The following is a 53,207-nucleotide window of genomic DNA, read 5'->3' as shown; positions in this document are numbered from 1 at the left end:
TTTATACACTAACTTAAAGCACGATAAGTCAACGCTGGGCGTGTGTGCAATATTAAGCAGCGAATGAACTCAATTGCACCATAGTTTACAGCGCCAAAAAATCAATCAAACACCACAGTTTTGTTGCCATTAATAATAACGCGATCTTCAATGTGGCTACGCAGGCCTCGAGCAAGCGCAGACTTCTCACACTCTTTACCTTTACGCACCATATCTTCAACTGAATCTCTGTGGCTAATACGCACTATTTCTTGGTCAATAATTGGCCCTGCATCTAAATCGCCAGTCACATAGTGACAGGTTGCACCAATTAATTTAACGCCACGCTCGTGCGCTTGATGATACGGTTTAGCACCTGCAAATGATGGTAAAAAGCTGTGATGAATATTAATCACCTGCCCCGCCAACTCTTTACATAATTCATCAGGGAAAATTTGCATAAAACGCGCAAGTACAACAGTGTCAGCCTTGTATTGCAAAATCAGCTCACGAACTTGGTCAAACGCGGCTTGTTTTTCACCTTTGTTAAACGGCACATAGTGATACGGTAAACCATGCCATTGTGCCATTTGACGTAAATGTTCGTGGTTAGCAATAACTGCGACTATGTTGCAATCTAATTCACCGCTATGCCATCTATGCAATAAATCTGCTAAACAGTGTGACTCACGGCTTGCCATTAATACAACGTTTTGTTTAACGCTCGAATCAACAATTTTCCAATTCATCGAAAATTGCTCAGCCAATTGAGCAAATTCTTGCTTAAATTCCGCTAAACTTAATTCGATTGACTGCGCTTCAATTTCATTGCGCATAAAAAACCATTTAGCTTGTTTATCGCAGTGATGGTTTGCTTCAACTATTGAAGCATTATGTTCAGCTAAAAAACGTGAAACAGCGGCTACTATGCCAACTCTATCAGGGCAATCTATCACTAAACGGTAACTTTTCATTGTCATGCTATTTCCAAAATAAGACTGTGAATATTTGGCAAGTTTATTCGCCATTTCACTTCATACAGTTATAATAAGCGCAAATTTAACAAATCAAACTAAATTAAGGAATAGATATGAGCTTATCTGACGTACCAGCAGGTAAAAATTTACCAGATGAAATTAACGTTGTGATTGAAATTCCAGCAAATGCTGATCCAATCAAATATGAAGTAGACAAAGATACTGGCACAGTATGGGTTGACCGTTTTATGGCAACACCTATGTTCTACCCTTGCAACTATGGTTTCGTAAACGACACTTTATCGTTAGATGGTGACCCTGTTGACGTATTGGTCCCGACCCCATACCCATTGGTACCAGGTGCGGTTATTAAATGTCGTCCAGTTGGCGTATTAAAAATGACTGATGAGTCTGGTGAAGACGCTAAAGTTGTTGCCGTTCCAGTAAGCAAACTAACTAAAATTTACGACCACGTACAAGACGTAAACGACTTAGACGAATTGTTAAAAGCTCAAATCACTCACTTCTTCGAGCGTTATAAAGAGCTTGAAAAGGGCAAATGGGTTAAAGTTGACGGCTGGGAAGATGCAGCTGCTGCTAAAGCTGAAATCGTTTCTTCTTACGAACGAGCTCAAGCTAAATAATCCTAGCAGGCGGAGAGTTTTACTCCGCCTACTCATTTTGCAATGTCCATAACAACTACCAAACTTCCAATAGTACTGCAGCTCTGTAGATCTCAATTAAAATAATTATGGTCCAGATAAATATACAGACTCCAACAGCCCCCGCAGCAACATCTTTTATTAGGCCAATTTGTTGATTTTGCTTTGGTTCAACAAAATCACATAAGGCTTCTAGCGCTGTGTTAAACATCTCGGCAACTAAAACCAAAGCTGTTGCTAACAGAACCAAGCTAAAATCTAACCATTGCCTAAAATAAAAAAAGGCAACCATCAAAACTACGGACATTACCAATTTGTAGGCTACAGAGAAATCAGACAAAACAGCTAAATAAACACCCTTACAAGCTACTTTGATTTTTCTAAAAGGTCTATAACCAACAATTCCTGTATTAAGTTGTTTATTTTTCAAAAGAAAATATCCAATGTCTAAAAGACAATAAATTATTGTATTTTGCGAGACAACATCTTCTTAAAACCAATTAAATGAACTGCCCCGAAAACAAACACAACCCCAGACGACGTTAACCAAAACAACATGCTGTTCTCTGGGAAATAAGGCATTATCAATGGAAAGAACAGCGCTCTAGCCAGATATACACCCGTGATACAAATTAATGCTAAACGCAACAAAGGTAGTTTACGAATAACCCCAGCACCAGACAAAGCGTAAGCAGACCAAGTCAACAATATGCTCGCTAAAACCACGCAAGCGATAATGGGTTGCGCGTAGTTACCGGATTCGTACATTTGCGCCATAGCTTCTGTGCCAAGAAAGCGAAATAAGGGGGCCCCAAAGTAAAGGCAAGCTAGATGCATAACAGCAGCAATTGCACTTAAAGCCGCACCGGTAATTAACCAAGTATTTCTCGGTTGCTGTTCCATGGTTGTGTAAGTCCTATATTTAAACCTTAGAAGTTACTTAGTATATTGCGCAACAGTTTTTATTCAAAAAATAAACGTTTTGGCCGATACTAAAACTATCACTTATTAAGCGGTCAACATTTCAGCCATGTTAAAGATAACCAAAACATTCATTTTAATAATCAGTTTATCTATCACTCTGAATAACAAACTTGCGGCAAACGAAGCTGCTCGCGCGGTCGCTTGGATGCAAACATCGGCTGAGTATCAAGCGATTTTATCGCAAACCTTTAAAGCCGCGGCCAATCAACTGCAAGAAGCGGTTTTTGACGAAAGTTGGACCGCCGCTATCGAGCAATTCGGCCAAAAAGGCCTAAACCAGCTACCCAATGCAATTATTTTAGATTTAGATGAAACCCTTATTCATACCTTGTCTTACCGTGCTTCGCTAGTGCTAAAAGACAAAAAGCATGATGAAAAACAATTTCAAAATTGGATGAACATTGAACGAGCACCGCTTGTGCCTCATGTCATGACGTTACTAGAAAAAGCGGCTAGCCTAGGTGTGACTGTACTATTGATATCTGATCGTGTGTGTAAACCAACCCCACGCGACCCTTGCCCAGTCAAAACTCAAACCTTACGCATGTTAAAACGAGTTTCTATTGCCTTCCCAAAAGATCAAATGTTCTTTCGTGGCGAATATTCTGATTGGAATCAAGACCAAAGCAGTCGCCGCGAGTTTATCGCCAAACGTTATCGAATATTGATGATTGTCGGTGATGACATAAACCAAATGATCCCACAAGTGTCTACTTTACCTGTGACAGCACGTAAAAAACTGACTTCTCAATACGATGAAATGTGGGGCAGCCGCTGGTTTATTGTACCCAACCCAGTGTACGGTAGCTGGTTAGATGTTTTGCCTAACGACATTAACCGCTCACTCAATATAAAAACACATACCCCAATGGGCATTAGATAAAGATTGCCTTGAAAATAAGCTTAGTTACAATAAGCTTAACTAAGCTTTTCTTTTAATGGCAATTTTTAAATGGTTAAATTTTTCGCTTGTATATTATTTTTTGGTTGTATATCGAACGCATTTGCACAGCTGTCGTTTTCAAATGCAACCGTCAGGTTGTTGCCACCGGGGCAAAAACAAACTGCAGCCTATGTCACCATATCTAATAGTGCCAACCAAGATATTACTCTGGCATTCGCCAATAGCTCTATCAGTCAGTCAGTCGAGTTTCACCAAACCATGATGCACGGAGAAATGATGCATATGATGCAAGTGGAGCAACTCACCATTCCAGCAAACGGTAAACTTGAACTAAAACCTGGCGGTTATCATCTAATGTTAATCAATTTATCGGATACTTGGTTTAGCCAAAATACCGTACAGCTGGAATTTTTTGATGTAAAAAACAACAGCTATAAAGTAACAGCCAATTTAAGCAAGATGGCAGGTGGCAAACATAACCACCACCATCATCACTAAGGAGATTATATGCAACGCAATGTAATAAATTGGGGTTTGAGTGCCTTTGCTGCTATTGCTTTACTGTTTTGGGTTATCAGTATTTGGTGGAGCCAAGAACCTGATGTGATGAACATTGACGAACTATCTAAGCCACATAGCAAAATTACCGGCTATCCAACTTCAACTGCGTTAATCGAAGTTGCTAGCACTTTGTTAAATAAACCTGGTGGCTTTTTAGCGAATGATGTGATGCCGCCGTCGGTATTTTTAGACAATATGCCAGCGTGGGAGTTTGGCGTGCTTGAACAAGTACGTGACTTGGCCTTAGCGATGCGCAAAGATTTCAGCCGCTCGCAGTCACAGTCGCAAGAAGATATAGATTTAAAATTTGCCCAACCACAATTTAATATTGATCATACCAACTGGGCATGGCCAAGTGCTGAAGGTGAATATGCTAACGCTATTGCAGCGGTAGAGCGTTACCGCGCGAGGTTAATTGACGATAATCAATCGGATGCGCAATTCTATTCTCGAGCGGATAATTTACGCGATTGGTTAAAAGAAGTGGAAAAACGTTTAGGTTCAACCTCACAAAAATTGAGTGCGAGTGTTGGGCAAAAGCGATTTAACACAAATTTAGCCGGTGACAATGCGGCAAGCCAATCGACTTATGCGCCTATGCAGCAAAATGTTAAAACCAATTGGTGGAAAATTGACGATGTATTTTATGAAGCACGTGGAACTTGCTGGGCATTATTGCATTTTCTTAAAGCGGTGGAAGTTGACTTTGCTGACGTGCTAGAAAAGAAGAATGCCCAAGTTAGTTTACGTCAAATCATACGCGAGCTAGAAGCGACTCAACAAACCGTGTGGAGTCCAATGATCTTAAACGGTGATGGTTTTGGCTTCTTAGCCAACCACAGCTTAGTAATGGCTAACTATGTATCTAGAGCCAATGCTGCTGTTATTGATTTACGTGAGCTAATGGCGCAAGGCTAAACGCGGACATTTGTTATTGTGGGCAAAGCAGGTGCCAGGCACCTGCTGTTGTTTATTCTAAAAAGTAGTCGTTTTTAATATTAAAAGTTTCTAAAACATCAACCACATCCATGCCTGCGTCTCGCGCGGCTTGCATACCCGTTTGTGCATCTTCAAACACAATACAATGTTGCGGTGCTATCGCCATTAACTTAGCACAATGTAAAAATGTATCGGGCGCAGGTTTTGGATTAGCAACCTGATCTGCTCCCACCACAAAATCAATCAACTCAAACAAGCCACAAGCTTGCAAAATCATCTTTGCTTCTTCGGTATACGCACCTGTACCAACAGCCATAGGACGTTTGCCTTTATTTGCAATCGCTAATTCAGCTAACTGAGTTGGCTTAACATAGTCCAACATAGTTTGGCGCACTATCTGCTCTTTATAATCATTAATTTCAGCACTGGTTGCGGTCAGTTCAACGTTAAAATGTTTGACCAATATCTCAATCGTTTCTTTGGTTGGTACGCCCGCTAGCGAGCGCATTAGAGCTGGTTCAATTGGTATTGCATACTTGTTTAGCGTGTCTATCCATGCATGTTGATGTAGTTGACCACTATCAACTAAAGTTCCATCCATATCAAAAATGATTGCTTGATAGGCTTGATAACAATTGTTCATTGTACAATTTTGCTTCCAATATATTACTTGATGACTCCATTATACAGACAACATGGCATAAAAATATCACCAAAAGATCTTTGTAAAATTACCATTTTCAGGCCATGCTTATTACATCATAAAAGCTAGGAGCTTATGATTATGTTTATGCAGTTGCTAAATACAGTTTTATCAAGTATTTCCCCGTCACTTGCGCAACCAGATTACGAAGCATTTGCTAAATCACGAGTAGATAGTGAAGAGTTAGACCTCGACCAGCCTAAAAACAATCATGCGCCTGCAACAAACACGTCTGACACAACACAATCACCGAATGTTAACCAAGCTTTCTATGACTATTTACTCGGTCGTTGCCCAAACAATGTCACCGAAGACAAACTCAGTCAGTTTGTCGTTGAAAAAATTGTTGAACTTATACATACCCCTGAACTCATTTTAAACGAAATGCCAGCCATGCCGACTTCTGTGACTAAGTTGATGCAAGCGTTAAACGATCAAGAGTTCGATTTGCCGCAGGTATTGAAACAAGTTGAGTCTGAGCCTGTCATTGCTGCTATGTTAATTAAGCAAGCCAACTCGGCTAAATACAAACGTGGCATTAAGCCTGTTAGTGATATTAAAACAGCCTTTGTCAATTTAGGCACGACAGGGGTGAAAGAAGGCGTATTAATTGGTTTTATAAAACAGTTAACCCCACCATCAAACGTGTATTTTAAACTCTTTGGTGAAAGAATTTGGCTTCACGCACAGCATTCAGCAGAATACGCTCGCAAACTTGCTAGCGAGCTACTAGGTGAAGAAGAAGGTGAAGTCGCTTATTTTGTCGCACTGCTTTACCAGGTTGGCAAAATGGTTGTATTTCGGCTTATGGTTGATGCCTTCAAAGTCGTTGACCCAAATACCCCACCTAATTCCAGTGCACTTAAAAACCTAATGCAAAATAAAGCGCACCAACTCACCAGCGCTTGTGCAGAATTTTGGCAATTACCAGATGAAGTACTTAGAGAATTTCCAGGTAATAATGCAGTTTTTATTAGCCCGTATAGCATAAGTGCCTGCGTGTCGCAGGCCATGCAAATTAGTATGGTGGTTAAATTGGTTGAGGCACAATTTATTCCAGTTAAACAGGGTTTGCTTTACGCAAAAGAGCACCTTATTTGTGATGAAGCTGAAACCCTGCTAGTCGACGAAATAAGCTCGTTGATGGAGGTCACCAGCTAATTAACCTGTGCCACCTACAACCAACTCATCTAATTTCAACGTGGGCTGGCCAACACCTACAGGCACACTTTGCCCATCTTTACCGCATACACCAACACCTAAATCTAGTGCGAGGTCATTACCAACCATTGAAACCTTCTGCATTGCTTCAGGGCCATTGCCAATCAATGTTGCCCCTTTGATGGGCGCAGTAATTTTGCCATCTTCGATTAAATATGCCTCTGAGCTAGAGAAAACAAATTTACCTGAGGTAATATCAACTTGGCCGCCACCAAAGTTAGGTGCATATACCCCCTTCTTAACGGATGCAATAATTTCTTCTGGCTCATGCTCACCCGCCAACATGTAGGTATTGGTCATTCGTGGCATCGGCAAATGCGCATAACTTTCTCGACGACCATTACCCGTCGGGTCAACACCCATCAACCGAGCATTCATTTTGTCTTGCATATAACCTTTAAGCACACCTTTTTCGATCAAAACGTTATAGCGGCCTTCAACGCCTTCATCATCTACATTCAGCGAGCCACGTCGGTTAAGCATGGTGCCGTCATCCACAATAGTACAATGTTCTGATGCGACCTTTTGACCAATTTTACCAGCATAAGTTGACGAGCCTTTGCGATTAAAATCGCCTTCTAACCCATGACCAACAGCTTCATGTAGCAGCACACCAGGCCAGCCTGCACCCAGCACGACAGGCATAGAACCAGCAGGTGCTTCAATCGCTTCTAAATTAATTAGTGCTTGTTGCACCGCTTTTTTGGCATATTGATGAAAGCGGATATCGCCATCGGCTAACTCAAAAAAATAACCATAGTCAGTACGGCCACCACCACCGCCAGAACCACTTTCTCGACGACCGTTTGCTTCAACTAAAACAGTACAATTTAAACGAACAAGCGGCCGAATATCGCTAGCTAACGTGCCATCGCTGGCTGCTATTAATACTTCTTCATACACAGCAGATAAACTGGCGATAACTTGTTTAACACGTGGATCTTGCGCTCGGGCCACTGCCTCTACATCTTTTAACAATGCAACTTTCTGTTCAGGCGTTAAACTGCCAAATGGATTTTGTCCACCATAAGCTTGAATTGCTTTACCCTGTGTTAATACTGGTAGTTTAAAGCTATCCGAAGCTGTGGTAATTCCGCGCGCCGCTGTCGCAGCTTGCGTTAATGCATCAAAGTTAATTTCATCCGAATAGGCAAAACCGGTTTTTTCACCTTCAACAGCTCTAACACCAACCCCTTTTTCTATATTAAAGGTACCATCTCGAACGATACCATCTTCCAATACCCATGATTCGTGTTGGCTGGTTTGAAAGAATAGATCAGCATAATCAAGTTTACGCTGATGCATAAAAGATAAAGTTTTTTCTAAATCACTAATATCGAGTGATGATTGAACTAAAATACTATCTGTTTGAATACTCATTTAATCTCTTACAAAAATTTTCTGTGTTGCAAATTAGGCATTTTGCGCCTAATTTGATTAAGTTGGTTCAAATCAATGTCGCTTTGACGAATGCCACTTTGCTCAGCATGCTGATGGACAATGCTGCCCCAAGGATCAACAACCAAAGAATGACCATAGGTTTCGCGGCCGTTCTGATGTATGCCTGTTTGATTAGCGGCAACAACAAAACACTGGTTTTCTATCGCTCTAGCTCGCATTAATACATCCCAATGCGCTTCACCTGTGACATGAGTGAAAGCACTCGGAATCACAATTATATCGGCCCCTTTTGCTTGCATATGCCGATATAGTTCAGGAAAACGAACATCATAACAAACGGACATACCAATATTGGCAAATGGTGTATGAGCAACGACAGGCTCTGTGCCAGCAATAGTGGTGCCACTTTCTCGATAAACAGCTGTATTATCGGCTATCTCCACATCAAACAAGTGAATTTTATTGTAGCGTGCATGACACTGACCATCTGGTGAAAAGAGCAAACTAGCCGCACTAATCAACGCTGTGCTTGGGCATTTAATCGGCATACTGCCAGCAACTATCCATAAGTCGTATTTTTTGGCTTGATGAGCAATAAAGTCTTGAATAGGCCCGTTGCCATAGTCTTCCGCTACAAGTTGCTGCGCTGTTTCACTGCCACCAAAACATGCAAAACATTCGGGTAACACAACCAATGTATTCTCTGCCCGCTCAATTTTACTAAGCTGTTGGGCTAACCAAGTTAGATTGTCTTCAACTTTTGGCGAAGAATGTATTTGGATCGTCACAACGGATACATTCATAATTCGACCTCTCTATGGTTGCATTTAATTCGATTTAGCAGGGCTTGTGCCTTTTTTATTCACTTTGCCTTTTGCTGCGTTCAATTTTACCGCTTTACTCTTACGTGCAGTTTCAACAATGACTGGTGAATCAATTGTGCCGCTAATATCAAACTCTATTTGAGAAATAACATCAGCAGATTCTATGACTTGATCAATTGCTAGCGCAGCAATCCCAGTTACAGGATTTACCATCCAAGCAATCAAAATCGGCAAACTACTAGTCACTTTAGGGCTAAACTTCACTTGATAATTCAACCCTTGCGAGACTAGATTAGTCGAACCTTTAACCTCCATATTACCCGCAACCCCATCCATATAGGTGTTGTCTGTGTATGCTAGGCCATTGGTCAATTGAACACTGCCCTTCATTGAATTGTAGAACAAGCCTTTGCTAAATACATCCCTAAAGTCTAATTTGAGTTTGCGCACCAGCGAATCTAAGCTCAACACACTTAATATCCGAGCACCTTTATCTGAAACTTCCGTTAAATAACCTTCGCCCAATTTCCAGTTCATTGAACCATTTAAGTCTTTATAACCTAAATTCAATGGCGACCTATCCCAGCTTAGATTAAAAGTTGCATCCAAAGATGAATCTCGAATTGCCGAAGTTAATTGGTAATCTCGTAACCACCAACCAAAGTCTTTACTGTTGATGGTACCGCGCAATTTACTACTACTCTTGAGTTGGTCGTCAATCCGCCAAAGACCTGTAGCATTTACTTTATTGCCACGATAGTTCAGCTCAAAACGATTTAGCACTACATCTTTTGGCGATGTCCGGGCAATTTCTAAATTCACCTCACCCAATTGTTTGCTATCAACTGAGCATGCTTTACAGGTAAATTTAATTGGCGGGATCGCATCAAATATTTGTTTTATTTCTGCCTGCTCAAATGGGGTTTGGCTGGTTAAACTTTTATTGGTTTCAATCAAAAAATTATCTGCAATAACCTCGATCCCTTTAACCATCAGATCATCGTGTATATTCAGCAATCCGTTAAACTGTTGCGATTGAATTTGCGTCGTCCACAAATTGTCTCTGCGGTTTAAGTCAAACGATAAATGGCGCCAATTTAGTGGGCCGACTGACAACTCTTGAATACCACCTCGAATGCGCTGCGGCAAACCTATCAGGCTGCTATCACTGGCGGGTAACTGGCTTAAATCTGATTGCACTAAACTAATCAGTTCAACATACTCTTGTATATTCGCCTGAGGCAGATGAATCGCGATATTGAAGCCTGCTGCTGGCGCAGACAATACATCTTGTCCTAACACCAAATAAGCTCGACTAAAAGCTTGCTCTTGATGAGGTAAAACAGCGTTAAATCGAATGTTTTCACCTGAGCTAAATTCAAATAACGAGGTGTCTTGATCGCCCGAGATGGTTAAGTTAGTCAACTGCAAATGCTGAGCTTTTTTGTCAAAAGGTTTGGGCAATTGCACTTTTACACCGTGGAGATCAGTAGCAACATCCAGTCGATAATCAAATTGAGTTTGATTAAAGTTCATGGCCAAATGTCCGTCAATATCGGCATTGCCTTTAACTCGATCGGCTAAACTTAATAATCCTCTGTGGGTCAGTATCGCCTCCAAAGGCCACTTGCCGCGCAGGTCTAAGTTAACCTGATAGCCGTCATCAGTTTGCTCACTGGCTAAGTCAATTTGATAAGGTACGGGTCCCCAATCGAAAGTCATTTTTTTCGAAGAAAGTTTGTCCATATCAAATTCAAGCAAACCATTGACATGTTCAAACTGAAAGCCAGTGGCTTTCACCAGCACTTGATTGCCATCAAACAATACCGAACCATTGGCGTTTAGTGAGTTGGGGTTTAATAAAGGAATCGCTAGGTTGAGATTGGTGGATAACACACCATCCACCACAATTTGCTCCAAAGCTTTACCAACAGAGCCCGCTAAACTGCCTTTAAGCATCACTTCAGTTGCCGCCTTACCACTGGCCTCTGCATCCGCAGAAATAGTCAATAGAGCCTCTCTGGAGCCCAAATTATCAATTTTTGCATCAACCCCTAGTACTGTGGCATCTAACAACTTTGCTTGCTGGCTTTGCATTAACAAAGCACTGTTAATAAAATCAAGTTGTAACTGCATTTCGGTTAAGCTCGGCCAGTCAGGTTGAAAAGCGAAATTTACATTTTGAGTGTGCAGTCGGGTATGAAATAGCCCCTGATTTTGGGCAAACGGAAAGTCTGCTAGCCGCCCTTGGAAAACGACTTGGCCATGGGCTACCTCACCACTAACTAACGCACGTTGCAAATATGCATAAGTATCTTGTCCCAACAAACTAGCAGGTAACCAAGTTTTGACTTTTTTAACCGATAATTGTGGCAATACAGCATGCGCCGACAACTCTGGCGATTGGTCAGGTTGCATATCAAGCGAGAATTGCCCTTTGATGGTATCCTCAGCAGAGGTTAAACTTATTTCAGGTACATAGAATTGCCAGCCAAGTTTTTGTGTCGTTAGTTTAAATTTATCTTTAACAACTGGGTAGCGAATATAACTCAGCATCTGTATTGAAGTACCGCTGAGCTTGTCGCTGTAAAGGCTAGGCCAATTAATGTCTTGCTCTGGTAATTGCCAATCCAGTTTGATTAGGCCATTTTGCCCACTGACTCTGGCCGATAAATCTTGTAAATCAGGTAAACCTTGAATCCCTTGCCAACTGAGTGCTTCCAATTGAGCTGAGAACAACCACGAATTGTCTTGGTTAAATTTAACATGCAAATTATCGATGTGCGGTTCAGTAATCAACGCGTTAGCAAATTTATCTATATGTGCTGAAAACGACGTCAGTGCCAGTAATGGCTTTAACGGCGCTAAATTAACCTCACGCGCATATAGCTGCCAGCTACCATCTCGTTGCTCGCCTTGCACATTTAAACCGCCCCATAACTTATCCCCTTGAGCGAAACTAAAATCATAGAGATAAAGTTGGGGAATATCTTGATCAAGCCGAGCCTGTAGTTGTCCACTGACCAATTCTAATTTATGTTTCTTTTTGCCTAAATACCAAGTCAGTTCACTCGGGTCAATATTAAATAGAATTGAATCAAAACGACTTTGCTGTATATCTGCCCATGCTTCAAAATGTAATTTACTTTGCAGGTTACGCGCAGTTTTTGCGACATAGGGCCGCAACCATGTCGCAAAATCTATTCCGTCGGCACTGACATAAAATTGCCCATCATATTCACCGTCCCCTACATCTTTTAAATCAAGAATAAAAGCGAGTTTATCTGCTTCAATTCCCTCTAATGAAAACTTACCCACCCCTTGGTGGTCTGACGCTTGGTTAAACCATTTAAGTTGATGTACGGTAATATCGTGGCTATCGCCTTGCGGCGTGATCAAGGTGACTAAACTATTTTTGACATCAAATCGATGGAACTGCTCCAAAAAGATGGTTTCAAATAACTCAACCACTGCGATTTCAGAACCCGAGCGCTGCGCAGCTTCCATTTGGGCAAAATCTATTTGCACCCGCACACCATCTAATACGAAATTACGCACGACCAATGCCCGTTGCTGCAGGCTCTGCCAAAAATCTAATTCAAGATCGACTTGTTCAACACTGACTACAACTGGCGCGTTTGCATCTGGCTCGAGTAAAAATTCAAACCCTTTAAGTTGTACAACAGGCCCAGCCCCTTGCCAATCAGCTGAAAGATCAACAATGGCAATTTCTTGATTAAATTGCTGAGTAAACCATTGGGTTATTTGCGGCTTAAAATGACTAGCGTAAGGGAGTCCAACCCGCACTGCGCTAATAACCAATGCAGACGCAACCAAGAGTAACGCAAAGCTAAACCATAACTTGCGAATAAAAGCGGATAGAAATCCTGTTAGTTTCACTAAATCATTACCACATCATATTGCTCTTGCCCGTAGAGCGGTTCACCTTGTACTTTGATTTGTTTTCCAATAAAGAGTTCAAGTTCGGCAAGAGCGTGCGATTCTTCACTTAACATATATTCACATACCGCGGGCGATGCATAAATCACAAATTTGTCGGCATCGTAAGCTCGGTTGACCCTAACCACCTCACGAAGTATTTCGTAACATATAGTTTCAGCCGTTTTTAAACTACCTCGACCTTGGCAACACGGGCAAGCGTCAGACAATATATGTTCCAAGCTTTCTCGAGTACGCTTGCGTGTCATTTCAACCAAACCAAGCGCAGAAAAACCATGAATATTACATTTAGTTCTGTCATTGGATAAAGCAACTTCCAAACTATGTAATACTCGGCGTTTGTGGTCTTCATTATTCATATCGATAAAATCTATAATAATAATCCCACCTAAATTACGTAGCCTAAGCTGGCGAGCGATTGCTTGGGTTGCTTCAATATTGGTATTAAAAATCGTATCTTCCAAGTTTCTGTGGCCAACAAAAGCACCCGTATTAATATCAATTGTGGTCATTGCCTCTGTTTGATCTATGATCAAATATCCGCCTGACTTTAATTGCACTTTGCGTTCTAAACCACGCTGAATTTCGTTTTCAACATCAAACAGATCGAAAATCGGCCGTTCACCTGGGTAATACTCCATGGCACGCTTAAGGTTAGGAATAAACTCAGAAACGAAATCTAAAAGTTGTTCGTAAGCCAGTTTTGAATCCACCCGAATGCGCTCAGGCTCAGTGCCAACTAAGTCGCGCAAGATTCTAAAAGCCAGGGTTAAATCTTCATACAGTCGGCGGATTTTGCCACTTTGCTTTTGCCGTTTCAGAATCTTGTTCCAAACTCTGCGGAGAAACAATGCATCTTGCTCTAACTCCATTTGCTCAACACCTTCGGCGGCCGTGCGAACAATAAAACTGCCTTTATCGTCTGTGTACTGACTGACAATTTCTTTTAAACGCTCACGTTCAGATTCACTTTCAATGCGCTGCGATACACCAACATGTTCGGCACCTGGCATAAAAACTAAATAACGAGATGGAATTGTGATGTCAGTGGTTAAACGAGCGCCTTTAGTGCCCAATGGATCTTTTACCACCTGCACAACAATATTTTGCCCTTCTTTAACTAGGTCTTTGATATCACGCACGGGTAAGGCTTCTGTTATCGCATCTTCATCCCGCACCTCATCGTGAACGGTAATATCTGAGGCATGTAAAAATGCGGCTTTATCTAACCCTATATCAATAAAAGCGGCCTGCATCCCCGGCAAGACACGGCTCACTTTGCCACAATAAATATTACCGACTAGACCCTTTTTGGCTTGTCTTTCAATATGAACTTCTTGCAAGCTGCCATTTTCAACAACGGCGACACGAGTTTCGGTTGGGGTGACATTAATTAATAATTCTGCACTCATAATTGTTGAATAACCTTATGTACTAGCTGCTTAGTTTCATATAAAGGTAGGCCAACAATGGCGGAATAACTACCCTGTATTCGTTTGACAAACTGCCCACCTATGCCTTGAATGGCGTAACTGCCCGCTTTGTCTTGTGGTTCACCTGTTTGCCAATAAGCCAATATTTCATCCTTGCTGATGTCAGCGAATTCAACATCACTTTCCACCCACAGCGTTTCGATAGACTGTTGGTAACACACAGCAATCGCAGTGATCACTTGGTGTTTGTTGCCTGATAATAATGTCAACGTCTGCACAGCGTCTTGTTGGCTTTGCGGTTTACCCAGTAGCTGTTGCTGATAAACCACTATAGTATCTGCGCCCAAAACGGGTTTATCTTGTGCACTATTGCGCCATCCTTGTTGGGCTTTTTCACTGGCCAAACGCACAACATAGTCCGTTGCCGATTCGCCCGTTAATTGGCGCTCGTCGATATCACCGTCGACCAAATCATATTGGATGTTCAGTTGAGTTAATAGTTCACGGCGTCGCGGTGAGCGTGATGCGAGGTATATTTGAGCCATGCTAATCTGTTCTTATCTTATTCTGAGTTTTCGTCGATATTTGCGCAGTAATAGAAATGCCCAAGGCCATATAAATGCGTTGGTCACCGCTGGCCAGAGCAACTCTGGTAAAAAATAGACTGTGGTTAAAAAATGTTGGATCCAATAGTCAACCAAATGATAAAACGCACTAACCATAGCCACGATTAACGCCTGTTGCCAAATTGACAGGTTGCGAATGGTTAGATGATTGACAGCGGCTATATACACGACCAATGATAACAATAAAGCGTGCAACCCAAGCACGTTTCCCAACAAAATGTCATATAACACGCCAACAACAAATGCGCTGCCAACATTAATTCTATGAGGCAAAGCTATCGCCCAATAAAACAATACAAGCAACACCCAGTCTGGTCGAAATGCTTCCACATAACTAGGTAACGGCGCCATCGCCAAAATTAACGTTAGCAATAAGCTAAGTGCAATAAGCGAACGGGAACCTATCATTGAATCAGCTCCTTGGCATCACGTTTAATTTCTTTCAAAGTGGCTTTAGTTGGTTTAGTCGGCGCATTTGGTGGCCATAACAATAATAAATATCGAATCCGATCCAATTGAGCAATTGGTTGAGTTTGAATTTGTGCAAACGGCAGACTTTCATTACTGATCACCCGTGAAACTTCAGCAACAGGGTAACCTTCTGGATATTTTTGCCCTAAACCAGAGCTGACAAGTAAGTCACCTTCTCGAATATCCGCAGAATGTGGCACATAGTTCAATTCAAGCCTTGCCATTGAGCCAGTCCCTGCTGCGATACTACGCACTGAGTTGCGCGCAACTCTAACTGGAATAGCATGGGTAATATCAGTAATTAACAATACTCGACTGGTTGTAGGTGCAACATCAACCACTTGGCCAACAATGCCATTTTCATCTAAAACGGCTTGTCCCTCGTATACACCGTTTAGAGAACCTCGATTCAACAACACTTGATGGCTATTGGGGTTACTGGTTACCGACATAACTTCTGCAACCATTTTACGGATATCTTGGCGAACGGGGGATTCTAATAAAGCTCTGAGACGAGTATTTTCGCGCTGCAAAAACTGCATCCGTAATACACTTTCTTGCAGTAACAAATTGGTTTCACGTAGCCGCGCGTTTTCTTCCAATAACGAGTGGCGCGAAGAAAGCGATTCAGCCGACCAATCTAACATACTCTGAGGTAAGTTTGCCGCGTATAAAATTGGACTCACCAATGAGTTTAAATAAACTCGAATAGAGTCAAATCCTTTTAATCTATGATCGACAAACATCAGCACAAGGGACAACACTACGGCGATAATAATGCGCAGTTGCAGTGCTGGCCCATTGGCGAATAGTGGAGTCATATGCGATTAATTAATCGTACGCAAATAAATCGCCACCGTGCATATCAATCATATCAATGGCTTTACCGCCGCCACGAGCTACACAAGTTAATGGGTCGTCCGCAATCACAACCGGGATACCAGTTTCTTCCATCAATAGTCTGTCTAGGTCTTTTAACAAAGCACCACCGCCTGTTAAAACCATACCACGCTCACTAATGTCGGAAGCAAGCTCTGGTGGTGATTGTTCTAATGCGACCATGACCGCACTGACAATGCCTTGCAATGGCTCTTGCAGCGCCTCTAAAATTTCATTGCTATTTAATGTAAAGCTACGTGGCACACCTTCTGCGACGTTACGGCCACGTACTTCGATTTCTCGAACTTCGTCGCCTGGATAAGCTGAACCAATTTCATGCTTGATACGCTCTGCAGTTGCTTCACCGATTAAGCTACCAAAATTACGACGCACGTAAGATATAATAGCTTCGTCAAATTTATCACCACCAATGCGAACTGATGAAGAATAAACAATACCGTTTAACGATATAATCGCAACTTCCGTAGTACCACCACCGATATCGACCACCATTGAACCAGTTGGCTCTGAAACGGGCAAATCAGCACCAATCGCCGCTGCCATTGGTTCTTCGATTAAATAAACTTCGCGTGCACCTGCCCCTAAGGCAGATTCTTTAATCGCTCTTTGTTCAACTTGAGTTGCACCACATGGCACACAAATGAGGACTCGAGGGCTAGGACGGAGTAAATTGTTGTTGTGGACTTGTTTGATAAAGTACTGCAACATCTTTTCGGTCACGTAAAAGTCCGCAATTACACCGTCTTTCATCGGCCGAATTGCTTTAATATTACCTGGTGTACGACCTAACATTTGTTTAGCTGCGGCACCAACCGCAGCAACACTGCGTTGTCCACCCGCACGCTCTTGGCGAATAGCAACAACTGAAGGTTCATTTAAAACGATACCCTGATCTTTTACATAAATAAGTGTGTTAGCTGTCCCTAAATCTATAGACAGATCGTTGGAAAAAACTCCACGTAGTTTTTTTAAAAACATTGGGTGGGATCCCTTAGCAAATACTGAACGGCAAAATTGGCCTAACTTTACCAATGAGCCAGTCAATCGGCAAGTAAAGCTGCAAAAAATAACGTAAAGTTATTCCTTTGCAGCTGCTCCCTCAACAGATAGGTTTTATCATTAGCGCCGCTTTACCACATGTTTATTAACAATATCCGCAAAGATATCTTTAGGTTGCTGATTAAATAGCTCATAAACTTGTTGATAAGCTAAAACTGCCTTCACATATTCTCTGGTTTCTTTGTATGGGATTGTTTCTATCCAAATGTCTAGTGGCACAGGCTCTTCTTGCGGTATCCATTTTAACACTCTGTGATAACCGGCATTGTATGAAGCAATCGCCAGTGGAATTTGCCCATTCATTCTGTCGGTTAGTTGAGCTAGATATTTTGTGCCTAATTCGACATTGGTTTCGGCAGTAAATAATCGGTAAGGATTAAACTTTCGCCCGGCCAGCGTTTTAGCGGTTGCCGGCATGATTTGCATCAAACCTCTAGCACCAGCAGACGAGTTGGCATCAACCATAAACGAACTTTCTCGGCGACTGACTGCCATTGCCAGTGTCAATTCGATGCCAGCTTGTTCACTATACTTTTGGTACAAATCGACATAGGCTCGCGGAAAGCGTAAACTCACCTCATCATGGTAACCAGCCTGTGAAATACCGCGCAATGCTTGGTCATACCAATGCCACTGATGGGCTAAATACGCCGCATTGGCTTGCTCAATTTTATCTAAACCTTGTTTAAATTTGTACCATTCGCGTCTGGCTTGAGTATATCTTTGCAGCACAAAAAATTCGTACGCGCGTTTAGCACTCGGCGCATCTTTTAAACGCGCAAGAATATCCAAGTCAATTTCAACGCCCTTGTGGTTTAAGTGGTATTTAATCTGCGTACGAGCCGCAGCTAAAAAACCATAATAATGCCGAGTTTGCGCTAACTGAGTAAAACTTGCCGATTCACTATTAATACCTAATGCCACCTCGGCTCGCGCCAACCAATATTTGTTGGCGGATAAAGCTTGCAATGACTCAGGTAATGAATGATACAAATCAATTACCTTATCCCACTGCTTGTTTCTTAAATAAGTAGCCAAATGCCAGTGTACAATTTTGCTATCTTTTAAATGCCGTGGAATACGCGTTAGCCACTGTGTCGCTTGGTCATGCCCTTTACTGGCGAGCGCTAAAGCAAAGGTATAGTGGATTTCATCGAGTGATTTGGCATCAATGCTAAAATGCTCAAGCATTTTGCCATAATGTTTAATTGCTCTTTCTGGATCGCGCCATATCAACCTTTGAATACCATATACTTGAATTTGAGCATACTCAGCAGTTTTGTTAAAACTCGACAAACGAGTAATTCGTGCAGGATCTCGTCTAACACTGTGCCATAACTTTGCCCACCCTTGCTCTGATTTCGGCAGCAAACGGGTCAAATAAGGTATCAGGGTGTGGCGCCCTCCGTCGGCTGCAAGTACTACACGGCGTTTGACCATATCTGTAGTGCGCAAACCCGCATCTGCCCATTGTTTAAACAGCGGGTCACAGGCTTTTGGCTGAGATTTTCCGACCACCCAAAGTGGCATAATATCATCGGCTAAATCTTCAATTTTCCCACCAATCTGCAACTGAAACCTTAACTTATGGCAATTAAGCTCTGCGTTTGACGTTGGTTTAAAGTCATTCAAAAACAAAATCGCTTCATTCTTTTTCGCCAAATAACGCAGCCACGGCATTCTTAACGACCACTCTAACGCTGTACCTTCATACAAATGCAAAAACGCTCGAATCGCTTGTTTATTGCTTAAATAAGGGTGTTTTTTTAGATAAGCCAATTCAATATAGGGAAATAAAGGGTAGTCGCCATAACTTTCGCGCCATTTATTAATTGTGGAAAGCGACGCTTTGGCTGCTTTTCTTTCATGTTCAACAAACCAAACTCTTTGTTTACTCAAGCGTGCTTCAACATCTTCAATTTGATTGCTTGCATAACTAGAACTACTGACTGCAAACAACAGTCCTGCACAACAAATTTTACTAAGGACTTGCTTCAAAAAATACATATTGGGCTTAAATTCCACCGTCAAAAATAAATTCAAACAACCGTTTGAATTTCACAAAATACTGGTTACACTCTAATCAGATAACGCGTTTATTAACATTATCTTAAACAAGTGAACGAACAAGTGTAAGTAAAGTCATAGAATAATTTAGAACATTCTGGACTTTATCTATCCCAAATTAAACTATCAATGGGAGTATCTGCATGTTATTTCAAAGTAACAACATTCAGCTTGTCGAGCTAGAGCAGCAAATAGGCGAACTGATATTAAACGCCCAAGGCTCGGTAAATAAGTTCGACAAAGAGACTTTAGAAGCGTTCCGCTGTGCTATCGAAAAAGCTCAACAAAGCCAACTCAAAGCACTGGTGCTCACCAGCACTAAGCCAGCTTTTATCGTAGGGGCTGATATAACGGAGTTTTTGGATAAATTTGCCTTACCTCAAACTGAATTGTTAAGTTGGATAAAATATGCAACTGACATTTTCGATGCACTTGAAGATTTACCTTTTCCAACAGTTAGCGCCATTAACGGTTATGCATTAGGCGGTGGTTGTGAAACCATTTTAGCAACAGATTTTCGCATTGCCGATACTCAAGCTCGTATTGGTTTGCCTGAAGTTAAGCTGGGTATTATGCCCGGATTTGGTGGTACTGTTAGAATGTCGCGTTTGTTAGGGGCAGACAATGCAATGGAGCTAATCACCACAGGTAAAGAATTAAAAGCAGCAGACGCGTTAAAACTTTCGCTAGTCGATGCGGTTGTCGAGCCTGAGATACTGCGCGAAGCCGCAATAGACTGTGCTGTCCAAGCGGCCAACGGCCAGTTCAATTGGCAACAAAGACGCCAACAAAAACTCAGTGCTTTATCGCTGAACAAAACTGAAAACGCAATGAGTTTTGCATTAGCTAAGTCCATGGTTATGCAAAAAGCCGGTTCCCATTACCCTGCACCACTGAAAGCTGTAGAAACGATAGAACAAGGTTCGAAATTAGCGCGAGATGACGCAATGCGCATCGAAAACGAAAACTTTGTTGAACTAACTCAAACACCACAGGCACAGGCACTCGTTGGATTGTTTTTAGCCGACCAGCAGGTTAAAAGTTTAGCTAAATCAGCGAAAAAACTTGCAGCGCCAGTGCAAACAGCAGCCGTATTAGGTGCAGGTATTATGGGCGGAGGAATTGCTTACCAAGCAGCCAGCCGTCAACATAAGGTGATCTTAAAAGACATTAATGCCAACGCACTTGATTTAGGAATGCAAGAAGCCGCCAAATTACTCAACAAAGCGGCGTCAATGGGCAAAATATCAGCCGAGCAAGCTGCACAAAGTTTAATCCGCATTCAGCCGACACTTGAACACAATGCGCTCAAGCCAGCTGACATTGTAGTTGAAGCGGTTGTCGAAAATGCCAATGTAAAAGCTAAAGTGCTCGCGGAAACCGAACAAACCATCAGCGATCATGCTGTGTTGGCGACCAACACCTCAACCATCTCAATTGATTTACTCGCTCAAGATCTACAAAGACCAGCAAACTTTTGCGGTATGCACTTTTTTAACCCTGTACACAAAATGCCATTAGTTGAAGTGATTCGAGGCAGTAAAACATCTGAACAAACGATAGCCACCGTGGTTGAGTTTGCAAAAAAAATGGGCAAAACACCAATCGTAGTCAACGACTGTCCGGGCTTTTTTGTCAATCGAGTTCTGTTCCCATATTTAGCAGCTTTCAATCAACTTATGTTTGATGGCGCCGATTTAGCCACTGTCGACAAAGTGATGGAAAAGCGCTTTGGTTGGCCGATGGGGCCAGCGTATTTATTAGACGTGATAGGCTTAGATACTGCTTTTCATGCGCAATCTGTTATGGCAAAAGGCTTTCCTACCCGCATGCCAATGCCAAGCGATAACTTGCTTAAAGTGTTGGTTGATGCTCAGCGGTTGGGGCAAAAGTCTGGCAGTGGTTTTTATCGCTACGAGTTGGATAATAAAGGGAAATTACAAAAGCGGCCAGATGACTATATAGCAACTCACTTGCAGCAAGCCGGTGTGGTTCAGCAAACCTTTAACGAGCAACAAATTATTGACCGACTAATGATGCCAATGATCAACGAGTGTATTTTATGCCTCGAACAAGGCATTGTAGCGAGTGCCGAAGAAGCTGATATGGCGCTGATTTATGGTTTAGGCTTCCCGCCATTTAGAGGGGGAGTATTCAGGTACTTGCAACAATTAGGGCTGAAAAGCTATATCACCCGCGCAAAAAGTTATGAGCACTTAGGGCCTGCGTATCAACTCAGTGATAGTTTGCTCGACAAAGCAAAATCGAATCTACAATTTTTAGCGACCAAATAGCGAGGCAAATAACATGAATACCAAAATTCAAGAAGTTGTGATCATTGACGCTATTCGTACCCCAATGGGTCGCTCAAAAGGTGGCATATTCCGTAACGTAAGAGCTGAAGACTTATCAGCACACGTAATGAGCAGTTTATTAGCCCGCAACCCTGAAATCGATGCAAAAGACATTGAAGATGTGATTTGGGGTTGCGTTATGCAAACCCTTGAGCAAGGCTTTAACATTGCACGAAATGCGGCTTTATTAGCGGGTTTACCAAAAACCGTTGCTGCGGTAACAGTAAACCGATTGTGTGGCTCCTCCATGCAAGCCCTTCACGATGCGGCTAGAGCGATTATGACAGGCATGGGAGAGGTATATATAGTTGGTGGCGTCGAGCATATGGGCCATTTACCTATGACCCACGGCGTAGATTTTCATCCAGGCCTAGCAAAAAACACCGCCAAAGGCGCGGGATCCATGGGCCTAACGGCTGAAATGCTTGCAAGAGTGCACAAAATAGGCCGTGAACGCCAAGACGAATTTGCTTGCCGTAGCCACCACAGAGCGCATCAAGCCAGTGAAAACGGCAATTTTTCCGATGAAATTGTCCCAACCTATGGACATGATCAAACCGGCAAGTTGATACTCGCGAATAAAGATGAAGTCATTCGGCCAGAAACCAATATGCAAGCACTCGCTAGCTTGCGACCTGTTTTTGATCCAGTATCTGGCTCAGTCACAGCAGGTAACGCATCAGCTTTATCCGATGGTGCATCAGGCCTACTGGTTATGTCAGCTGCAAAAGCTAAACAACTAGGGTTAACTCCAATTGCGAAAGTGAAATCAATGGCAGTTGCGGGTTGCGATCCTTCAGTAATGGGTTATGGTCCAGTACCGGCTACATTAAAAGCACTGCAACGTGCAGATTTAAGTGTTGAAGACATAGATTTATTTGAACTTAATGAAGCTTTTGCCGCCCAGTCATTGCCTGTGATTGATGATTTAGGGTTAACAGATGTTATGGATGAAAAAGTCAATCTACACGGCGGTGCCATTGCGTTGGGCCACCCGCTTGGGTGTTCAGGCGCACGAATCAGCACCACGCTACTCAATTTAATGCAGCAAAAGGATGCGCGTTATGGGCTAGCCACTATGTGTATTGGTTTAGGCCAAGGTATTGCCACTGTATTTGAGCGCGCCGAATAAATTTGTGTAAGCTTGGGTTAACATTTGCCACCCGAAACAAATGTTAACTCAATCGCTTTTTTGCCATTTTCCTGCAATTGTCAAAAAGTCTTACTGGTAAATTAGTTACAATCCAATACAATTAAAACAAAGCGCGATATTGAGCACTGCGCTTCACTCTTTACCCCATTTATAAAGAAAAAGGGATCTACAATGAAAACACAGAACAAATTTAAACTAGCACTTTTAGCTTCGTGTTTAGCCACAGCAACCAGTGCCCAAGCAGATATGATTTTAGGCTTATACGCTGGTGCACATTACTGGAACATTGAGCCAGAAGGTCAATTTGGTACCAAAGAAGATGACCAAGAATCCTTTGATTTTGATTCAGCAAGTAACGCTTCTTTTTACGTTGCTTTAGAGCATCCAATTCCATTAGTGCCAAATATTAAAGTTCGCCGAAATCAAATGGAAGATTTGTCTGGTAATGGCCAAATTGAAGGTGAATTCGAATTCGCAGGTGAAACTTATCAAGCTGATACAGATGTGGTCGTAGATGCTGATTTAACCAATACAGATTTTATGCTGTATTACGAAATATTTGACAATGGTTTAGTCAGTTTTGATTTTGGCCTAAATGTAAAACATATAGATGCTTATATCAAAGCGACTGGCACAACCTCTTCTGGGAATGGTTCTCAAACTGAAACCAGTGAAGAAGAATTCAGCGGTTATGTCCCTATGGGTTATGTTGCTGGTGCCGTTGGTTTACCATTAACAGGCTTATCTGTTTATGGTGATATGAGTTTATTGTCAGTGGGTGACCATAGCTTAAGTGATTATCAAGTGGGTATCGCCTATGAATTTATCGATAACCTAGCAGTGGATATGGAAGTACAAGTTGGTTACCGCAGCTTCGCACTTGAATTAGATGACTTAGAAGGTATCTATACAGATTTAGACTTTAAAGGTGTCTATGCTGGTTTACAAGTGCATTTCTAAAACTGCACCTGTCGCTTAGCCCAATAAAAAAACGCCATTCAGGCGTTTTTTTATAGCTGGAACTTACTCAAAAAACAGCATAAAATTTATTGCTCAACTGCTGCCGAGCTTGCTGCGGCGATTGCCACTTCTGTTTGCTGCCACGAACTTTCTAGCTCATCTTGATCTATCGCTTTGACACGATAACAATAGGTACTGCCCGCGACCACATCTGAATCTGTGTGCTTTTGTTGGCTTGATACAACAACAGCCAACTCACGCCAACTATTACAACTAGCTGTTGCTTTTTCAACAACATAATTACTGATGTCAGACTCAGCATTTGCATTCCAAACTAACTCAACAATGCCGCTGTTTGCTGACGCTTGCAACCCTTTAGGAGCTGACGGTACAGGTTTGGTCGTTGCGCCTATAATGCGGGTACGACCGCCCTCTGCATCATAGGTATTATAGGCAGAAATTGCATATTCATACTCTGTCCCATCGTTAAGCTTACTGAATAACGAACCATCATCAATATAGGTATTAATCGCAATATCTTTAATGGTTTTGATCCGTTCCATCTTACCTTCATCGTTTTTGCGATAAATGTAATAACCTGCCACATCACTATCTGTAATTGATTGCCAAGTTAATTGTACCTGCTTAACTAACCCTGATTGTACTGCAAACGATTTAGGTGGTGATGGTAACGACTTAGTTTTAGCGGTGACCGCTTCTGAAGCGGGCGTTTCAACAAATCCATCTATCGCACTGATTTGATACTCATAAGCCGTAGCATCGGCTAATTTTTTGTTGTCTAAATATTCTGTCGTCAACGGACTGTCTATCTGCACTAACTTATTCCAATCTTGGCTACCTTGTTTACGGCGATATATTTGATAACCAGTGACATTTTGTTGCTCATTCCACGTCAGCAGAATTTGTCGCAGCATTTGATCTTTTTTAACGCTCAGCTGCAAAGTGGCAGGATTGGTCACCACTGAAGAATAAACTTCCGCACTTTGTAAACCAGCTTGGTCTTGAGAAATTAATTTATATTGTGTTTGCGCATACGGCTTGAGTTCTTTATCAACAAAACCAGTTGCATCTGCTGGCAGCACCGCAATCTGTTGCCAGTCTTGCTCATTCCACTTTCTAGATAAGATATAATTGGCGATATCGGCTGCGGTAGACGCAGGCCAACTAATGGTAATATCTTGCTGCCCAGCTTCGGCGCTTAATTGGCCAACACTTTTAGGCAAAGTTTTAGTGCTTGCACTTGCAACATAACTTAAATCACCGCGTGCACCATATTTATTGACTGCAGCAATGGCATAATGGTATTGCACACCATCTTTTAATTGTTTTTCGCCATCTCCATCAATAAATTCAGCGGTTTGATATCCTGGGATCTCATAAGCTAAGCTAAGCTGGTCCCCCTGCTGAAAGCCATTACCATCGTCTTCCATACGATAGAGTTTGTAGCCAATTAAATCAGGGTCTTGAATTGCATTCCAAGTCAACTTAACCGCTTTAACTAAACCACTCTGTGCTTGTAGGTTTTCAGGCCTAGCGGGTAAACCTTTAGTTTTGGCTGATACTATGTTGGACGGATCGGATTCTCGGCCATTATTGACTAAACTGACATAATATTCATATTCAGCACCATCGCGTAAACCCTGGCGATCGATAAACCTACGTACATCTGACTGCTCGACATCACCGACCCTTTGCCAAATGGTGGTACCAAGTTCGCGACGATAAATATAAAAACCACCTTTACTGCCTTCCACCTGCCAATCTAGTTCGACTTGCCTTAACAAGTTATCTTGATGAACGGATAAATTTGGGGTTCCAGGTGAAAAAACCACCTCAGTCCCACTTAAAGGACTTTCATAACCTTTGCTATTAACTGAAGAGACTGAATAACTGTACTGCTCACCATCTTCAACATTATTCTTATCTGTAAAAGAGTAACTTAATTTAGGTTCATCGGTATTGAGCGTTAATGTACCCACATGCAACCAATTACCGCCCGACGATCGTTTTCGGTAAATTTTATATTTACGGATTACGTGGCCTTTGATTGGATTATCTAAATTCGGCACAAAAGTGACGGTTGACTGTTTGACACCAGTATCAACCGATAAAATCGTTGGTGTCAGCGGGCGCAGTTTTATCGATTTGTCGATATAGGTAATCTGTTGAATTGATACATCTTCAGCTTGTTCACCTGTTGATTTTTCGACAACTGCCAATTTATAAAAATAGCTTTTGCCACTTTCAACTTGCGAGTCTAAATAACTGTTCGCTTGCAGCGACGCTATCTGAGTATATGGGCCTGTTTCAGCTTCTCCTCGATACAAATTGAAAATTTCAATGGTTTCGGGCTCAATGGCACGCCAGCTAATTTCAACGCCGCCTTGCACGACTTGGCTGATAAACTCAGATAAATATTGTTTTTTCATTTCAGCCTGAGCAGCTTGTGCTGCCAAGGCAATTTTAGCTTCTGCTTTTGCATCGACTAAGCTTTGAGCCATCGCTTTGATTAAAGTATTCGCAAGCGCTGGGCCTTTATCATTGATGTCATTGCGTCCACTAAAGGATATTTTCCACTCTTTTGCCAAACGCTCGTGAACTATATCTATCATGCGAATTTCTGTAGCGATGCCATTATCTGACATTTGCACACTACCAAAAATCACAAACTCAACTCCAAGCGCTTTGCCAATATGAACAGCATCCTCATCGGAATTGCCCATAGAGAGGCCTTGACGAAACAGCTCAGATTCCATATCGCGACGAGACATCATTTGCACTTCACCACGTTTGTCTAAGTTAGACCGCAATGCAAATTGAATATCACCATCAAAACCAATGGAATCTATATCGAGCGGCTTTAAATTCAATAAAGCTGTATTGTAAGCCGCCCAAAGTGGTGTTGCGCTTAAACAAACAAGCAACAACACAACACTTTTTAGCTGTTTAATCATAACTCACTTCCTATTTAGAACTTATAGTTCTTAAATACTTTTTCAATGTACTGCATAGATTTTTCACTGATAGGCGAGTTAACTGACTTCACTTTTTCATCGAAGATCGCATCAGTAAACTTCTCAATCGCTGGAATTAGCTCTTGTCGGCGATTTAACAGCTCTTCACCCTGCTGGAAATATTCTTTTTCCAAGTTCATCAGAGGCTTCAACACCTCACGCGCCAATTGATCAACCACGTCACTGGTCATTGACTGAAGAATTTCGGTATCTGTTGGTACTTCCATTGGATCAAACTTAATGCCCGCATCATCAATCCCAGCATTAGCACTGTCTTCTTCGATTTTCTTTCGCTCTAATGTTTCAACACTGGTATTCACCCCTGTTGCAACGTCTACGATACGATATGAAATTTGGATAAAACCAACTTTTTTCTTGTTTTGTACCTCATAGTCTTTCACTGCAAACTTAGGTACTTTGATTTTAGCAACAGGCGCTGTACGTAACTCTTCTTTACTTGGTTTAGGGTTACGCGTTTTCCAGTTCAAGTATTCAATGTTATCTTCAATCACTTCACCGATTTGATAACGAGCCGTTTTATTTGAGGTAGACGAAGTTTCATCAACCTTAAATAATAATACACTGCCCATAATAGCGATATCGATGCCATAAATACGGCCCATTTCTTTTGCTGTATTTTCAGAAACAACCCCGATTTGACCAAGCTTCATCTCTTCGAGAATCGATTTTAAGTTTTCACGTTCAAGGATGTTGATATCTTTAGAGGCGTTGTTGAACAAGTACGAAATCAAGTTGTTTGCAATCATGATACCCGCATCGTCATTATTTGACGGGCTTCTAAAGTCAAACACCGCAATGGATTTTCGTACTCGGGTGTAAATTGCATCTTCAACTTTTTGTTTTTTACTAAATAAGTCTTCAAATTCAGGGTTAACTTCCTGCAATTTGTTATACCAATAGTAAGCTGAACCATAGCGATCGTCTTCAATAAAACGCTCTACTTCTTGGTTGATCTTTGCCGACAAAAACGCTTGCAAAGCTTTTTGTTGTACATTGTTATCAGCAAACGAGTATTCTTGCGTTTGTTTGTAAGTTTCAACCGCTTTGAATAAATAACCTTGCGAAATATATGCATTTGCTTGGTTAATCAACTGCAACTCTTTGTTAACACGCACACGTTTTAACTTGCTAACGAGCTCTGAATCAAACTGGTCAAAATCCAACGCTTTCAAATAATAATCTTCAGCAGCTACCCAATCGTTATCAACTTCAGCTTTGGCTGCTTTTTTCAGGTAATAATCTTTATTATTATTCTGCTCAGCCAACTTAAGTAAGTTGTTGGCTTGGCTTAAAGATGGGTTTAACTGCAATGCACCTTTTAACAAAGCAACTGCACTTGAGATATTATCCGCTTTTAATTCCGCAGTACCTTGCTGTAAAAGTGAATTTGCACCTTCACTTCGAGCAGTTGTTAACAACTGCATAGTCTGCTCGTAGTTTGGATAAATCGATTGAACATCTTTTAAAACTGCATTAGCTTTTAGCCAATCTTTATTGGTTGCATGCTCAACACCTTGCTGGTATTTGGCTGACACTAAAGCTAAAAAGTCAGTTTTAACTGAATCTAATTGACTAGATAAACCAATTGCTTTAGTACTGTCATACTTTTTAACCAGCTCAATTTTCTCTTCAGCTTCATCAATTTGCGAAATCGTTAGCGGCTGTGTCGCTAACAGATCGTCGGTATCTTGAGCCAATTGTCCAACCAATTTACTGGTAATGTCTTTAAGCTTGTTGCGATACTGCGTATTATCAGGCTCTTTTTTCAAAGCCTGTTGCATATATTGAATCGCTTGCTGATATTTTTGAGCCTGGCTCAGTTTTAAACCTATGTCGTATTCTTGCTGACCACTGGCTCCACAGCCAGCTAAAATCAGTGCAGATAAGACTAGCGCCGCCTTTTTCATCTTTTGCTCCTGAAGTTACTGAATTTTTATTGTTAATTGATTGCCAGCTAAACTGACCACTTTTGCATGAAAATGCCGTTGAGAAAACACTGCCGACTTAAACTCATCTGCTAGCTGCTCAGGCCATCCTCTGTATTGTAACTGATACTCTGTTTTAGCTGATTCGTATTGAACCAACTCAATGTCTTTGACTCCTGCCAATGTGCTCTTAATTGCTTTGACTACGCTTTGTGCTTGATCAAGTGAATTGAGATCTATGATATTGAGTTGTACATTACGTGCGGCATATTGCTCATCTTCCCATGAAGCTGTGAGCTTTTTGCGTAAATCTTTCCAAATATCTTTGACGATTATTTTAGCTGCGCGCTTGCTTGCCTTTGAGCTACTCGCGCCCGGAAGAGTTTTAATACCAGATGCAGTTGCCATTATTTTGCTGTCGTCCGCTCTAGTTAACCGAGCATTAATGGCTAACTCATTGGAAGTCAATTTCATGCCTTGATATTCACTTTGATTTTGCTGCTTAGCAACATTTAAGTGAATAACAAAGCCACCACGCAATTGAGTATCATTGGTTAGATCGTAAACTGGGAATTTATCATCCGATAATTGTTCGATTAAATAGTTTCTAACCTGCTCGGCAGACACTGCGTTTTTTTCAACACTGAAGTTATCAATAACCACAGTCACACGTGGCTTCTTTTGCCATTTTAACGCTTTTTGAAATTGGTCAACTTGATTAATTAATTCATCAACATCGGCTTCTGCTTGAATAGTGACTTCATATAATCCATCATCCGTTTTGCCTTCTTGTAACACTCGGTAGTTTTTCAACCGGCCACTGGCTGATGTCATTACTTGGTCACTAACCATCTGAAAATTTTCGACTAAGGTGCGAGATTCAATAATGGTGCCAACCGCCTGCTCAATCGCCGCGCGTTTGGCATTTTCAAGTGCGACTTTGTATGCTTGCGCCACTTTTCCGGGTTGGATATCAGCAACACCTTTGGCTACCACAACCTTTCCAGCATATACTTGAGCTGAAAAAGCCAATAGTAAACTTGCACATAATGCGATTAAATTGTGTAGATATTTTGAACTGGTCATCCTGATATCTAACTCCGTTTAATTACTTGATTCACTGGTGTAAAGTCTATCATCTATCTCAATTTTATGTAGAGGAAAGTTCACCTTTTGTGCGCTTGCACTCTGCAATAGCCAATGGTTGTCGAGTGTATTCATCAATTTTCGAGAAGAAATAAGCGTGTGTTCAACTTCATCTAACAGTACTGGTAAGTCAGCAACACCAAGCTCCACTGCTTGTATGACCGATTGTCCTTGCTTAGCCGTCAGCTCCACCTGACTCAATGCTTGAACAAGAGGCTGTTCAACACGGCGAGAAGTTTCACCCAACTCGCGTGATAATTTTTCGATCTGTTGCAAGCTTGTATCAAACTGCTGGATTGCTTGCGGTAAAACATTAGCAGACTGTTGCAAACTTTGAGTTAATTGATCTGCTTGCTGCAAAGTGGCAGCAATATGCTGTTGGTTTTGCTCTATTGTTTGGGTAATTTCAGCTAGACTATCCACAATAGAGGTTAGCTGGCCGGCGATTTTCTCAACTTGCCATTGTTCAATTAACTCCTCAAACGAGGTAGGCTCAACTACTTTAACCAAACTTCGGTTGCTCAACAAGTTATTTGTATTTTGACTAGGTACAAAAGTTAAACCACTCCCAGATATTACTGTACTTAAGCCAAGTTTCGAATCGATTTGAATCAAACTTCCTTTTCGATAAAATTTTTGATAGCTACTATCTAACTGCATGCGAATTTCAACTTGACCACTGGGGGTTAACTCGACAGTTGAAACTTTACCAATTGACACACCAGACAAAGTAACGGGCGAATCAACAACGATTCCATAGGTCTGGTTAACGTGAGCTCTTAATTCAAATTTAAAGTTGTGCTGGGGCGCGCTGACTCGATTAAGGTATATTGCATATAAAACCAAAGCAATTGCTGTTAACACAACAATACCAAGCACTTTATCTTGCAAGCTTGTTTCAAATGCTTTGGGTTTAGCAAAACTCATGGCGATTCCAGAATAATTTTCTTATTTTCAATGCGATACACTCTATCAGCTATGCTATGACTATCACCTGCAGTTGTGGTCATTAACAAGCTTGCGCGAGTTTGGTTACAATAGTCTTTCAGTATAGCCAATATTTGTTCACGCATCGCTGGTGACATTCCTGATTGAAGCTCATCAGCCAATAATAACCTAGGTCGAATAACTAAAGCACGCGCTAAGTTAACTAGCCGTAGCTGCACATCGTTTAACTGATGAACGTCGTACTCCAATATACTCGCTATTCCCAACAGTTCAGCCACACTAGTAATGCGTTTAGCAACAAAGTCATTGTCAAAGTTTCTATGGTATTTCAATGGCAGTGCAATATTATTATACACGGTAAATAAACTAACTAAGCCACCACTTTCATAACAATATGCAACCTTGCGAAAGATTTTATCCGCTGGCATATGGCTTATTTCCTCACCATCGACCAGCAAGGTCCCACTTTGATATGGGACAATACCTGCACACGCCTTTAAAAAACTGGTACCACCATCCAAAACACCTGTCGATAAACAGACAATTTCGCCCTCAGCAATACTAAGCTGAGCATCTTCAAACAAGCTCAAGTCAGCAAAACCTAGGTAAAAATGTTTAACATCTAAACTCATAGCTTGTACGCCATTAAACTGAGCACGACGTTCAATGTAAAGAACGCAATCAGTTGTGCGGTTGTTGAGCTAGAAATCGCCCGACTGATATCAGTAAATCGACCGGCTACTCGTCCGCTAAAATGCAAGCTGATCAAGCCAACCATGCTGCCGCCAATTAATGCCTTTGATAGCGTAATAACAACTTCTAACGCAGTCACTTTGGCCAAAATTGCACTCAGAAAAACGGTAAACGACAGCGAGGGATCATCAAGTAAGATAACCAGATAAGCCGACGATATACTGACAGCATTAAAAAAGATAAACATTAATAATAATGACAAAGGGAATGCAAAGAATACCGGCAACAAAAAAATAAACACTGGACTCATTTGTTGTGCTTTTAATACTTCAAATTCATTGTAAAGTTTTAGATGACCTAATTCTGCGGTAATTGCAGTGGCTGAACGCGCAATTAGGATCACACCCGAGATTAACGGCCCCAACTCGCGAATAACCACAATCACAAAAAAGTTGGCGTAAAACTCAACCATGCTTTTGCCTGGTGGTAGGGCTGCGTATAGACGCGCCATCATCAACGAACCAATGATCAGCGCAATAGCAGTATTGATACCAATTGCGCGTACACCCGTATTATAGAGCTGGCGTTTAAACATCATCCAAAAGATTGTGCGCCTTGCTGGATGGATAAGGTGCCTTGATTCTTTAATCGTCAGAGCCAACAGTCCAGCAATATCTAAGAAGTAACTAAATAGACCTCGTAAATATGAGCCGAATAAGCCGATCATTTATTTGCCTTGTGGGCCGAGTCAAACCATTGCTGCATGGGTTTAAGCAATTTTGGTTGATGAGCCTGTGCGCTCGCTTGTGCCAGCGAAAAATACCATAAACTCAGCTGTTGGCTGTCGGCTTGGTGATGTAACTTACTCAATAAAAACAAACTGTCCGTCACTAATTGTGGCAAGTTATGTTTTTGGGCCAATGCCAAACTCGTGGTTACGCTGTGGATATTCGATTGGCTATAACCAAGTTGGTAATGCAAGATTGCGGCATCAAGTGGATGTGTTTGTTCGATACTCTGCAAATGTTCGGATAACCGAGTATAGTCCTGTTGATAATATGCTAGATAAGCCTGCTGGCGTTTATCTAACTTCATCAAGGCAATTTTTTGTAACAACAACTCACTCGGTTGCAACTGATACTCTGATAACAAACAGTCTGCATGATAAGCTAAATAGGCACGAACCACTGACAATTTTTTGCATTGCTCAATCGATTGTGCAGCCAATGCTTGTTGCTGATGCCTTTGATATGCATCCACCAAACGTAAATGACTTTTGATTAAATACTCAACATCGGCAAATTGTGCGAAAGTCTTCTGCAATCTAAGCTGCTTCGAAATATATTGCTCAAGCGTGTCAGTCTGCTGACTGTTATTAAAGTCACTACGAGCTGTTTGTAAATTTGGATGCAGAGTTGGCGTTGATGAGCAAGCGGTTAGCATAATCACTAACAACATCAAGGCGTTTAATCTAACTTTCCTCAGCCATTCGTTTTGCATCACTTTTTAGCATCCTAACAAAAGTTTCTAGGTGATCTGGGCGATTAACGTATTCTTCAAGAATCGCTATCGATTCTTCGAGAGTTTTATGCCTGAGCATAAACGCCATACTCTCTCGCAATGGTTTCAATTCATTTGAAGAAAGCTGAATTTCTAATAAATCGGCAAAATCATCAAAATCATTTGCCAAAAACAATTTTTTACTGTGTACTCGAAAACGCCATCGAGCGACTCGCGCCCCGATTGAGTTTAGGGTTGTCCCCAACCAAATACCGATAACCAATACAATAAAGTCACCAATTTTGTCACGGGCTACAGATTTCCATTCTTGCGAGAGAACACTTTCAGACAACTCGGAGGTTGTTCTAATCTCTTCAATATACTTTTTCGCAACTGTATTGAGAGGATTTAAATTGAGTGCCTGCATAAATCTAGCTTCTGCTGGCTCAAACTTCTTGGCCAAATACAGAGCTTCACCCTGCAAGGCATAAATCATGTCATTGTCTGCATATCGTTTCAGCGCTTGCGCAGTGAGTGCCTGCGCTTTTTCAAACTCACCTGCTTCAATATATTTTTGTGCCTGCACTACAACTCTTTTTTCCGACTTTAAATACTTTTCATCAACTGTAGCTTGCGCATTAGCACTAACACTGACAAATACCCATAACAAACAGATAATTCGGTAGATCATTTAGTCGGCCACCACAACCATAACGCCAGCATTGTGCATTACTTGATAGATGGTTTTGTTATTCTGTAAAATTTTTGCTTCTGCATCACCGATTACAAGATCGGACTTTCTCAGCTTATAGGTTTTTTTGGCTTTTACTATCATGGGTTTAATCGCAACTCGAGTATTTCTGATTGCATCATCTACATCAAAATCATATGAAACAGGACGTTTTTTAACTAGGTCGTCATACGAGGTGTCATCATTGGGATAAATCACTTCACCACTTTCGCTACGAATGGTTGGCACTGCAGCGATTTCAAAGTCAACTACGCTGCTTGCATCAATTAACAGCCCAGTGAAACTTGAGGTATTTTCAAATTCTCGAATAAAAAGGTTCAATTGTTCAGCAGCTTTATCAGCACCTTGTAAAGTTAACCAATGGGCCATTTTTTTGGTGAATTCAGCCTCTTCGGCAGTGGTTATCACAAATGGTTGCGGAGCTGCATGCGCTTGGGCAATAAAATTCAAATTAAGTGATTGCTTAAAAGTCGACCATTGATGATTTATTTTTGCATGATATAGCTCAAAACCAGACAATCCATTTGCAGTTGAAGTTAACCCACTATGACGAGCCTTATCTTTTGGAATAAAAGTTTCCATTAAATTACCGGCCATCGGCACTTCCATTGTGACTGTGGCAACATCATTTTGATAATGATCTTTAGTCATGATTGCCCCTTTAATCACAGCTTCTACCTGAGTGCGCACAGTATCACTGGCCAGTGTCATATCTTGAACTAATGTTTGAGAGTTAACCCTAACACCATTGACAATCTCGGCTAAATTTCGATATGCATCAAGTTGGGCGGCCCGCCGTGCCAGCAAACGCGCTTTTGAAGTTGCAATTTTATCTTGCGGTGCAACACCATAACCATGCGCAAAGATAGTCCCTTTAGACCAATTGATGCCACCATTCGCCGTTTGCTTAATCACTTCATCCGCGAAGACCGGTTGGCTGAATAAACAAGCCAAAGCAAAAAACAAGCTGTATTGAACATTTCGAGTAAATTTAAAAATCGCCATATGATGGTTAACCTCTATACCTCATCCCATTTAGCATAACGCTTTTTAGCTTTTGTCACCTTGTCTAAATAGCGTCGCGTCTCTAGTGCAGGTAAGTTAACGGAAAGATACTGATATACTTGCTCTGCTGATTGTTTATTAATAATTTTAGCTGCTTTGCTGAAATTTTTGCTATTTTTAGTAAATGTTTTTGCAACATTGCCTACCCCTGTGTTGTATGAGGCGACTGCACAATAGAAACGAGCGAGTGGATCTTTAACTTTGCGTAGATAACGGGTTGTTAATAAATCGAAATAGGCCACACCAAGTTCGATATTCTGTTCACTGTTATATAAATATTCAGGTTCAACGACACGCTTTTCACCGTAGACATGCCTGTATGCATCAATCCCGGCTGTGCGAGGAACCAACTGCATCAATCCAAATGCGGGTACTGGCGAAGTTGCTCTTGGATTAAAACTAGATTCAGTTTCGATAATGGCTAAAACTAGTGAAACTGGCACATTATATTTGTCTGAATAGCGTTTAATCACGCTAAAATTGCGTTGGATAAGTTCATTTTGATAGCCAGACAAAAACGGAATGTTGATTCTTATTACTTTGGCAGGTTGTTGTGCAACCTGAACAGTGCGAGTTTCAGCAACTGCATCTGTGGATTGACTAATTTGTTCGTCATCTATCGTGTTTTGCGCCTCAAGCTTTTCTAGCTCTTGTAACACTTGTTCGATTTGCTCATTCGAGACTAAATTATCTAATACAGGCTTATCAGTTTGTGCCGGCAAAGTGGCATTTGCGCGGTTGTGATTGTTCGCCTCTGCTTGCCTATCTGGTAGTTTAGCTAACTCTTGTTGAATTGCTCGCCCGAGTTGATCTTTGTCTTGTAAATGAGTAGTGGTGTCGGTGCGAGCGGTTGTTAGTGCTTGTTTTAACCTAAATACAACTTCTGAAACCGACTGGTTTGGTTGAATAACAGTTTCGATCGAAAGTTGCCCAGCTTCAAAATCCATCATACGTCGCGTTTGCATGTCTGGCGTATAATCGACCCATTCATGCGCAGATGGCAACTTAAGCTCTTGCGCGCCCCAATTTACTTCAATCTTATTGGATAAACCTTTAAGGGCACGCTCAACAGCTTGCTCGACGGCATTAAATCTGCGCTCTAATATAACATCGGTGCCAGCAAACTGTTTGTCTAACATTGCGTCTATTGCAGCGAAGTCGTCGTCAGCATCAGCAAAACCATCGTTTGCCGGCAAATGTACGGGTAACATCAAGTATACAGTGAGCGCCCCAATACCAATGATTTTATGTACGCTGTGCACATTCACCTCCCAATGTGTTATTTATACTTAGTGCAAGTTGTGAATTATTTTGACAATATCACTAAGATACCATCCATTGAATGACGCTCAACATTGGCTAGTATCGCAGCTGCATCCTCATTCGATACCACTAAATCACTTCCATTAATGGTACGTTCAACTTTCACTGTCATTGGCAAAAAGCTATCAAACTCGCTGGCGTCTTGGCTCCAGACCAAAGATTTAGTTGGATGCTGCTCAAAATCTTTAGAAGACAAAACCAACTTGCCGTCGTTGGTAAATACCCTGGTCACTAAAGCCGCAGTATAAACTTGAGCGCTTGCATCAAGGATGAAAGCCGAATGAACTTGTTGAGGTTTATTTTCTGCAGGCGGCACATAGGCAGGCGCTGGTTCGGCTTCGGTTTTACTCGGTAACACATCAACCAAAGCTTGTTTTAAATTTTGTTTATTTCGACATTGGGTAGATTGGGCGTTAATACAAACCCCAACGGTAACTTCGGCAACATAGGTGCCATCTTCTTGTGAAAGCTTTGAATCAACTATAAATGCGCCTTCTAAAGTTCCTTTAACTCGAGTGGCAATAACATCAGAAGTCACTTCATAATCTTCAACTGTCGTCCCTGCGGTTAAACGAATACCCCTAATTTGTTCCGCTAGATTCCGTTGAGCATCGACCTGAGCAGCTCGTTTAGCCATAAATCGCGCTTGGACCTTATTCGCGACTTTGCTCATGTCCACAGTTCCAAAGCCCGTTGCTTGCATAATTCCACTTTGAAATGCTTGATTATCCGCTTGCGCGTTAAAACTCACGGCAGATAAGCTCACCAACAAACCTGCAATAAACGATTTCATACTCTAATTCCTTGTCAAAAATATTGAATTATCTTAAGTGTAATTCAATTAAAGCCGTGATACAGCTTTGAAAAACAAAAACGCCATAAAACAATGAACCCAATCACAATATCAGTGTTTTAGCGAGTTCCGTACACCACCATAGTTTTACCATGAGCTTCAATTAATCCTTGCTCTTCAAGGTTTTTCAGCACTCGGCCAACCATTTCTCGCGAACAACCAACAATTCGGCCTAATTCTTGTCGAGTAATTTTTATTTGCATACCATCTGGATGCGTCATCGCATCTGGCTGTTTGCACAAATCTAACAAAGCCGCAGCAACTCGCCCTGTAACATCTAAAAAGGCAAGGTCGACCACTTTTCGTGACGTGTCACGCAAACGTAATGCTAACTGCCCTGACACCCGAAATAGTATTTCCGGATGTGATTTACACAAATCCTTAAATTTATCATAGGTAATTTCTGCAACTTCACACTCACTACGAGCTTTAACTGTTGCACTGCGTTCTTGACCATCAAACAAGCCCATTTCGCCATAGAACTCACCAGGGTTTAAGTAAGCAAGTATTAACTCACGTCCTTCTTCATTTTCAATACTAACAGCTACTGACCCTTCTAATAACAACGACAAAGTTTCGGGTTTGTCGCCTGCACATATAATCGTGCTCTTAGCTGGATAACGCTTTCGAGTAGAATGTTTTATAAAAGTTTGCAACTCTTCATCGTTGGCTACATGGTATGGTATACTCATGGCTTTGCTCTCTTATTCTAATTGTGAACTTGTCGACACTTTTCCATTACTTTTTATATCATACAGTGAATTAAAGAAAAATCACTTACGTTTGATAATTAATCTGTCATACAATAATCATGCTCTCGTTGTACACTGCATCGCTCGTGGAAGGACAATCTTTAACCATTACCTTAAACCATACCTTAAAGTGTGAGCAAAGGCACAACCCCAATTATTTTTAACTCAAACAGGAGCCTGTTATGGAACAAGTCTTAGACTGGTACAATAACAATCAAACTCAAATCAATGATTACCTTATCAACTTTGTCACTGCCGTATTAATTTTTTGGATCGGTGGAAAGATAGCACGCTATGTTGGCTCTTTGAGCAACAGAATGCTGCAAGCTCGCGGTATCGACACAGCAGTTGCAAGCTTTGTTGCTAGCTTAGTCAATGCGGTAATTTTTGCAGCAGTGATTATCGCAGCGCTTAGCCAAGTTGGTATTGAAACTGCAACCTTCGTCGCAATTCTTGGTGCTGCCGGCTTAGCGATTGGTTTATCGCTACAAGGTTCATTGTCTAATTTTGCTTCAGGTATACTCATTACCGTGTTCAGACCCTTTAAAGCAGGTGATTTTGTAGAAGCCGGTGGTGTATCGGGTGTGGTTAAAGAGATTCAAATTTTTTCGACTATTCTAACTACCCCTGATAATAAATATGTAGTTTTACCAAACGCACAAGTCACTGGTGGCGCAATTACTAACTATTCTCGCCATGAAACTCGTCGCTTAGACTTAGTTGTGGGTGTTAGTTATGCAGCTGACTTGCAAAAAACTGAAGAAGTACTTAAATCCGTTTTGGATAAACATGAGCTTATTTTACCAGAGCCTGATAAATTAGTCGCCGTTGGCGCATTAGCTGACTCTTCAGTTAACTTTAATGTTCGAGCATGGGTAAAAACTGCCGACTACTGGACAGTCTATTTTGATTTAAACAAATCAATAAAGCTTGAACTAGACAAAAATGGTATTGAAATACCTTTCCCACAAATGGATGTACATTTACACAAAGATAACGCATAAGTTTAGGAGTTTTTATGAATCGCATTTTTCAACTAGCAGCGATAACAAGCGTTTTAGCGTCAAGCAATGTATTTGCTCAAACACCCGCAGAAGGTGAATTTGAGCTTGGTATCATTGTCACTTCAGGTAATACAGAGACCACTTCACTTAAAGGTAAAGTTGCCTATAAACATGAGCTTGAAAACTGGAGTAACCAATATCAGTTAGAAGCTTTATACAAAAAAGATGATCTAGACATTGACACCGATGGGGACAATGTCGCCGATACAAAAGTTTCTGAAACAACGGCACAAAAGTACTTTTTATCAGGCCAAGGTGATTATAAATTAAATGACGAACATTCCGCTTTATTTGTATTTGCTTCATATGAAGATGACAAATTTAGTGGTTATGATTACCAAAGCACAATTGCTGCAGGTTATTCTGATCAACTGTTTGGTAACGATACTTCGTACTTTAAGTACAACATCGGTCCTGGTTATAGCTTCAGTAAAGTGGACTCAGGTGAAAAAGCTGAAACTGCAGTGCTGCGTTTAGCCGCAGAGTATCAATACAAATTTAGTGCAAATGCAAAATTCACCCAAAAGCTAAGCACAGAAGCTGCGCTTGAAAGTGGCAAAAACACTAAAACTAAATCTGAGTCAGCTATTTCAGCAAATTTGATGGGCAGTTTAAGTATGAAAGCCGCTTATACTATCACCCATAATAGTGAAGTACCTGCAACAAAAGAAAATACTGATACGACAACCAGCATTACCTTTGTCTATTTGTTCTAATCTGTTGATTCAAAAACAGGCACTAAAAAGGCGCGGTTAAACCAGCGCCTTTTTTGTCTATGGCATTATCCTGAGCACAGGTTAAATACTTGAATCAGGCTCTATTAATAAAATCTGTTTGCGTACAACCAAATACGAACCAGATAGACCCAGCCCCATGCTCATCAGCAACAAATTGATCATTTCTGACACGGATAAACCTGCTAGCCTAAAATCAGATTGATATAAATCGGCAATGGTGACAATAGAGCCAGATAAATAATACAGCATCAGCTCAATACTCAACCAAGCAATCAATCCACCAAAAAAACCATACCACAAGCCCGTAAATAAAAAAGGTCGCTGGATAAACCCGTCGGTGGCACCAACCAGTTTTAATACTTCAATTTCTTCTTTGCGATTGATAATTGATAAACGAATGGTATTTCCGACAATCAACACCACAGAAATACATAACAACAATCCTAAGCTGCCCATGGTATCTTTAATTAGATTTAAAACGGCATTAAGCCGCCGTAGCCACTCGATATCTAACTTACCAAATTCAACTTCTCGCATTTGCTCAAATTCAGTTAATAGATCTGCTGCTGGAGAAGCAAATGCATAGTCAGCAAGAGGCACGACAATTAATACATTAGGCAAAGGATTACTATCTAGCAGACTTAGAGCGTCACCAAAACCAGATAATTGCTCAAATTCAGACAGAGCCTGCTCATTGCTGACAAAGACAACTTTTTCAACTTTAGGGTGTAACTCCACCTGCTTAATGAAAGTTTGCAGCTGTTTTTCGGATAAATCTGTGTGCAAAAACAATGAAATCTCAGCGGCACTTTGCCAATGTTGTTCAACGCTCTGAGCATTTTTAGCAACTACATACATTATCGAAGGCAGGGTTAGACTGACACCCAATACTGCCACGGTCAAAATAGACGGGATAGGATCTCGCCAAATATCTCCTAATGCTGCGAGCCAATGGCGAATATTGCCAACAAAAAAAGCGATAACCTTAGCAAACAAACCTAATTTTCGTTGATTCGCGCCTGCAGCACCGCGCTGTTTGAATAATAGACTCATGATTCAACTCCATTTGCGCCGCTGGCTTCCAATCCGTCTTGCACCATACGGCCTCTAGTTAGCGTTAAGGTTCGATACTTCATACGAGCTATCAAACCTAAATCATGGGTTGCGATTAACACACTGGTTCCGACAGAATTAAAGTCTTCGAATAAACGCATAATTTCTAACGATAACTTAGGATCTAAATTACCAGTTGGTTCATCTGCTAGGAGTATTGGGGGTGTATTTACCACAGCTCTGGCGATGCCAACTCGCTGCTGTTCACCACCTGACAACATATTTGGGTAGTACCGAGCTTTATCTAACAAGCCAACCTTGTCTAACGCGGTTTCAACACGTTTGCGAATTGCTTTTAACCCATACCCTTCAATCACCAATGGCAATGCAACATTGTCAAAAATTGTATTATCGCGCAGTAACCTATGATTTTGGAAAATCATACCAATGTCGCGGCGCACAAAAGGTATTTGTTTTCGGTTAACTTTGCTTAAATCGTGGCCATTAATAAACACATGACCAGCCGACGGCCTTTCCATTATCGATATCAGTTTGAGCAAGGTACTTTTACCTGCACCCGAGTGCCCTGTCAAAAAAGCCATTTCGCCTGGCTGAATGTGAAAGCTAATTTTTTGTAAAGCTTGCACCCCGCCTGAATACGATTTTGAAACTTGCTCAAACCGAATCATACAGTCCTCTGTAATCTGTTATGTTTTAGTTATTCTGCTTGCTCACTTTCTTCTTGAGCAAATAGCGCGTCAATAAAATCATTTGCAGCAAATGGGCGAAGATCATCAATTCCTTCACCAACACCAATGTACCGAATCGGCACCTTAAACTTATCTGCGATTGCAAATATCACCCCGCCTTTTGCTGTACCATCTAATTTAGTTAAGCTGATACCCGTTAAACCAACCGCTTCGCCAAACAATTTAGCTTGGCTAATTGCATTCTGACCTGTGGTTGCATCAACAACTAACATGATTTCATGCGGCGCCTCAGGGTCGATTTTTTTCATCACACGAACTATCTTTTTCAACTCTTCCATTAAGTGCGATTTATTCTGCAAACGCCCTGCAGTGTCAGCTATTAAAATATCAACATTTTTCGACTTAGCTGATTCATAGGCATCAAAAATTACTGACGCACTGTCGGCTCCAGTGTGCTGAGCAACAACCGCAATGTCATTACGCTGTCCCCAAACCTGCAATTGCTCAACCGCTGCAGCCCTAAAAGTATCACCTGCGGCTAACATAACTGATTTGCCTTGCTGCTGGTATTGTTTAGCTAGTTTCCCTATGGTGGTGGTTTTACCTACTCCATTCACTCCGACCATCAACATAACAAACGGGCCTTTGGCCTTATCAAATGCTAGCGGTTGTTCCACTTCTTGCAAAATATACTGCATTTGGTCTTTAACCACTGTATATAAGCTTTCTGCTTCTTTTAATTGTTTTTTCTCAGCGGATTCCGTTACTTGGTCGATAATCTTCATGGTGGTTTCTATTCCCACGTCGGCCATCAGCAACTGAGTTTCAAGATCCTCATACAATTCATCGTCAATTTTTTTCCCTTTGAACAATGAAAATAAACCACTGCCAATCGAAGCTTTGGTTCGGGTTAAACTTGCTTTTAAACGCGCGAACAGCCCCTTTTTCGGTTTTTGCTGTGGTTCTGGCTGCGCTAGCACTTGGGGCTCGGGTTCAGGCTCTGATACAACTTTTGCCGCTGGCTCAACCTCAACAACTTGCTCAATGGCTTGCTCTGTCTGTGGTGCACTCTCATTGTTTTGTTCAGTTTGAACCTGTGTTGTACTTGCCGTTTTTTCAACAACCTCAGATGCAACGGCATTGTCTTCAGATTGCGTCTGAGTTATATCTGCCTTTGACTCGTTTGTTTTCTGAGCTTGCTCTGTTGTTTTTGATTCGGATTTACGCCCAAACCATCCAAATAAACCTTTTTTTTGACTCATTTTGGCTAACTTTCTCTTTAAAAAATCGCGTTGAATATGTCGGAAACTGGCTCTAACACCCTGCTTTGGGGTAAAATATCATTTTTCCATCAAATTTAGACACTAATGGTATCACGCCCAGCCCGCAGACAAAATAAAGCAAATCGTAAAGCAAGCAAGAATACTGGTGCTGTACGGATAATTTCTGGTATGTTCAAGGGAAAAAAGCTGCCCGTGATGGATATAGACGGTTTGCGTCCAACAACCGACAGAGTCAAAGAAACCTTATTTAACTGGATTATGTTTGATGTTGCAGGTGCTAACGTACTCGATTGTTTCGCTGGCTCTGGTGCACTGGCTTTTGAAGCGTTATCTAGAGGAGCAAATCAGCTAACCATGTTAGAGCTGTCGAACTCTGCAGCTAACCAGCTTAAGCAAAACTTGGCCTCATTAAATGTGACCAATGATGTCCAATGTCAAATTATTACAACAGATAGCCAAAAGTATTTGGCCAATCCTGCAACTCAACAGTACGACCTAATATTCATTGATCCACCTTTTCGGAAAAACTTATTAACACCTTGCTGTGAGCTGCTGAGTCACAATAATTGGCTTGCAGCCAATGCTTTTATCTATGTTGAACATGAGAAAGAGTTAACCTCATTCACCCCACCAGAAAATTGGCAGTTATTAAAGAGTCAATCAGCTGGCCAATCTTGTTACCATTTGTACCAATACCAGCCTCAATAAGCTGAATTAACGCTGTTTTTATGCTCAATAATAGCTTTACTACCCCACAGCCAAAAGCAAGTTAAAAAATTTTCATAAAAACTTAAAATATTGAGCGACATTTAATCAATTTAGCTGCTACAATGATTTCTGCGGTTTTTCGCAACTGAAAGGTTGTCAGATCCTGTGGCAACTTAGTTTTATTTTGTAAGAGAAAAAAATGTCAAATCAAGTTATCGGTACAGTAAAGTGGTTCAATGATGAAAAGGGTTTTGGATTTATTGAGCAAGAAGGCGGCAAGGACGTATTTGTTCACTACAGTGCAATTCAAACATCAGGTGGACGCAGAACCTTGGCTGAAGGCCAACAAGTAACTATGACTGTTACTCAAGGTCAAAAAGGTCCTCAAGCTGAGAACGTTGTACCGGCTTAATTTACCTGTCAACTAATTGATACCGTAAAAAGCCGACATCAGTCGGCTTTTTTGTGCCTATACATTAATAGCCCTTCCTGAAGCTTCTTCCCATAGTAGAGCTAAATCAATATAAATTGCGAGTATCAGAGCCATTTATGCTGCGTTAAGTTGGCTTGATATAGAACCACTATGTCTGTGCCAACTTGCCTTACCTAAATGGCTTTTATCTCCTGCTGATTATCGCTATTAATATTGATTTAGATCTATAATACCGACCATTAATTTATTCCCTCAAAGGAGTTTGCTTTGGAAAAGCAGTTGGAAAAAGTTTTGTATGCTACACGTTGGTTATTAGCACCGATTTACCTCGGGTTAAGCTTGGTTTTAGTCGCCTTGTCGATTAAGTTTTTCCAAGAACTGTTTCACCTAATGCCACATATTTTTGCAACCAAAGAGACCGATTTAATATTGGTCACACTTTCTCTAATCGATATGGTGCTTGTTGGTGGGCTGCTGATCATGGTGATGTTTTCAGGCTATGAAAACTTTGTCAGTAAAATTGATATTGAGGAAGGCAATGAGAAGCTCGGTTGGTTAGGTAAAGTGGACTCTGGCACTCTTAAAAACAAAGTTGCCGCGTCTATTGTCGCCATTTCTTCAATTCATTTATTAAAAGTATTTATGAATGCGGACAACATCGAAAGCGAAAAAATGCTCTGGTATGTCATCATCCATCTGACTTTTGTCGTTTCTGCATTTGCTATGGGCTATTTGGATAAGATTACTAGGCATAGCCACTAGGGTAGCTAACTAAGCTACCCTCAAGAGCAATAACCCAGTGAAACTAAAAATATCCCAGCGCTTTTAGTTTCAATATAGCCGCGACGCTAATGGCGTCGTGAATCTTTCCTGCCAATACCAGTTCGTACACCTGCGATAACGGCATTTTAGTCAACTGTAGTTGCTCTGTTTCTTCTGGCTCGGCTTCCCCTTCGGTAAGGCCAGTCGCAACATATACAACCGCAGTGTCATCCGTTGAGCTATTCGACAATGACAATTCCATAAATGGCTGTAACTTGTCAGCAACTAAACCGGCTTCTTCTTTTAATTCGCGCAATGCGCAATCTTCAGGTTTCTCACCTTTTGGACAACCGCCTTCAATAATTTCCCAACTGTAAGACTCCAATGGATAACGCCATTGGCCAACCAACCAAGTGTTACCGTGCTGATCAATAGGGACAATACCCACTGCTAAATTTTGAAACTCGACCACACTATATATACCAGGTGTATTGGCGGGCGTAGTCACTTTGTCTTCTCTAACTCTAATCCATGCATTGGCATAAATTTCTTGGCTACTATGCACCAGCCAAGGATTCGACTCATCGGTTAATTTTGATGTCATTGCTTTTCCTTTTAATCACTCACACAGTTTCTGCCGGCTTTTTTAGCTCGATACAGCGCTTCATCCGCAATTTTTAAACAAGCGTCAAAACTGCCATACGATTTATTACTGACACAATAACCTAAACTAATGGTTACATTAACAACTTGTTTGCTCGACTGCGCACTCGTTTTACGATTTTTTTTGCTTTGACTTGCGCGAGTTTTATCTCTTACAACCATATCGTATTCGGCAATACTTTGACGCAATCGCTCTAGCTCGGCAACCACTTTAGTTTGTTTGTGACCTTTAAATACCAAGGTAAACTCTTCACCGCCATAACGAAATACCCTGCCACCTTGACCAACTTGGTTCAGTCGGCTAGCCACTAATTTTAAAACTTGATCACCAACATCGTGGCCATAGGTGTCGTTAAATTTTTTAAAGTGATCGACGTCAGACATGACAACGATATAATTGCGCCCGAGCGAAGATGCATATTGATTTAGTGCTCTGCGCGAAGGCAGGCCAGTTAACTCATCATAATACGCTAACCTATATGCATATTGAGCGACAAAGATAATGGCACATATGGCAACTGATAAAAAACACAAAGCAACCAGTTGTTGATTGCCAACCAATTGGCTAGATAACCAGCCCGCACACAGTAAAGAAATAAATACGCCTTCTTGCGCTTGGTTATAGCGCCAGCATGCAAGCAGGCTGAGTAAAATTACCAACAAGCAGACCGCCAAAACCGGGTAAGAGAAAAAAGGTTCAGGCAATCTGGCTTCAACTAGAAATGACAATAACTTGACTAACTGCGACGGAAACACTTGCCAACCAAAATAGTTTATCACCAGCGGACTAATGCCCACTAACATGATTAACCACCCCAGCCAGTGCCGTAAACTTTTATTGGGCAAACAAAGTGCCAAAATAACAGCCGTTGATATCGTCAGCAATTTAGTTACTTTTAGTAACTGACCTTCAACTGGCACATGGGCCAACCAATAGTCTAATTCCGGTAACATCGCCAACCCAAGCAAACAAGCAATGATCACTCTAATTTGGTTATATTGCGCTGCCAATCCAATCGCCAACAACAAGCTAACCTGAGGCAGCCATTCCAACGCTCGGTTCCAAGCACCAAATTGAAATAGATATTCGACATGTGCTAGGTAACTTAGGACAACTAAGGCAACCGGTATGAATAACGCTTTGATTACCATCTAATTCTTTCTATTCCTGTGTATTAATCTATCGCAGTATACTGAGTTCAATTAGAAAAAACACATCAATCCAAGACGCAGCCTAATTTATTCGCTATAGTTAACTGGTCGTACCATTCAATCATTATTTTTGGAGGGAACATGAGTGCCGTGTTAAAAGAGTTAATCGGGTTAATGTCTTTAGAGACTATCGAACAAGGTATATACCGCGGCCAGTCGCAAGATTTAGGCTTTGGTGCAGTTTTTGGTGGTCAAGTACTAGGACAGGCATTGGCAGCAGCGCAGCAAACGGTCACAGCTGAGCGTGATGTCCATTCTTTTCATTCTTATTTTCTTCGCCCTGGCGATGTTAAACATCCGATAATTTACAAAGTAGATGTCATTAGAGATGGCAAAGGGTTTAGTACTCGTAGAGTTGAAGCCATTCAACATGGTAAAACCATTTTTTACCTGACCGCGTCTTTTCAAATCGAAGAGCAAGGTGTCAATCACCAAGCTGAAATGCCAGACGTAGTCGGGCCTGAAGAGCTGATGAGTGAACTTGAATTTGCTAGGGCTAATCAACATTTGATCCCACAATCAGTTAGAGACAAGTTTACCTGCGACAAACCGATTGAAATTCGCCCAGTAGAACTAATCAACCCATTACAGCCAGAGGTTTTACCCGCTCACAGGCATTTGTGGTTTAAGGCTAATGGTGAAGTACCCGATAATATTGCAACACATAAATTTTTATTAGCGTACGCCTCTGACTTTAATTTTCTCGGAACGGCATTACAACCACATGGGCGTTCATTTATGGATCCGAAAATGCAAGTCGCAACCATAGATCACTCTATCTGGTTTCATCGACCATTTAAATTCGATGACTGGCTGCTGTACCAAATAGATAGCCCATCGGCATCTGGCGCTAGAGGGTTAGTAAGAGGGCAAATATTTAACCGCCAAGGGCAGTTGGTCGCCTCTTGCGTTCAAGAAGGTGTACTGCGTTTTAAATAAAGCCGTTTAGGTAACGGCTTTGCTTTGATAGCGCAGCTCGGGCCGCACATACCCTGGAATTTTGTCTAGGTCGACCTCGTCAATTTGCTCTGGATTTAAAAACTCTTTGGCAAACACTTTATAAATGCCCGAATCAACAAAAATATCAAATAAGTCGGGGTCGATATGATTATCTTTTTTCATAAAGCCCAATATTTTTAAGCACTGGCTTAATGATTTAGCGGGTTTATACGGTCTGTCAGCCGCAGTCAGCGCTTCAAAAATATCCGCTATGGCCATCATTCGTGCAGGCACCGACATTTGCTCTCGGGTCAATTGACGTGGATAACCTGTACCATCCATTTTTTCATGGTGCCCCCCAGCATATTCTGGCACTCTGCGTAGGTGTTTTGGAAATGGCAATGCTTCCAACATATCTATGGTGATTTCGATATGCCGATTTATTATGCTACGCTCTTCATTATTTAAAGTACCGCGTGCAATTTGCAAATTATATATCTCATCATCGCTGAGTAAGTTTTGCTGCTGACCACCAATGTTAACCTCTGCTTGATGACCAATCTCTTCAACTCGCTTTTGATCTTCTGGTGACATGAATTCGCCACCAATATTAGCTTTGCGTAAAAATTCGAAGTCATCGTTAAGATCTGCCAGCTTAGCATTCAATTGTTGCTGTAATTCTTGCGCATAGGCTTGTTTATTGGCGTGCAACGCTTCAATAATTTGTTGCTGATAGTCTAATTGAACATCTCGTTTGTAGATTTCAAATCGACTTTCAACTAAATGGATTCTATCCGCAATGGTTTCAAGCTTTGTCGCTTTATCCATCACGTATTCAGGCGTCCCGACCTTACCACAATCATGTAACCAAGCTGCAATATTGAGCTCGTACATGTCTTTGTCTGTCATCGAAAATTCAGATAGAGGCCCATAGTCAACTTGGTTTACCGCTTGTGCAAGCAACATGGTAATTTCTGGAACGCGGCGACAATGGCCACCGGTATACGGCGATTTTTCATCAATGGCTTGTGCAATCAACTTTGTAAACGACTGAAACAGGGTTTGCATATCGTCAATCAATTGCCTATTGGTTAATGCAACGGCCGCTTGCGAGGCCAAAGAGTCGACTAAACGCTGAATTTCTGGTGAAAATGGAATTATTTCACACTCCCCATTAGCCTGCACTTTTTGCGCATTAATTAACTGCAATACGCCATTTAATTCACCTTCATGATTTTTCATTGGGATGGTCAAAACGGACTGAGTGCGATAGCCGATTTTTTTATCCATTTCTCGTGCGGCTGTCATATCAAAACCATCAAAAGGCTGATAGGCATCTGGGATATTAACCACTAGGTCTTTGTTGGCGGCAAAAGCGACCAACGCATTTAAGTTAGCTTGGCCTTCAATTTGCAATGGAATATTGGGGAATGGAATTGCTTGACCACTGGTCCCACCCATATACATATTTAATGTATGGTTGATCAGGGTTTCAAACTTCAACTGGTTGTCTTCGGTAACCGAATAAATAGTCCCACCGTCGGCATGAGTAAGCTGTTGAGCCGCAAATAAAATTTGTTCAAGTAGTTTAGTTGTATCTTTTTCGGACGACAAGGCAACGCCCACCTTAATTAGGTGGTCAACTTGCTCATGTAAGTCTTGCTGGACTATATCTGAAATCGTCTCCGAAATACTCTCACTCATTAACTGCTCACTTATTTTTTCGTATTGAACATCCCTGCGCCTCTTATATTATTTACTCGTATGGGTAAAACTTCCATCCCAATTTTCAATAAAGTCCTGATTTTGCAATTCATCAATACGCTCTAGGTAGATTTTGTATAACTTCCTAGCCGGATATTGTTTTGTCAAATGGCTAAATGATACACCTGCTTGTTGCCAATCTTGTGACAAATAATGGTCATATGCTTGCAAATGCAAGGTTAACTCATCTTTATCTTGTTCAGTTAATTCGGAAAAACGACAAATAGGCTCAGCTATTGCGACAGCTTGATTTTTGCCTTTCACTTTAACTCTGTCTATTGGTCGATACACATAATCATCTGCTAATTCTTGTGTAGCTTCACTCACCAACAGCTTAACACCATAAAATTTTGTCAAACCCTCTAATCGACTGCCTAAGTTTACCGCATCACCGAGCACAGTGTAAGCCCTTCTAAATTCAGAGCCCATATCTCCTACATTCATTTCACCACTGTTAATTCCAATTCCTATAGCTATTTCTGGAAACCCTTGCTCAACAAAACTAATATTTAGTTCCTCTGTTATCTCCAACATAGCAAATGCGGCTGTAATGGCATGATTGGCATGGTTGGGGTCATCAAGCGGAGCTCCCCAAAACGCCATCACCATATCACCTACGTATTTATCTATGGTTCCCTTGTGATCTAGGATACTTTTGGTAATTGGCGAGAAGTATTGGTTAAGTAGTTGTTTTAGCTCCGTTGCCGACAGGTTTTCTGAAATGGTAGTAAAACTGCGAATGTCAGAAAATAGTACACTCATGACTTTTCTTTCACCATCAAAAGAAACGCTGCTGGGATCACTCAACATCTTGTCGATATGTGCAGGCGGGACGTACTGATCAAAAAAGCCTTTAATCACTTTTTTCTGGTTCGATTCGGCCACATAACCGATTGCAACATTAACAATCGTAAGTGACACAACCAACGCCAGTATTGTAAACAGCGGCAATACCATGTTAAAAAAGTGCCACAAGATTAAATTAACACTGATGCTCAATACCAACAAAAACACACCCATTGATGCCATTTTAATTGAGCCAAGTTTAGGCATAATACAGCTGGCCAACAGACCAATAACGGTTAAAATCACCACCACAAGTTCGTTGGCAATGTCTGGCTGAAACTTCAGTACATCTGGGTGCAACAGGGCTTCTGCTACATTAGCATGGACCTCAACCCCTGGGTATTGAATACCAACAGGTGTTTCTCGCAAATCAGCTAGGCCCACCGATGAGGTACCAATAAATGCAATCGCACCAGCGAGCTTATCAATATCTGCTATACCCTTGATAACATCGGTTGCCGAAACATAATCAAAACTTTGTTTACCACCACGATACGGCACCAAAACGTGGCCGTGTTGATCTGTCGGAATCTGTTTTTTATTCAACTCAACCGCAACAATATTGTGTTGGCCACCAAAAGTTTCAGTACGAACTTTTATTTTCTCCTCAAACAAATATGCTCTGACTGCTTCTAACGCAAGCGACGAATACAATTTGTCTTGGTGCCTGATCACCAAAGCTGCGCGGCGAATCGAACCATCTTCGTCAGGCGTAGAGTTAATAAACCCTTGGCTAATCGTGAAACCACTTTCTTTCGCAGCTTGAAATAATGTATCCACCACTCCGACAAACGCTGGTTTAGCAAAGGCTTTTACTTTTTTAGCATCAACCGCTGGTTCTAGCACTATCGGACTATCCGGCAAGCGACCAGACATTGCCACCAGCTGCTCCTCAAATAATACCCCAAGAATGACATCACCTTGGCTAATACTGCGAGCAAGCTGTGTATCAGGGTCTAACTCATCTCGATAAGGTAGTAAGTGTTGCTCGACAATGGCTGATTTGGCCGTTTTTGCCAGAATAAAATCAACTGGATTGACTTCTTCTTCGGAAAACATGACGTCAAACGCGATGACTGCAACACCAGCTTCAAATAACTTATCAACCATTTTTGCCGTTTTGCTCCGGCTCCATGGAAAGCGACCTTGTTCACGAATACTTTTCTCATCAATATCAATAATAACAATATTGTTGTCGGTATACCTGGGTCTATGTGGTAGCAATAAATTAAAACGAATATCGTATAACAACCCGTCTAACCTGTTTAAGCCAGCACGAGCATCTGTATTAGGGGGAGATAATTGAAATAAGATGAATAAAAAGGTCAACAGCAGCCCACAGAGTACCGCTAATCTGTGGGAGGTTATCTTAATCATCTAAGCTGCTGGTATCGTCTGCAAGTTGAATGACCATGCCTTCGTAAGCGGCAAAAATCTTGGTTTGCGAGCGACGGCGCTGCAACATAGCTCTAATATGTTCAACTTGATGTTCTATATCTTCATCTGTTCGTGTGTAGTCATGACTATACAAAGCACAGTTTTTAACCTTTGCAGTCATGGCTAATTCCACAGCTTGGTCGACCAAGCTGTGGCCCCAGCCGTGTTTATGTGGCATATCTTTGTCGATATACTGGGCATCATGAATCAATAAATCAGCTTCATTTATAAAGGCCACCCACTCATCAAAAGACGTTGATATTTGATACGGGGGATACAGTTCGTTGTCTGTTACATAGGCTAATTTGTAGCCATTTTCTTCGATTAAATAAGCAGAACCACCTCCAGGATGATTTAGCACTCGACGACTAACGGTTGCACTGCCCAATTGCCAACTCTCTACCCCTTCATATGGCGTGAGTTCAATATCCGCATTCAGTTCACTGGCATTAATTGGAAACCAAGTGCCAGACATTTGGCGTAAAACCGCATCGTCTTCTCTTGGGGTAGTTAAACCTGGCGTTAGGTAGATTTTGCGTTTGGTTTGATGAGCTGGTGTGAAAAATGGAAAACCTTGAATATGGTCCCAATGATTGTGCGTTAGCATCAGATGAATTGGCGTGCCTTTAGCCAGCAGCTCATCTCCTAGTTTGACGATTCCTGTACCCGCATCTAAGATGAGGTCGGTGCCATCTTCAAGTTCAATATGGACACATGCTGTATTGCCGCCATATTTTGCGAACTCAGCACCTGCTGCTGGCATACTGCCTCTAACACCAAAAAACTTAACCCACATGCATAAACTACCTTTTTGTTTCCTTGTAATTATAAATCTGTCGAAATATCTTCGGTTTGAGTTGTTTCTGTCGTCTCACTCAGTTCAAACGTTCCTGATGCCTGAGTTTCGGGATCATTAACTTCTTTTAACTCAATTTTACCGTTTATGGTTTGCGCTGTAGTAAAAATAGCGCCTATTTCGCCTTCTGCCAAATTATTCCCGTGCGACGCAAAATTAACGCCAACATCGAGTTCAGCACCTCGAATTGCCCCGTTAAAACGAGCAAGCCACTCTCCACCTTCGTCTGAAAATGATAGAAAGCCATTTTCAACACTTTGGCGATCAAAATTTATTTGCATGCTAACTGTAGCATCTGTCACCGCACCTACTGAGCTGTTAAACTGGTGTTCAGCTAAAGAGAAATTGGCAAGCCCGACTCTATCTGCGATAGGACTTGTAGCAGGGTCATCAAAATCAGGTTCCTTGTCAACCTCTTCAGGTTCAATAGCCGGCAACACATCTTCGACTAGATCGGCAATTGGAATATCCAGTACAGTTTCTTCTTCGACTTCAAGTACTGGCGCTTCACTGTTTGTGTCTAGTTCGACAGCTAGCGTATTTTGCTGTTGTGACCCTGAATTACCATCACCCGTTTGATCGTTTGTAGC

General features: G+C 41.5%; 48 protein-coding genes (1 of these 48 only partly in view). 14 read left to right on the top strand and 34 right to left on the bottom strand.

Annotation, left to right across the window (positions count from 1 at the left end; translation table 11 throughout):
- Positions 1-101: 101 nt before the first annotated feature.
- Positions 102-953 carry a formyltetrahydrofolate deformylase gene (gene purU / locus DS2_RS03880; RefSeq protein WP_035013344.1) on the bottom strand — a complete coding sequence of 284 codons (852 nt, stop codon included), beginning with the start codon at positions 951-953 and terminating at the stop codon, positions 102-104.
- A 116-nt stretch (positions 954-1,069) separates the two neighbouring features.
- Between purU and ppa the strand changes: the two genes are divergently transcribed.
- Positions 1,070-1,600, top strand: coding sequence for an inorganic diphosphatase (gene ppa / locus DS2_RS03875; RefSeq protein WP_035013318.1), 531 nt, complete (start codon positions 1,070-1,072; stop codon positions 1,598-1,600).
- 55 nt (positions 1,601-1,655) lie between these two features.
- Here the strand turns inward: ppa and DS2_RS03870 are convergent, their stop codons facing one another.
- Positions 1,656-2,048, bottom strand: a complete 393-nt coding sequence (locus DS2_RS03870; protein ID WP_035013317.1) for a diacylglycerol kinase — start codon at positions 2,046-2,048, stop codon at positions 1,656-1,658.
- Positions 2,049-2,080: 32 nt separating this feature from the next.
- The gene (locus DS2_RS03865) at positions 2,081-2,521 is read right to left on the bottom strand and encodes a hypothetical protein (RefSeq protein WP_035013316.1); all 441 of its coding nucleotides are present in this window, start codon (positions 2,519-2,521) and stop codon (positions 2,081-2,083) included.
- Between the two features lie 127 nt (positions 2,522-2,648).
- Here DS2_RS03865 and DS2_RS03860 point away from each other — a divergent pair, with 127 nt between their 5' ends.
- From DS2_RS03860 to DS2_RS03850, 3 genes are all read left to right on the top strand, one after another.
- Positions 2,649-3,485, top strand: a complete 837-nt coding sequence (locus DS2_RS03860; protein WP_051479600.1) for an HAD family acid phosphatase — start codon at positions 2,649-2,651, stop codon at positions 3,483-3,485.
- A 69-nt stretch (positions 3,486-3,554) separates the two neighbouring features.
- Entirely contained in the window at positions 3,555-4,004 is a 450-nt protein-coding gene (locus tag DS2_RS03855) for a copper chaperone PCu(A)C (RefSeq protein ID WP_051479599.1), read from the top strand.
- 9 nt (positions 4,005-4,013) lie between these two features.
- The gene (locus DS2_RS03850; RefSeq protein WP_035013315.1) at positions 4,014-4,985 is read left to right on the top strand and encodes a DUF2333 family protein; all 972 of its coding nucleotides are present in this window, start codon (positions 4,014-4,016) and stop codon (positions 4,983-4,985) included.
- Between the two features lie 52 nt (positions 4,986-5,037).
- Here DS2_RS03850 and DS2_RS03845 read toward each other — a convergent pair whose 3' ends face one another.
- Complete coding sequence (locus DS2_RS03845) at positions 5,038-5,649, bottom strand: HAD family hydrolase (RefSeq protein ID WP_035013314.1); 612 nt, start codon at positions 5,647-5,649, stop codon at positions 5,038-5,040.
- 141 nt (positions 5,650-5,790) lie between these two features.
- Here DS2_RS03845 and DS2_RS03840 point away from each other — a divergent pair, with 141 nt between their 5' ends.
- On the top strand, positions 5,791-6,870 hold the full coding sequence (locus DS2_RS03840) for an HDOD domain-containing protein (protein WP_160168538.1): 1,080 nt from the start codon (positions 5,791-5,793) through the stop codon (positions 6,868-6,870).
- Here DS2_RS03840 and tldD read toward each other — a convergent pair whose 3' ends face one another.
- The 9 genes from tldD to DS2_RS03795 form a co-directional block, all read right to left on the bottom strand.
- Positions 6,871-8,310 (bottom strand): metalloprotease TldD, encoded by a 1,440-nt coding sequence (tldD, locus tag DS2_RS03835; RefSeq protein ID WP_035013313.1) that lies wholly within the window; start codon positions 8,308-8,310, stop codon positions 6,871-6,873. It lies immediately after the preceding gene.
- An 8-nt stretch (positions 8,311-8,318) separates the two neighbouring features.
- Positions 8,319-9,134 (bottom strand): carbon-nitrogen hydrolase family protein, encoded by an 816-nt coding sequence (locus DS2_RS03830; RefSeq protein WP_035013312.1) that lies wholly within the window; start codon positions 9,132-9,134, stop codon positions 8,319-8,321.
- Positions 9,135-9,158: 24 nt separating this feature from the next.
- On the bottom strand, positions 9,159-13,055 hold the full coding sequence (locus DS2_RS03825; protein ID WP_035013311.1) for a YhdP family protein: 3,897 nt from the start codon (positions 13,053-13,055) through the stop codon (positions 9,159-9,161).
- A complete protein-coding gene (gene rng, locus DS2_RS03820; RefSeq protein ID WP_035013310.1) occupies positions 13,055-14,527 on the bottom strand; it encodes a ribonuclease G in 1,473 nt (490 codons plus the stop codon). The genes DS2_RS03825 and rng overlap by 1 nt, the downstream gene beginning before the upstream one ends.
- Entirely contained in the window at positions 14,524-15,093 is a 570-nt protein-coding gene (locus DS2_RS03815) for a Maf family protein (protein WP_035013309.1), read from the bottom strand. Before DS2_RS03815 ends, rng begins: the two co-directional genes overlap by 4 nt.
- Positions 15,094-15,105: 12 nt before the next feature.
- Positions 15,106-15,582: a rod shape-determining protein MreD gene (mreD, locus tag DS2_RS03810; RefSeq protein WP_035013308.1), complete on the bottom strand. Its 477-nt coding sequence runs from the start codon at positions 15,580-15,582 to the stop codon at positions 15,106-15,108.
- Positions 15,579-16,466, bottom strand: a complete 888-nt coding sequence (gene mreC / locus DS2_RS03805; RefSeq protein WP_035013307.1) for a rod shape-determining protein MreC — start codon at positions 16,464-16,466, stop codon at positions 15,579-15,581. Before mreC ends, mreD begins: the two co-directional genes overlap by 4 nt.
- A gap of 10 nt (positions 16,467-16,476) precedes the next feature.
- On the bottom strand, positions 16,477-17,523 hold the full coding sequence (locus tag DS2_RS03800; protein ID WP_035013306.1) for a rod shape-determining protein: 1,047 nt from the start codon (positions 17,521-17,523) through the stop codon (positions 16,477-16,479).
- 141 nt (positions 17,524-17,664) lie between these two features.
- The gene (locus DS2_RS03795) at positions 17,665-19,611 is read right to left on the bottom strand and encodes a lytic transglycosylase domain-containing protein (protein WP_051479597.1); all 1,947 of its coding nucleotides are present in this window, start codon (positions 19,609-19,611) and stop codon (positions 17,665-17,667) included.
- Between the two features lie 203 nt (positions 19,612-19,814).
- Here DS2_RS03795 and fadB point away from each other — a divergent pair, with 203 nt between their 5' ends.
- From fadB to DS2_RS03780, 3 genes are all read left to right on the top strand, one after another.
- Complete coding sequence (fadB, locus tag DS2_RS03790; protein ID WP_035013305.1) at positions 19,815-21,965, top strand: fatty acid oxidation complex subunit alpha FadB; 2,151 nt, start codon at positions 19,815-19,817, stop codon at positions 21,963-21,965.
- A 13-nt stretch (positions 21,966-21,978) separates the two neighbouring features.
- Positions 21,979-23,157: an acetyl-CoA C-acyltransferase FadA gene (fadA, locus tag DS2_RS03785; protein WP_035013304.1), complete on the top strand. Its 1,179-nt coding sequence runs from the start codon at positions 21,979-21,981 to the stop codon at positions 23,155-23,157.
- A gap of 192 nt (positions 23,158-23,349) precedes the next feature.
- Positions 23,350-24,138, top strand: a complete 789-nt coding sequence (locus tag DS2_RS03780) for a TIGR04219 family outer membrane beta-barrel protein (protein ID WP_035013303.1) — start codon at positions 23,350-23,352, stop codon at positions 24,136-24,138.
- An 86-nt stretch (positions 24,139-24,224) separates the two neighbouring features.
- On the opposite strand, the gene DS2_RS03775 is transcribed toward DS2_RS03780, so the two are convergent.
- The 12 genes from DS2_RS03775 to crp form a co-directional block, all read right to left on the bottom strand.
- A complete protein-coding gene (locus DS2_RS03775) occupies positions 24,225-27,113 on the bottom strand; it encodes a hypothetical protein (protein ID WP_035013302.1) in 2,889 nt (962 codons plus the stop codon).
- 14 nt (positions 27,114-27,127) lie between these two features.
- Complete coding sequence (locus DS2_RS03770) at positions 27,128-29,101, bottom strand: CsgG/HfaB family protein (protein WP_035013301.1); 1,974 nt, start codon at positions 29,099-29,101, stop codon at positions 27,128-27,130.
- Between the two features lie 15 nt (positions 29,102-29,116).
- Complete coding sequence (locus DS2_RS03765) at positions 29,117-30,205, bottom strand: hypothetical protein (RefSeq protein WP_035013300.1); 1,089 nt, start codon at positions 30,203-30,205, stop codon at positions 29,117-29,119.
- An 18-nt stretch (positions 30,206-30,223) separates the two neighbouring features.
- The gene (locus DS2_RS03760; protein ID WP_035013299.1) at positions 30,224-31,192 is read right to left on the bottom strand and encodes an MlaD family protein; all 969 of its coding nucleotides are present in this window, start codon (positions 31,190-31,192) and stop codon (positions 30,224-30,226) included.
- A complete protein-coding gene (locus DS2_RS03755; RefSeq protein ID WP_035013298.1) occupies positions 31,189-31,845 on the bottom strand; it encodes an ATP-binding cassette domain-containing protein in 657 nt (218 codons plus the stop codon). Before DS2_RS03755 ends, DS2_RS03760 begins: the two co-directional genes overlap by 4 nt.
- Positions 31,842-32,633, bottom strand: coding sequence for an MlaE family ABC transporter permease (locus DS2_RS03750; protein WP_035013297.1), 792 nt, complete (start codon positions 32,631-32,633; stop codon positions 31,842-31,844). Before DS2_RS03750 ends, DS2_RS03755 begins: the two co-directional genes overlap by 4 nt.
- On the bottom strand, positions 32,630-33,409 hold the full coding sequence (locus tag DS2_RS03745; RefSeq protein WP_152537536.1) for a hypothetical protein: 780 nt from the start codon (positions 33,407-33,409) through the stop codon (positions 32,630-32,632). The genes DS2_RS03750 and DS2_RS03745 overlap by 4 nt, the downstream gene beginning before the upstream one ends.
- Entirely contained in the window at positions 33,378-34,097 is a 720-nt protein-coding gene (locus DS2_RS03740; RefSeq protein ID WP_035013295.1) for a tetratricopeptide repeat protein, read from the bottom strand. The genes DS2_RS03745 and DS2_RS03740 overlap by 32 nt, the downstream gene beginning before the upstream one ends.
- Complete coding sequence (locus DS2_RS19645; RefSeq protein ID WP_051479596.1) at positions 34,098-35,162, bottom strand: LPP20 family lipoprotein; 1,065 nt, start codon at positions 35,160-35,162, stop codon at positions 34,098-34,100.
- Between the two features lie 14 nt (positions 35,163-35,176).
- A complete protein-coding gene (locus DS2_RS19640; RefSeq protein WP_051479595.1) occupies positions 35,177-36,484 on the bottom strand; it encodes a murein transglycosylase domain-containing protein in 1,308 nt (435 codons plus the stop codon).
- Positions 36,485-36,528: 44 nt separating this feature from the next.
- Complete coding sequence (locus DS2_RS19635; protein ID WP_051479594.1) at positions 36,529-37,338, bottom strand: LPP20 family lipoprotein; 810 nt, start codon at positions 37,336-37,338, stop codon at positions 36,529-36,531.
- Positions 37,339-37,457: 119 nt separating this feature from the next.
- The gene (crp, locus tag DS2_RS03720; RefSeq protein WP_035013294.1) at positions 37,458-38,090 is read right to left on the bottom strand and encodes a cAMP-activated global transcriptional regulator CRP; all 633 of its coding nucleotides are present in this window, start codon (positions 38,088-38,090) and stop codon (positions 37,458-37,460) included.
- A 242-nt stretch (positions 38,091-38,332) separates the two neighbouring features.
- On the opposite strand from crp, the gene DS2_RS03715 reads away from it, so the two are divergent.
- Positions 38,333-39,154: a mechanosensitive ion channel family protein gene (locus tag DS2_RS03715; RefSeq protein ID WP_035013293.1), complete on the top strand. Its 822-nt coding sequence runs from the start codon at positions 38,333-38,335 to the stop codon at positions 39,152-39,154.
- Between the two features lie 14 nt (positions 39,155-39,168).
- Entirely contained in the window at positions 39,169-39,930 is a 762-nt protein-coding gene (locus DS2_RS03710; protein ID WP_035013292.1) for a DUF481 domain-containing protein, read from the top strand.
- Between the two features lie 81 nt (positions 39,931-40,011).
- Here the strand turns inward: DS2_RS03710 and ftsX are convergent, their stop codons facing one another.
- The 3 genes from ftsX to ftsY are packed head-to-tail and all read right to left on the bottom strand — an operon-like array spanning position 40,012 to position 42,976.
- Entirely contained in the window at positions 40,012-41,004 is a 993-nt protein-coding gene (gene ftsX, locus DS2_RS03705; protein WP_035013291.1) for a permease-like cell division protein FtsX, read from the bottom strand.
- Positions 41,001-41,693, bottom strand: coding sequence for a cell division ATP-binding protein FtsE (gene ftsE, locus DS2_RS03700; RefSeq protein ID WP_035013290.1), 693 nt, complete (start codon positions 41,691-41,693; stop codon positions 41,001-41,003). The genes ftsX and ftsE overlap by 4 nt, the downstream gene beginning before the upstream one ends.
- A 29-nt stretch (positions 41,694-41,722) precedes the next feature.
- Positions 41,723-42,976 carry a signal recognition particle-docking protein FtsY gene (gene ftsY, locus DS2_RS03695; RefSeq protein ID WP_035013289.1) on the bottom strand — a complete coding sequence of 418 codons (1,254 nt, stop codon included), beginning with the start codon at positions 42,974-42,976 and terminating at the stop codon, positions 41,723-41,725.
- A 105-nt stretch (positions 42,977-43,081) separates the two neighbouring features.
- On the opposite strand from ftsY, the gene rsmD reads away from it, so the two are divergent.
- From rsmD to DS2_RS03680, 3 genes are all read left to right on the top strand, one after another.
- Positions 43,082-43,705, top strand: a complete 624-nt coding sequence (gene rsmD, locus DS2_RS03690; RefSeq protein WP_035013288.1) for a 16S rRNA (guanine(966)-N(2))-methyltransferase RsmD — start codon at positions 43,082-43,084, stop codon at positions 43,703-43,705.
- 199 nt (positions 43,706-43,904) lie between these two features.
- Positions 43,905-44,117 (top strand): cold-shock protein, encoded by a 213-nt coding sequence (locus DS2_RS03685; RefSeq protein WP_035013287.1) that lies wholly within the window; start codon positions 43,905-43,907, stop codon positions 44,115-44,117.
- Positions 44,118-44,405: 288 nt separating this feature from the next.
- Positions 44,406-44,900: a TIGR00645 family protein gene (locus tag DS2_RS03680; RefSeq protein ID WP_035013286.1), complete on the top strand. Its 495-nt coding sequence runs from the start codon at positions 44,406-44,408 to the stop codon at positions 44,898-44,900.
- Positions 44,901-44,943: 43 nt separating this feature from the next.
- Here DS2_RS03680 and DS2_RS03675 read toward each other — a convergent pair whose 3' ends face one another.
- Together DS2_RS03675 and DS2_RS03670 are read right to left on the bottom strand one after the other, a co-directional pair.
- The gene (locus DS2_RS03675; RefSeq protein WP_035013285.1) at positions 44,944-45,504 is read right to left on the bottom strand and encodes an NUDIX domain-containing protein; all 561 of its coding nucleotides are present in this window, start codon (positions 45,502-45,504) and stop codon (positions 44,944-44,946) included.
- Positions 45,505-45,515: 11 nt separating this feature from the next.
- Positions 45,516-46,715 carry a GGDEF domain-containing protein gene (locus DS2_RS03670; RefSeq protein WP_051479593.1) on the bottom strand — a complete coding sequence of 400 codons (1,200 nt, stop codon included), beginning with the start codon at positions 46,713-46,715 and terminating at the stop codon, positions 45,516-45,518.
- Between the two features lie 141 nt (positions 46,716-46,856).
- Here DS2_RS03670 and tesB point away from each other — a divergent pair, with 141 nt between their 5' ends.
- Complete coding sequence (gene tesB / locus DS2_RS03665; protein WP_035013284.1) at positions 46,857-47,714, top strand: acyl-CoA thioesterase II; 858 nt, start codon at positions 46,857-46,859, stop codon at positions 47,712-47,714.
- Between the two features lie 6 nt (positions 47,715-47,720).
- On the opposite strand, the gene DS2_RS03660 is transcribed toward tesB, so the two are convergent.
- The 4 genes in view from DS2_RS03660 to DS2_RS03645 are tightly spaced (at most 48 nt apart) and all read right to left on the bottom strand, a layout consistent with a single transcriptional unit that may run on beyond the window.
- Positions 47,721-49,418 (bottom strand): HD family phosphohydrolase, encoded by a 1,698-nt coding sequence (locus tag DS2_RS03660; RefSeq protein ID WP_035013283.1) that lies wholly within the window; start codon positions 49,416-49,418, stop codon positions 47,721-47,723.
- Between the two features lie 48 nt (positions 49,419-49,466).
- Positions 49,467-51,701: a CHASE2 domain-containing protein gene (locus DS2_RS03655; RefSeq protein WP_035013282.1), complete on the bottom strand. Its 2,235-nt coding sequence runs from the start codon at positions 51,699-51,701 to the stop codon at positions 49,467-49,469.
- Positions 51,694-52,557 carry an MBL fold metallo-hydrolase gene (locus DS2_RS03650; RefSeq protein WP_035013281.1) on the bottom strand — a complete coding sequence of 288 codons (864 nt, stop codon included), beginning with the start codon at positions 52,555-52,557 and terminating at the stop codon, positions 51,694-51,696. The genes DS2_RS03655 and DS2_RS03650 overlap by 8 nt, the downstream gene beginning before the upstream one ends.
- 29 nt (positions 52,558-52,586) lie before the next feature.
- A protein-coding gene (locus DS2_RS03645) for a FecR family protein (RefSeq protein ID WP_051479592.1) crosses the window boundary here: on the bottom strand, positions 52,587-53,207 show its 3' portion. 744 nt of this gene lie beyond the right edge of the window; only the last 621 of its 1,365 coding nucleotides appear in the window; the start codon falls outside the window, past its right edge — the gene reads right to left on this strand; its stop codon occupies positions 52,587-52,589.

Origin of the sequence: Catenovulum agarivorans DS-2, assembly GCF_000568405.1 — a bacterium.
Taxonomy (GTDB): domain Bacteria; phylum Pseudomonadota; class Gammaproteobacteria; order Enterobacterales; family Alteromonadaceae; genus Catenovulum; species Catenovulum agarivorans_A.
Note: the sequence above shows the minus strand (reverse complement) of the source record. Positions and strands in the feature narration are given on the sequence as shown.

Bases quoted from the DNA above. Each gene is read 5' to 3' on its own strand.
- purU (WP_035013344.1), bottom strand. From the start codon at position 953: ATGAAAAGTTACCGTTTAGTGATAGATTGCCCTGATAGAGTTGGCATA.
- ppa (WP_035013318.1), top strand. From the start codon at position 1,070: ATGAGCTTATCTGACGTACCAGCAGGTAAAAATTTACCAGATGAAATT.
- DS2_RS03865 (WP_035013316.1), bottom strand. From the start codon at position 2,521: ATGGAACAGCAACCGAGAAATACTTGGTTAATTACCGGTGCGGCTTTA.
- DS2_RS03860 (WP_051479600.1), top strand. From the start codon at position 2,649: ATGTTAAAGATAACCAAAACATTCATTTTAATAATCAGTTTATCTATC.
- DS2_RS03855 (WP_051479599.1), top strand. From the start codon at position 3,555: ATGGTTAAATTTTTCGCTTGTATATTATTTTTTGGTTGTATATCGAAC.
- DS2_RS03850 (WP_035013315.1), top strand. From the start codon at position 4,014: ATGCAACGCAATGTAATAAATTGGGGTTTGAGTGCCTTTGCTGCTATT.
- DS2_RS03845 (WP_035013314.1), bottom strand. From the start codon at position 5,649: ATGAACAATTGTTATCAAGCCTATCAAGCAATCATTTTTGATATGGAT.
- DS2_RS03840 (WP_160168538.1), top strand. From the start codon at position 5,791: ATGTTTATGCAGTTGCTAAATACAGTTTTATCAAGTATTTCCCCGTCA.
- tldD (WP_035013313.1), bottom strand. From the start codon at position 8,310: ATGAGTATTCAAACAGATAGTATTTTAGTTCAATCATCACTCGATATT.
- DS2_RS03830 (WP_035013312.1), bottom strand. From the start codon at position 9,134: ATGAATGTATCCGTTGTGACGATCCAAATACATTCTTCGCCAAAAGTT.
- rng (WP_035013310.1), bottom strand. From the start codon at position 14,527: ATGAGTGCAGAATTATTAATTAATGTCACCCCAACCGAAACTCGTGTC.
- DS2_RS03815 (WP_035013309.1), bottom strand. From the start codon at position 15,093: ATGGCTCAAATATACCTCGCATCACGCTCACCGCGACGCCGTGAACTA.
- mreD (WP_035013308.1), bottom strand. From the start codon at position 15,582: ATGATAGGTTCCCGTTCGCTTATTGCACTTAGCTTATTGCTAACGTTA.
- mreC (WP_035013307.1), bottom strand. From the start codon at position 16,466: ATGACTCCACTATTCGCCAATGGGCCAGCACTGCAACTGCGCATTATT.
- DS2_RS03800 (WP_035013306.1), bottom strand. From the start codon at position 17,523: ATGTTTTTAAAAAAACTACGTGGAGTTTTTTCCAACGATCTGTCTATA.
- DS2_RS03795 (WP_051479597.1), bottom strand. From the start codon at position 19,611: ATGTATTTTTTGAAGCAAGTCCTTAGTAAAATTTGTTGTGCAGGACTG.
- fadB (WP_035013305.1), top strand. From the start codon at position 19,815: ATGTTATTTCAAAGTAACAACATTCAGCTTGTCGAGCTAGAGCAGCAA.
- fadA (WP_035013304.1), top strand. From the start codon at position 21,979: ATGAATACCAAAATTCAAGAAGTTGTGATCATTGACGCTATTCGTACC.
- DS2_RS03780 (WP_035013303.1), top strand. From the start codon at position 23,350: ATGAAAACACAGAACAAATTTAAACTAGCACTTTTAGCTTCGTGTTTA.
- DS2_RS03775 (WP_035013302.1), bottom strand. From the start codon at position 27,113: ATGATTAAACAGCTAAAAAGTGTTGTGTTGTTGCTTGTTTGTTTAAGC.
- DS2_RS03770 (WP_035013301.1), bottom strand. From the start codon at position 29,101: ATGAAAAAGGCGGCGCTAGTCTTATCTGCACTGATTTTAGCTGGCTGT.
- DS2_RS03765 (WP_035013300.1), bottom strand. From the start codon at position 30,205: ATGACCAGTTCAAAATATCTACACAATTTAATCGCATTATGTGCAAGT.
- DS2_RS03760 (WP_035013299.1), bottom strand. From the start codon at position 31,192: ATGAGTTTTGCTAAACCCAAAGCATTTGAAACAAGCTTGCAAGATAAA.
- DS2_RS03755 (WP_035013298.1), bottom strand. From the start codon at position 31,845: ATGAGTTTAGATGTTAAACATTTTTACCTAGGTTTTGCTGACTTGAGC.
- DS2_RS03750 (WP_035013297.1), bottom strand. From the start codon at position 32,633: ATGATCGGCTTATTCGGCTCATATTTACGAGGTCTATTTAGTTACTTC.
- DS2_RS03740 (WP_035013295.1), bottom strand. From the start codon at position 34,097: ATGATCTACCGAATTATCTGTTTGTTATGGGTATTTGTCAGTGTTAGT.
- DS2_RS19645 (WP_051479596.1), bottom strand. From the start codon at position 35,162: ATGGCGATTTTTAAATTTACTCGAAATGTTCAATACAGCTTGTTTTTT.
- DS2_RS19635 (WP_051479594.1), bottom strand. From the start codon at position 37,338: ATGAAATCGTTTATTGCAGGTTTGTTGGTGAGCTTATCTGCCGTGAGT.
- crp (WP_035013294.1), bottom strand. From the start codon at position 38,090: ATGAGTATACCATACCATGTAGCCAACGATGAAGAGTTGCAAACTTTT.
- DS2_RS03715 (WP_035013293.1), top strand. From the start codon at position 38,333: ATGGAACAAGTCTTAGACTGGTACAATAACAATCAAACTCAAATCAAT.
- DS2_RS03710 (WP_035013292.1), top strand. From the start codon at position 39,169: ATGAATCGCATTTTTCAACTAGCAGCGATAACAAGCGTTTTAGCGTCA.
- ftsX (WP_035013291.1), bottom strand. From the start codon at position 41,004: ATGAGTCTATTATTCAAACAGCGCGGTGCTGCAGGCGCGAATCAACGA.
- ftsE (WP_035013290.1), bottom strand. From the start codon at position 41,693: ATGATTCGGTTTGAGCAAGTTTCAAAATCGTATTCAGGCGGGGTGCAA.
- ftsY (WP_035013289.1), bottom strand. From the start codon at position 42,976: ATGAGTCAAAAAAAAGGTTTATTTGGATGGTTTGGGCGTAAATCCGAA.
- rsmD (WP_035013288.1), top strand. From the start codon at position 43,082: ATGGTATCACGCCCAGCCCGCAGACAAAATAAAGCAAATCGTAAAGCA.
- DS2_RS03685 (WP_035013287.1), top strand. From the start codon at position 43,905: ATGTCAAATCAAGTTATCGGTACAGTAAAGTGGTTCAATGATGAAAAG.
- DS2_RS03675 (WP_035013285.1), bottom strand. From the start codon at position 45,504: ATGACATCAAAATTAACCGATGAGTCGAATCCTTGGCTGGTGCATAGT.
- DS2_RS03670 (WP_051479593.1), bottom strand. From the start codon at position 46,715: ATGGTAATCAAAGCGTTATTCATACCGGTTGCCTTAGTTGTCCTAAGT.
- tesB (WP_035013284.1), top strand. From the start codon at position 46,857: ATGAGTGCCGTGTTAAAAGAGTTAATCGGGTTAATGTCTTTAGAGACT.
- DS2_RS03660 (WP_035013283.1), bottom strand. From the start codon at position 49,418: ATGAGTGAGAGTATTTCGGAGACGATTTCAGATATAGTCCAGCAAGAC.
- DS2_RS03655 (WP_035013282.1), bottom strand. From the start codon at position 51,701: ATGATTAAGATAACCTCCCACAGATTAGCGGTACTCTGTGGGCTGCTG.
- DS2_RS03650 (WP_035013281.1), bottom strand. From the start codon at position 52,557: ATGTGGGTTAAGTTTTTTGGTGTTAGAGGCAGTATGCCAGCAGCAGGT.